The following is a 57,671-nucleotide window of genomic DNA, read 5'->3' as shown; positions in this document are numbered from 1 at the left end:
TGGATATGCATCATGATGTTGCGGATCGCTTCAAGCGGAGCTTTGGGCTGTCTATCATAGGTGAGCAGTCCGTTAATTTCCTGCTCGACATCCGTCAGCTGGGTATAGCAATACCCTTGGATCACCGGGGAAGTGAACATCGGGTCAACCACAGCCTTGAGCTTCATCAGGAAATCCTCTTCGTTCTCTGCCCCAGAATAACCCCAGCCCTCCCACTCACTTTTCTTGAAGGCAATTCCACCAAACTCGGATACGAGAATCGGCTGGCCTTGATACGAAGCTCCACCGACAAATATTTTGCGGTTGGCCGGCATCGCATTTACAGAAGATTCTGCCGTGGCATATCTCTCCTCCAGCACTGCCTGATGGCTCTCATAGTCATGAATAGTCACCAAATCTGTAGTCATATGCTCCCACCCATCGTTATACACAACAGGTCTCATCTCATCCAAGGATTTCGTTAAATGATACATAGCCAATCCGTGCTGCTGCTGGCGTGTATCAATCTGGACATTGGGCACACCCCAGCTTTCATTAAGTGGAACCCAGGTCACAATACAAGGATGGTTATAGTCGCGCTCGATAATCTCCTGCCATTCTTTCGTGAAGCGGCGGACATACTCCTCGGAATATTCGTAAGCATTGGCTGCCTCACTCCATACCAGCAGGCCGAGCTTATCACACCAATACAGGAACCGGGGATCTTCTGTCTTCTGATGTTTTCTCACCCCGTTAAAGCCCATTTCTTTCGTCAGCTGGGCATCACGTTTCAGCTCTTCGTCTGTAGGTGCGGTTAGTATCCCGTCAGGGAAGTATCCCTGATCCAGCACCAGTCTCTGGAAATATGGGCGGTTATTCAAGCATAGCTTGCCATTTTCAATCGACACCTTGCGCATGCCGAAATAACTCACTGCTTCATCAATTACTTCCTCATTCCGAAGCAATTGGAATTGAATATCATACAAATTCGGATGCTCAGGGCTCCATAAACGTCCAAGACCATGATCCGCAAAATCACCCAAGCCGATAGTGCGCAGCTGCTCAGCATTCATGATCATATATTGATCTTCCGCAATCACTTCACCGTCATACGATACCGTTATGCGCAGCTTGAGCAGATCAGCAGACTTAAATCCTTGCAGAAAGGTCCGAAGCCGGATTTCATTGCGGTCAATATCAGGTGTCATCATGGTTTTACTCAGATGCACTGCAGACAGCGGTTCAAGCCAGACACTCTGCCAGATTCCGGTTGTGCGGGTATAAAAGATGGCAGCAGACTGCTCCAGCCAATATTGCTTGCCCCGCGGCAAGGTGACATCGCGGCTGAAATCCTCTGCGCGCAGTATAATCGTATTATTTCCTTTGATCAGCGAAGGAGTGATATCGGTCTGAAATGGCGTATGTCCGCCTTCATGCACGGCCACCAGCTGACCATTCACCCAGACTTTTGCCAAATAATCTACGGCGCCGAAATGGAGGACAATCTGCTTCCCGTTCCAACCCTCAGGAACTTCAAAAGTTCTTCTGTACCACACAACATCATGAAATGAAGGATCTTCAATCCCGCTCAGCTTGCTCTGAAACGCAAAGGGTACTTGAATAACCTGTGAAAATAAATCCTTTGTGTCCGCCCGATACCATTGTTCTTCCTCACCGACATCTTCATCATCAAACGTAAAATCCCATTCTCCATTTAGGCTAAGCCAATCCTTACGGGCAAATTGGGGTCTTGGATATTCTGGACGTGGAACGGATGTGCTGCTTGCTTCTTTCAACATGGTGTACTTCACTCCTATTAAATAATTTCTATATAAGATGAACTTGTTTTTTTTGCCCGCTATCCTTTAATCGAACCTACGTAAACACCTTTAACAAAATATTTTTGCAAGAAAGGATAAACCATTAATATAGGAAGCGTAGAAACGACGATCGCACAATACTTAACCAGCTCGCGGAAAGCCGTCTGGCTCTGGGCACTATCGATGACTACCCCGCCTGCACTGCCGATTGAGGTTGCGGTAGCATCATTAGCTACTAATATTTCCTTCATTAATAGCTGCAGCGGGAACAGCTGTCTGTCCTTCAACAACACCATCGCATTAAACCATGAGTTCCAGTTCCCCACTAAATAATATAAAAAGATTACGGCCAGCGTAGCTTTGGACAGCGGTAGAATCACATTCGTTAAAATATGGGCCTGGCTTGCCCCGTCAATGGTAGCCGCTTCTTCCAATTCCTGCGGAATGGCTTGAAAGCTAGTTCGCAGGATAATAATGTTCCATGTGCTTAAAGCACTTGGCAAAATCATGGCCCACAAATTATTGTACAGACCAATATCCTTCATTAATAAGAACCAAGGAATCAACCCGCCGCCAAAAAACATGGTGATTGTAATCAGGATCATGATGAAGTTTTTGAAATACAATCCTCGTCTGGACAATACATAAGCTCCCAGAATGGTCATGATCATGTTGACTAATGTGCCTAATCCTACATATATAATCGTGTTTTTATAGCCGTTGATCAGACTGTTATCTTTAAACACCAGCTTATAGCCATCCAAAGTGAATCCCAGCGGTTTCAGCAAAATCCCTTTATGAGCAATCAACATGCCGGGGTCGCTGACGGAGGCAAACAGGATGTGCAGGATCGGATAAAAACACACCAAGGTTAATGCGGTCAGCAGAGTATAAAGTGTGCCGTCAAACACTCTGTCGCCGATGGATTTATGTTTTCGTCTTTTTTTCGCTTTACGCTGCAAATTATCTTTCATAGCTGTCCCTCTTTCTTACCATAAGCTGACCTCGGACCTGCGTTTGGCTATTGTATTGGTCATCCAGAGCAGCCCGAAGTTAACGATTGAGCTGACCAAGCCCACAGCCGTGGAATAACTAAGACTGGCTTCTCTTAAACCGCGACGATACACGTAAGAGGCAATAACATCCGCCGTATCATAGATCAGAGGATTGTACAGCAGGATAATCTTCTCGTACCCGGATGACATCAACCCGCCGATGGCAAAAATAAACAGAATGATGATAACTGGGCTGATCTGCGGCAGCGTAATATGCCACATTTTTTTGATCCGTCCCACTCCGTCAATTTCAGCAGCTTCATATAATGAAGTATCGATGGAACTCATCGCCGCAAGGTAGATGATGCTATCCCAGCCGATGCTCTGCCAAATACCGGAGAAGGTATAAATCGGCCGGAAGAAGGAAGAGTAGCCGAGCAGTGAAGAGTACTCTTTTCCGGTAATAAATTGCAGGATTTGCGTGATAATCCCTTCATCTGCGGCAAAGATATGAATGATCCCGCAGACCACCACCAGGGAAATAAAGTGCGGCATATAGGTGATCGTTTGGACCACTTTTTTAAACTTAACCCCACGGATTTCGTTCAGCATCAAGGACAGAATAATCGGGGCTGTAAATCCAAAGGCAATCCCCCAAACATTGAGGAGAAGGGTGTTTTTAACGACCCGCCAGAAATAAGGCCCTTGGAAAAAATCAATAAAGTGCTTAAACCCTACCCACTCACTCTGGCCAAACCCCAGCAGGGGTTTAAAATCCTTGAAGGCGATCATAACCCCCCACATCGGCCCGTAGCAGAAAATCAGGAACCATGCTACAACAGGGACGGCCAACAGATAGACAAACCAGTTCTTTTTCAAATCCTTCTTAATCACTAGCTTGGTATTTTTAGGTTTGGCGTCCTGAGGAATGGGCTTTATCGCTCTGTTTTTTCGTAATATTTCCATAAAACAACCACCTATCGTTTGTTATATCGATCTAAGGCTGCCTGATGGATACTCAAAAACTCTTCCAGTCCCATGCTCTGAGCTTCTTTCAAGAATTTATCATAGGCATCTACCGGCAGGTCTCCCATTATGATTTTTGCAAAATACTCTCCGCGCAGTGTCGACAGCTGGTTTCCAAGCTCGGCTTCCCGCGAAGCTTCATCCTTGGTAAAGGAAATAGGTGGCATAGCCATACTGGTGTCCATATTTTCTGTCCAATTCTTGCGAATGTCTCCCGAATAACTTCCTTTGGCAGCGATCAGCGGGTTGGAATGATGCTCATCCCGGATATCCGGCCAGTTGTGCATCCGGTATTTCCATAAGGTTGTCGATACGGGCTGACCTTCAGGGTCTTTAAAGATATAACTGTTCTCTGGATAATAAGGCATTCCCGTCTCATCAATCAGGTGGACCGTTCCGTATTCACCAAAGTTAATCAATTCCCAGCCCTTTTTACTGTAATTAAAATCAAGCCAAGCCATTGCCGCTTCTACATTTTTGCTTTGCGTGGTGATCGCAGCTTCGATCCCCGCTCTTTTGAAATTTTTGTACGTGGTTGCGGACTTATCTCCTTTGTTCAGAACCGGGTTCAGTGCTCCCACAAAGTCGATACCGCTTTGCTCTTTCCAATAACTCCACATCGTATCCGGAGAGTCCATCATCATCGCGGTATCTCCCGAAATGGCACTCGCCATTCTCTGGTTAAAGTCTGCTGTTGCCCAGTCCGGGTTCAATAATCCTTCTTTGTTCCATTGCTGCATGGTGGTCAAATATTCCTTAGCTTTCGGCTGTGCTGGCCCCCAAGCCACTTTGCCATTCTCATCAAGGAATGTCCAATCCCATACTCCATATGCGCCATTTATGATGCCGGTAAAAATCTGGCCGTAAGTAGAGCCGTAATTAAGTGGTGCTTTGTATCCGACTTCCTTTGCTTTTGTCAGGAAGGTATGCCATTCATCAATCGTATTTGGAACTTCAAGCCCTGTTTTATCCAGCGCCTCTTGCTTAATCAACGTTCCAAACCAAGTCCACTCTGAATATGGGGCGATGCCATAAAAACCGAGCAGCTTGCCGTCATCCGTGACCGTGGTTTTTCTTCTTGATTCATCCGAATTGCGCCACTTCGTATAGTTCGGAGCATTTTTCTCCATCAGATCTGTCAGATCGATATAAGCGCCGTCATTTACCCCCGCTTCAAAACCTCCCGGATAACGTCCCGGCTCAATGATAATGTCAGGCAGTTCACCGGAGGAGATCATCAGCGTGAAGGCATCCGCTTCCTGGCCGATTGGCGGCGTGATGAAGTTTACTTTGATTCCCGTTAATTGCTCCACCTGCTTCTGGACAGCATGATTGTTCATATCCGGAATATTGGAATTCGCAGGCATCCATACATCCAGAACCACATCACCTTTAACAGGATAAGCTGAGTAATCATTTGGAATGACTTCATCGAAGACGTCGCCGAGGTATGTATCATTCAAGGAATGATTAACTTCGTCGATTTGCTCTTGCGTTGGGGCTGTATTGCCACGTATGTCTGCGCTGATATCTGTAAACTCAATTTGGTCTTTGGCTGTGCTCTCGTTCTCTTTGTTGTTGGAGCCACCGTTATCAGCCCCATTGTTTGCACTGTTGCCACTACATGCTGTTACAGTCGAAATGATCAGTATCAACACAAATAAAAGACTAAAAAAACGCTTTGCATTGTTCTTCATACTTAACCTCCCACTATAAAATATTTGCCACAACGCCTTAAGCAAATCCAAAGCTTGGAACCACGCTCCTTTTTGCCCTGTAGATAACTCCCCTTGATTAATACAGTTTTTCTGTATCTCAGATCGAATTATAAGCATCCAAAATCCATATGTCAACGCTTTCATACAATAATTTTGTAATCTTACGATCTTTTCTCAAACAAATATATGACTACACCAACTACAAACCTATTAAAAAAACGTACTACACATCCTGTATTTTGGCGAAAAACCCCTTATAACACAGGCGTTTTTCGTCAATTATTATCGAAAGCGAATAAAAATATCTGCATTACATGAAAAGGCCATTCATTACAGTTTTTCTGTAATGAATGGCCTTTTCAATCTTGTTTTTCTGTTTTATTCTTATTCTCCCGACGGTACGGTCTGAGCAAGCGTATCCCTACAAGGAACCCCAAAATCCGGTGTCCCATCCACCTTCCACCCAAATTTCTGGATACGGGTTGCTCGCAAAGACACATCCGCTCCAGCGGAAGGAAGCGCATGATAGACTATCCAATCTTCCTTGCCATCAGGAGATCGTGTGAAGCTATTGTGCCCCGTGGCAAAAATCCCGTTCTCTACACTTTTGCAAAATACAGGCGACATTGATTTTTCCCATGACAGCGGTTGCAAAGGATCTGCCGCTTCGCTCATGGTGAGCATCCCTAGTGCATAATCCTCAGACCAAGTCGTACTTGCCGAATAAACCATGAAAATACGATTGTTGCGCCGCAAAATTACCGGACCTTCGTTAATCGCCATGCCACCTTGCTTCTCCCATGACAGAGTTGGAGCGGTAAGCAGGTGATGCTCCCCTTCCAAGGTCCAAGGATTACTCATTCGCATAATGTAAATAGCCGACCCATAATCAGGGAAATGACCATATCCCGCATACAGAAAGTACAGCTGATCCCGCAAAGACATTACTGTTCCATCCAACCCTGGGACAGGTGTCTGCAAAGCACCTCTCCATACCCACTGCCCTTCCAGCGGGTTTGCCTCTTCATTCTCCAGCACGCAAATCCGTCGTGAATCGTCGCCTCCTCCGTCATTCGCAGTGTAGTAAATGTACCATTTGTTGTCCAAATGATGAATTTCCGGCGCCCACAGATTGTAACTGTAGCTGCCCCCCGGTTCGGGAGACCAGATCACTTTCTTGTCGCCCTCCGCAAGGCCGGTCAAGGTTCTAGATCTCGTCAGCTCCAGACATTTAGCTTTTGTGGCCATAAAGTAATAATAGCCATCGGTATGTTTGAATACCCATGGGTCTCCTGAGCTTGCTACAATTGGATTTAAAAAAGTTGTACGCTGTGACATTCCCTTTCCCTCCTTAGCTTTTCATCCCCGTAAAAACGATCCACCGCGGCGATAATAATAGGCGAATCCCAATTTTCCAGCACCTCCCATAAAATAGTAACTCCCATCATACTCAGCTCTCCTAAAGTTGTCTAGAGTGGAAAATAGATACATCCGGGCCCTGATCCATTTTCCAAATAAAGCACTTTCCTTTCGAAAATGAGCTTTTCCTCCACTTCCCACGCTTTGCGTCAATCGACAAACTTCACATTGTCCGGTAGAAAAAACGTGCTCTTTGTGATAGACTCACTAATAACAATGACTTCTCCGTTCATTTTAGGCGGTAACTGTTTATACCAAAACAGCGGCTTTTTTTATAGAAACGGCATCGCTTTTCTTTTTGAGGAAGCAGGTCCCCGTTCTTTCTATAAACCGTATATACGCAGGTCTTTGGAGTTCATTGCGTTAATGCGACACTATATTTGATTGAAATTCATTTAGGGGGGAATGTCATTATGGCAGCCAAGAAAATGCGTTCAGACATGATTAAAAAAGGCTTTGACCGTGCTCCACACCGTAGTCTCCTGAGAGCAGCCGGAGTAAAAGAAGAAGATTTCGGAAAGCCGTTTATTGCGGTCTGCAATTCCTATATTGATATTGTTCCAGGGCATGTGCATTTGCAAGAGTTCGGAAAAATCGTTAAGGAAGCGATTCGCGAAGCTGGTGGCGTTCCTTTTGAATTCAATACGATCGGCGTAGATGACGGGATTGCTATGGGACATATCGGCATGCGTTATTCACTGCCAAGCCGCGAGATCATCGCTGACGCCTTGGAAACTGTAGTTTCCGCGCATTGGTTCGATGGCATGGTCTGCATCCCTAACTGTGATAAAATTACACCGGGCATGATGATGGGCGCACTGCGTGTTAACATCCCAACCATGTTCGTAAGCGGCGGCCCAATGAAAGCCGGCGTAGATAGTAAAGGTAAAAAGCTCTCTCTGACCTCGGTATTTGAAGGCGTTGGTGCTCACCAAGTCGGCAAAATCAACGATGCAGAGCTGCTTGAATTAGAACAATTTGGTTGTCCAACCTGTGGATCTTGTTCCGGAATGTTCACTGCCAACTCTATGAACTGCCTTGCCGAAGCACTTGGACTGGCACTGCCAGGTAACGGTACGATTCTGGCTGTTGCTGATGAGCGTAGAGAATTTGTTCGCAAATCCGCAACACAACTGATGGAATTGATTAAGCTGGATCTTAAACCAAGAGATATCGTAACTAAAGAATCCCTGGATAACGCTTTTGCGCTGGATATGGCAATGGGTGGTTCTACTAACACAGTGCTGCACACCCTTGCACTAGCTCAAGAAGCAGGTATCGATTATCCGCTTGAACGCATTAACGAAGTTGCAAACCGTGTTCCATATCTGGCTAAGCTGGCTCCAGCTTCCGATATCTTTATCGAAGATGTGGACCGTGCGGGCGGCGTTAGTGCCGTATTGAATGAACTGCTGAAGAAACCAGGTGCTCTGTTCGGGGAATGTATGACCGTTACCGGCAAAACATTAGCCGAGAACGTAATCGGACACGAGATCCAAGATACTTCCGTAATTCATACTATCGACAACCCTTACTCCGAAAGAGGCGGTCTTGCCGTACTTTACGGAAACTTGGCTCCAGAGGGTTCTATCATCAAGGTTGGTGCCGTTGATGCTTCAGTAGGCGGATATCATAAAGGTCCTGCGATCTGCTTTGATTCCCAAGAAGCTGCACTGGAAGGTATTGCGAACGGTAAAGTTAAAGAGGGTCATGTAGTCGTTATCCGTTACGAAGGTCCTAAGGGCGGACCAGGAATGCCGGAAATGCTGGCGCCTACTTCACAAATCGTGGGTATGGGTCTGGGTGCTAAGGTCGGTCTGATTACAGACGGTCGTTTCTCCGGGGCTTCCCGCGGAATCAGTATCGGTCATATCTCTCCAGAAGCAGCTGAAGGCGGTCCGATCGCTTTTGTTGAGGATGGAGATATCATTGAGCTGGATCTCAACAACCGGAAGATTGAATTGCTGGTTGAAGAAGAAGTATTAGCAGTTCGTCGTACAGGATGGAAAGAATTCGAACCTAAAGTTAAAACTGGTTACCTGGCTCGTTACTCCAAAATGGTTACCAACGCAAGTAACGGCGCTGTGCTGAAGATCTAATCTCTTTAGCAGAAAAGAATATTAAAACAAGCAAGAGCAGTCCCACCTAAGTATTTTTACTGGCGGGCTGCTCTTTTTTTAAATTATCCCAACAAAAAAATGTCCCACAACCCATCGCTGGATTGTAGAACATCTCTTTACATGTCCACTGGAAAATATTTATCAATAAGATCATGAATCAATTTGTTACTGTCGCACCTGGCATTTCTACATCCGCAACCGAATCATTAAGTGACAACGATTCTTCCTGTTGCGATTTGCGTTTTTTTGCAGTTTTAGGATGATGAGGCAGCTGTTGATTCATCTTTTTGAGCAGCTCTGAGACAGGCATCAGGATAAGCTTCGGCACAAGGACCTCGCTCCGTTCTTTAAGCCTTGCCCCACCTGCTGGATGAATCACACTTAACAGGATCCTTAAGTAAAATTTGGAGGAACGTGCGAATAAGCCATCCGGTAAATCACGTACGGTAAAGCCGAATTTCTCCGGTCCCCGGTTAATCATGCTGACTCCGTAAAGCGCTTTGGCTTCTGCAAGATCCACATCTTTGGCAATGATCTCAGCAAGAATGGGCAGATCCTTTTCCATTCTGCGGATCATTCGAATCGCTAGTTGAGCGGAAGAACGTGAATGAATTCCTAATTCGAACAACTGTTTATTATCGATGTGCAGCTCAATGACTTTGTCACCTTTACGCAGCAGTGCTCCACCCTCGAGTTCAACCGGTTCGCCCTGATATTTCCGCATCCGATAATGCAGGAAAGGATCTGACGGAGTAATCGTTTGGAGATGAAAAAGAGCTTGAAATACCTGTTCCCAAGCTAACCAAAGTCCTACAAGCACCCGTTTACCAAAAGATAAGCGCCGGATAGGTGACGTCTCAGCCATCTTAATCATTTCGTCAATCCGAATGCTGCGGAGTCCCCGTTTACGGGCTTCCTCCAGTGTCTGCTCAAGAGCCACAAGCATATTCCCTGGAGCATCCGCATCTGCACCCAGCGTTGTGCCGCTATCATGCAACAACATCACTTCCCCGGGATTCAGACGGGCCAGCATCTTCTCAGTAAGTTTTTCGGCACCGAGCTTCTCGCGCCAATCGCCAAACATTGCCGACCAAAGCACAATTTCAACTTGGCGTCGTTTAGAAATATCAAATAAATTGACAATGCCCCAAGGTGGACGGTAATACGTACTGCGTTCGCCAATAATATTATAAATAATATCATTCGTACGTTGAATCTGCCGGCGGACGGTTGCTGGCCGCATGAGCCAGTTCGTCTTGTGAACATAATTATGAATTCCGATGAGATGTCCCTCATCATGGATACGCTGAATAAGATCAGGATAACGTTCAGCATTAGAGCCTACTACAAAAAAGGTTGCTTTTGCATCATACCTCTTCAGTAATTCCAGCAGTAATGGTGTAAATCGAGGATCAGGTCCATCATCGAAGGTCAGTGCGAATTCATTCCGCCCAGTTCCTTTACGAAAGACACGGTAACCAAAAATCCGGCTGATCATACCAGGGATAAAAGCATAAAATGATGAGATGTAAAATAACCAGAGCAGCAAAGTCTGCATATTAATTCCCCGCTTTTCCAGAGTTGACTTTGGCTCGCCTAATGTCTGCAAGCAGAACCTGTGAAACGGCCAAGTGAAGTAGAATAAAAAAAACGTTACCCCCTATTTTAACACATGTATCAAAGAAATAGACGCTTTTAAAGTAAAATCATGTACAATGTAATCAACCTGGCGTATCCACTTATAAAAAAAGGGAGTTGTTTATATCTATGCTGCCGTTATACAAAAAATATTGGCGCACATTTTTTGACATCGGATTAATTGTCCTCACGGTTTATCTAATCATGTTCTCCTTTAGTAAACTGTATCAGTTAGCTGCACCTGTATTCCTGTCTTTTTTTGTATTTTTACTAATCGAACCCCTGGCCCGTTTCTTGAACCGTCGTGGTCTTGGTAAACCTTTTGCCTCCGCCATCTCAGTGCTGCTCTTTCTGATTGTGCTGTTAGGTACTTTATTTGGTGCCGGTCTACTGATTACGATCCAGGCCCTTCACTTCCAAGAGAACCTACCTAAATATACATATGTGGTGCAGCAGCATTTTGTGGAGACCACGACCTACCTGCAGCAAAAAATAGATAACTTACCACCCGATATTACGAACAAGGTCAATGGATACTTTAAAGATGCCACGAATGTCCTAACAGGATGGCTGATTACTTTTCTAAAATATATGGTTGGGATTCTAGGCTCTTTCTCCACCTTCATGGCCAATTTCGGGATAGCCATCATTTTAGCATTTTTCCTCAGCATGGAGATCAAAGATTGGCGTAAAATCGCGCATGACAAAATGCCAAAAACTTTTAAGAATGCCTTCGCCTTTCTACAAGGCAATGTATTCAAAGCCATCGGTTCCTATTTAAAAGCACAACTTATTCTGATCAGCATTACTTTTGCCATAGTTCTAGTCGGCTTATTTATTCTGCGAACTGGCAACGAAATCACAATGGCATTAGTCTGCGCGGTATTTGATGTTTTGCCGCTTCTTGGCGTGACGACAATTTTAGTCCCTTGGATCATCTATTTGTTCATCGTGGGCAATACTTCACTGGCTATCGGATTAATTATCCTCCTTGCCATTGTACTAATTGTTAGGCAATTGCTTGAGCCGAAGATTACCGGGAATTCGATTGGCGTATCCTCAGCCTTCCTTATGCTGTCGTTCGTCATTCTGTCCACATCTGCTTTCGGTATGGCTGGTCTGATCCTGTCGCCGATTCTGCTTATTCTGATAAAAGAACTGATTCAACAAGGGTATCTTCAGAGCTGGATCTATCTTCCGCAAGAGGAATTTATCGTTTCGCCCTTTGCAGCTAACGGTCCAGCTTCCAATCAGACCAGCTCTGCGCCACCACCTGAACCTCAAGCTCCAGAGGGAACCGATGATAATAAATCCAATACCTGACCGAACAGCTTAACGGCTAGATGAGAGCTGTCCGGAGCAACGTTCTCAACCGCTACCGACACAGCATATCTGGGATGATCCACCGGTCCATAGCCGATAAACCATTGATTGTTACGCGGCATACCCTTAACAAGAATTTGTGCCGTACCTGATTTCCCGGCAACCGGCCATTTCGTGCTCTGCAGACTTGTGCCGGTTCCATCCGTAACTACTTTACGCATCCAGGACAGCAGCTGGCGGGCTGTAGATTCTGTGATCCTCCCGGCAGTTGAAGGGGAAAGATGACCCGGCAGATCCTCTAGCTTTTGCCCATTTGCAAAGGTTACACGCTGGAGAATTCTTGGCGCTCTCACTTCCCCGCCATGCAGTAACGTCACCACCAGGTTCGCTGCCTGAAGTGGTGTCACTTGCACATCTCGCTGCCCAATGGCCGTCTGCACTCTGGCGCCTGGATCATCCGGCAGCAAAGAAGTAAAGATCGTCCCCTTCTGCTCACCGGCTAATGGCTTAAGAACTGGAAAACCAAGCGTATTCTCCGCTTGCCAGCTAATATCTCTTCCGAGCCCCAGCGCGAGTGCTGTCGCTTGAAGCTGCGCCCCACTCAAACGCTCTGCCAGCGCAGCAAATACAGTATTACAGGACATGGCGAACCCTTGCGCCAACGTGAGGGGACCATGTCCTTTTCCTTTTAGACAAGACAATCCATATTTCTCATATTGCCCTGAACAATAGAAGAGCTCATCCGCTGAGGTGACCCCGGCTTCTAGTGCTGCTGCTGCTGTGACAATTTTGAAAATTGATCCAGGTACGGCAGCCTGCAACGCCCGGTTATTCCACTCTCCCCCTTCAGGGGATATCTTCTCTGGGTCGTAAAAAGGTAAAGATACCATGGCTTCAATATCTCCCGTTCCGGTGTCTAATACCACCACGGCTCCTTCCTTCATTCCAGCTTTGACAGCTAACTCCTCTATTTGTTCCTGAAGCTTTTTATCAATTGTTGTATATAAAGACAGCGGATAATACGGATTGCCCGGGGCTCGCACTTGAATGTGACTGCCCGGGACACGTTGCCCGCGCGCATCAACCTGAGCATATGCCTCTGTATGCCCTACACCTCGAAGCAACGGCTCCAGGGTCTTTTCTAACCCGTCCGTTCCTGTCATCGGAATTCTCAGCCCCGATGGCGATGCCTTCCCACCAGTGTTTGGGACCGCTTCCGATAAATATCCAAGCCACTGCCGTCCAGTTGCGTTCCCATCATATCTGCGAGCAAAAGGAAGCACGCCTACGCCGTCGATCCCCAATGCACTCACTTCTTCCGCTTGTGCGGAGGTAAGTGCGAGCGGTCCTTTTCCCACTGAGGATGGCCAAAGCAATGGTTCCTTAAGGGAAGAGCGCTTGTTTAGCAATTGCTCATAACTCACTCCAAGGATAGCTGCCAATCGGTGCATGGACTCAGCTTCTTCGTATACGACCTGTGTCACGGTATTCTTAGTCTTCGCCTCTTGAGGAAAAAAAGCAGCCGTCCAAATGGTTTCCCCGGCAAGGGGTTCACTCTTTCGGTCATACAGGCGCCCCCGCCCAGTGTCCAATACAGTTTCCCGTTCGCTTTGAATTTCTGCCATCTTTGCAAGTGTATAATTCGTTCCAGGGACCGTCTGTTCCTTCATAAACAGTTGAATCCACGCCAGCCTAAGGACCAACACGGCTACTACTGAACATAAAATAATCAGTCCGCCGAGTATACGTCTGTGGACATTATTGTGCAATCCCATTCCTCCTGACTGACGTTCATAGCCTTTATTATGTCCCACCGGCTGGATTATTTACACTCATGCTTAGTTAGCTAATTTATAGCCTTTTGAATAGCACAAAGACCAGTCCCAAATAATTAGAGAATGGTCTTTGTGTTAAAATTATTTACTTAGGTTATAAAAAGTTACAAATTAAACTTGGACAGTTTTTCTTGCAACTGCCGTGACGCATGCTCAAGCTGCTCAGACAGCTCCACTAAATGATCACTCACACTTTGTTGCTCCCCGCTAAGCGAAGCCACTTCTTGAGAAGCTGCTGATGATTCTTCTGCAATGGAGCTGATATTGCCCATCGAATTTGACAGCACCTTTTGGGATTGGCTCAAGCTATCCATCGATAAAGCAACAGATTCCAAACGTGTAATAAAATGACGCATCTGATCCTGTACAGATACGAAGATATCGCTAGTGCTCTCCACTGAAGTCACCTGCTGATTAAAAAGAGGGGCTACTTCCGAGAGAACACCTACGGTCTCGTTCATATCCTTCATAATAGTGTCCGTTATATTAGCCACCACAGCAATGGATTCTTTGGACTGATCTGCAAGCTGGCGAATTTCATCGGCCACTACCATAAATCCCCGGCCGGACTCCCCGGCCCTTGCCGCTTCTATCGTTGCATTTAGAGACAAAATATTCGTCTGCTGTGTAATATTCTGCATAACATCAAGCACCTTCATCACTGATGATGTGGTGTCTTGCAGCTCATTCACTTTCAGCACAAGCTTATTCGTCATATCACCCGTCTTATTGGTTTTGCCAAGCAGCTCTTTTAACTCATTAAAACCTTCTTCACTAAGCACGCCGATACTATGTGCGGTATGATCCATCTCATGCGTAGCTGAGTTCACTTTGTTCATTTGCACCGAAATTTGCCCCGTAAGCTCGTTGCCCTGGTCCGCCTCCAACGCTAGGCTGCCTGAACCTCCGGCAATTTCTTCTGTTGCAGCGGCAATCTCTTTAGCTGCCATCGCTGTCTTACGCGATACTCTACTAAGCTCATCGGCAGTTTCCATTACCTTCCGAGCGGTTTCATTAGTATGGATTACCAGTTCTGTAATCCGTTCCATCATCCTATTAAAGGATCCCGACAACTGACCAATTTCATCTCGTGAGGTAATATCCGTGCGTACTCCAAGATTTCCATCTGCCCCCTTAGACATTAGATCTTTAAGTCGGGTCAAGGGTTTAGATACCATTCTGTACATCCAGTAACCAATTAGAATGGCGACAATAGCAGCCACCGCAACAATAATATATGTAGTTTTTAGAATACGAAGGGCGTCTTTCGTAAGATTCTCAGCCGGAACAACACCAAGCAATCTCCAGCCGGAGCTTTCCATCGTCCCGTACACAGCCAGAATGGATTTTCCTTTCTCATCCTTCGTTGGCAATGACCCAGCCTCATGCTCCAAACCATGAAGAAGGGTCCCTCCCAGACTGAGATAAGTATCTGTTCCCACTTGCTGGGACGATGCGATCAATTCATCCTTATCCGTCAGCAATTGCATGTAAGAGCTGGGTCCGAGATCAACTTTACGAAGCTGATTTTCTAATTCACTAATTCTAATATCACAGATAATTATGTATCCCGGGCTTTGTGTATCCCCAGCTATCGATTGTGCCAAATGAAACATACCCGAAGTATTTCCGGCTTGCCCCTGTTCTGTTCGGGGAATCCACAATGTTTGCGGTTGCTCCTCAAGCTGCTTGAACCATGAGGACTCCCTGAATCCCTTGATAAAAGCGCTGTTTTTTGATCCCGCTGACGAAGTGGGGACTTTCTGGTTCATCGGGATGAGGTATACAGCTTCTACCCCCTTTGATGCGGTCAACCAGGCATTTAGTTCGGCGCTAATCTGGTTGGACTGCAAATTACGTTCCTCATTACTTGTAGTGGGATTATTCCCTTGTTTGAGTGCATCCTGAATCTCATTGTTGTAAAGAATTCTTCCTAGGCCATCCTCATAACGCAATAATTCAACATCAAACTTCTCTGCAGCTTGGACGACTGTCTGTTGATTGGCTGACAGCGCATTATTCTCGATCGTTTGCTCAGCTACGGAATAGGAAATGTAGCCAAGTGAGAGAACGAGCACCATTGTTGAGATGAAGAAGATGAGAAAAAGCCGCACCCCAATCGATTTGGCAGGGTGCAGCTGGAAATGCGCCTTTTCTTTTTTTACTTGCGACTTCATCAATTGTTCACCACCGTTGTCTTCAGTTATGCCTGCTGGCTTATCTCTTACAAGGTCATGAACAATTCCAACGCCCGATCGGCAAGATATGGTAAATACTCATGACCGTACTCATAATAAACCATAAGCTCTTTGGACGCTAGTATTTTATTGTATGCGGCAAATTGAGTTGAAGGTGGACAAATCGTATCGGATAACCCGGTAACCCACAGTACTTTAGCCTGAATTCTTTCCGCAAGATTCTGAATATCGATATACCCGAGCCTATTAAAAATCTCATCCTCACGCAAATGATGGGGATCAAAAAACCGGAAATAATAGTTGATCTCCTCATAAGCGGAGGTGGTAATATCCAGTTCCCAAGCACGTTTATAATCTGAAAGGAAGGGATACACAGGCAAGGCTATTTTTAAGCGTGGCTCTAATGCTGCACAAGCGACAGTAAGCGCTCCACCTTGAGATAGTCCAAAGGCACCTACACGCTCAGGATCAACTTCATCCATAGACATCAGAACTCGGGCAGTCTGTGCCGTATCCAAAAACACATTGCGATAATAGAGGTTATCTGGATTAGGATCATCCATCCCTCGAATGATATGTCCACGTATCGTGGTGCCCTTTACGGTAAGATTATCTTCGGAGAGGCCGCCCTGTCCGCGACAATCCATCGCCAGGACGCTAATCCCGTGAGCAGCATAAGCCACCTTCTCCATCCAATCCCCGCTGTCACAGGAGTATCCATGGAACATCACTACACCGGGGCCTTTTTTATGTACATTGTTCTTCGGTCTTACATATTTGCAATGGATTCTTGCACCGCCAACTCCTGTAAAATACAAATGAAAACATTCCGCAAGTTCACTGACAAACTCCGCCGGCTCCAGCTCATAATCCAGCGGCTGTGCATCCAGATCACGTAATGCCCGCTCCCAAAATTGCTCGAAATCATCCGGCTTTGGACTACTTCCGTTATATTCCTTTAACTGTGACAAATTCATGTCGCTTCCCAAAATATTGTTCCTCCTTAAGTTATGTAACGATATTGTTCGGTGGCTGTTCGTAACCGTGAAGCATCGTTATAGTTACTATGCTAGATAGAAACGTAAAACCCAATATGGGTTTTACGTTGATGTATGGATATTTGCGATGAGATAGTGGGATGAAATAGTGAGATGAGATAGTGAGATGGGATAGTGAGATGGGGTAGTTGCGTTTTCTGCGACTGAGTAGTTTAATTGCAGCTCCGAGGCTGGATAGTTGCACTTTGTGCAGCTATTACAGCTGAATATGTGTGTCTTCCCTCTTAGTTGCACTTTGTACAACTAAAAAACAGTAAAAGGAGCTTTTGGAGGTTACTTGGCTTATATAGTTGCACGAAGTGCAATTATATCGCCTAGTAACCAAAGAAATGTTAGTTTAAGTGCACAGAGTGCAACTATTTACGTCGGAGTCTTAGAGTAACTAAGCAACAGAGTAGCAGAATCACCAACAGAGCCACATTCACCACTCACTCGCTGCTTGCCTATTACCTTCACAACTAATCATATTCTACGTGCCTATAACCTTCTTTTTACCTCTACAACCACTCACATTCCACTTATCAGCTATCTTCTTATTACCTCCACAACTAATCACACTCCACGTACCTACTACCTTCTTATTACCTCTACAACCACTCACATTCCACTTACACGCTACCTTCCTATTGCCTTCACAACACCCACATTTCCATTTTTCCTATTAACTTCTTTATAATCGGCACAGTAACAGCTTCTGGCTGGATAGTTGCACTTTGTGCAGCTATTACAGCTGAAATATATTTGTTTCTAATCTTAGTTGCACTTTGTACAACTAAAAAACGGCAAAAGGAGCTTTTGGAGGTTACTTGGCTTATATAGTTGCACGAAGTGCAATTATATCGCTTAGCACCTTAGGTATAGTTAGTTTAAGTGCACATAGTGCAACTATTTACGTCAGAGCCATAGAGTTGCACTTTGTGCAGCTATTACAGCTGAAATATATGTGTTTCTAATCTTAGTTGCACTTTGTACAACTAAAAAACGATAAAAGGAGCTTTTGGAGGTTACTTGGCTTATATAGTTGCACGAAGTGCAATTATATCGCCTAGTAACCAAAGAAATGTTAGTTTAAGTGCACAGAGTGCAACTATTTACGTCTGAGCCATAAAGTAACTAAACAACAAAGTGACAGAATCGCCAACAGAGCCGAATCCCCCCCTCGCCTGCTACTTATCTATTACAGGCGATAATGTGTCGTTCGGTTGTACATTCTGCAACAGAACACGGAGGTCGCACAAGGCAACCTCCGCACTGAGCACACACAACAACATTCAACACACCAAACCCAACACACTTCTTTCGAACTCTACGCTAAGCAATTCTCCGGAACTCTAGCAAGCTCCCTGCAAATATAGGTCATTAAGTCCAATTAGATTTTGCCTAAACCTGCATCATCGCCAACCTCTTCATGGGTTTCGATGACATAGTTGACGATTTCATTAACCGTTGTATAAGCAACGCCTACATAAGTATCAGCAGCGCCATAATAGATGGCGATACGGCCGGTTTCTGCATCATGCAGAGTAGCACATGGGAACAGGACGTTATTCACAAAACCTCTTTCCTCGTACCATTCTTCTGGCGTTAATACAAAGTTCTTCGAGCGATATTTTACTTTCGAGGGCTCATTGATGTCCAAAATAACCGCTCCCATACTATACACAAGACCGTTGCACGTTCCAGTTACGCCATGGTAGAACATCAACCATCCTTCAGTAGTTTCAATCGGGGCTGGTCCGCCACCAATTTTGACACTTTGCCACCAACCTTGACCACCCTTGGTCATTACATGGCGGTGTTTTCCCCAATATACGAAGTCAGGGCTCTCACTAAGGAATACATCACCAAATGGCGTATGGCCACTGTCACTTGGACGGGACAACATCACGAAGTTATTGTTGATTTTTCTAGGGAACAGTACGCCGTTCCGGTTGAATGGCAGGAATGGGTTTTCCAAGCTGATAAATGTTTTGAAATCTTGTGTTTTTGCTACCCCAATAGCAGCTCCGTAGAAATCTGTACACCAGATAATATAAAATGTATCTTCAACCTTTACCAGACGCGGATCGTAAGCATAACGCGGCTGATAAGGATTACCTTCTTCATCTATAAATCGGATCGGCTCGTCATCGATTTTCCAATCCAAACCATCCACACTATGTCCCATACGCAGATGCGGACGAGTAGTGTTATCTTCTACACGAAATACACCAATAAAACTGCCTTCATACGCAGCAACCGCACTATTGAAAATACGGGCTACACCTTTTGCAGGATTTCTTTTGATAACCGGGTTATCATTATGTCTCCAAATCGGATTCTCGTAGCCAGCAGGCTTTTCTTGCCAAGGCATGTTCGGGATGTTAATTGCACTTGCTCCAACCAATTTTACTTCACTCATTAGTTTTCCCTCCAAATGTATGCAACTTTTCAGTATGTTATTTTATCTAGTACTGTTATTAAATTTACTATTGAGCTCACTTTACAGAACCTTGTGAAAAACCATTGTAGATATATTTTTGCAAGGCGGTAAACACAACCAATGTAGGTATAATTGCGATCATAATCGCTGCACATATTACTTCCCACTGCGATCCATATGGGCCTTTAAACTTAAAGAGTGCTGTGGAGATCGTTTGCAGATCTGTTTTCGGCATATAAAGGAAAGGGGTGTAAAAATCGTTATAAATATTAACACCCTTCACAATCACAACAGTTACAATCGCTGGCTTCAACAGTGGCAAAATAATTCTCCAATAAATCGTCCAATACGAAGCTCCGTCCAGCATCGCAGATTCATCCAGTGACTCGGAGATCGAATCCAAAAACTGCATGAAGATATAAACAGCGATAATATCCGTGCCCAAGTACATAACAATTGGTGCCCATCTGGTATTAAATAATCCCAAGTGATTGATGATTTGGAAAGTAGCCACTTGTGTAGTTACGCCTGGAATCAGGGTAGCAATCAGGAACATACTAATTAGGATCTTACTGCCTTTAAATTTGAAGCGCGATAAAATATAAGCCATCATCGAACCCGTCAACGTAGCACCCGCAATAGAAATCACAACGATAATGACAGTATTTTTAAAACCGAGCAGCATTTTCCCGTCTACAAAAGCCTTAGTGTAGTTGGAGAAATTCAACCAATTCTCTGGCAGCGTTAACGGTCCGGTAGAAGCATATTCGGCTCCGGTCTTTAATGAAGCGAAAAACACGACCACGATAGGTATCAAAGCTACAAGTGCTCCCAAAATCAAGGTGAGATATTTGAATATACTAGCAGTGGTATATTTTACAGAATGCATAGTTTATTTCTCCTCCTTGATCAGAACGCGCTGCAAAATAGTAACTATAATAACAATACCCAGCAATACCACGGCCATCGCCGATGCCAAACCAACCTTGCTGTATTTGAAAGCTACATCGACCGTCTGAATTACGAATGTACTACTTCCGTTAGATCCGCCTGTCATGACGTATGGAATTTCGAATACCCCAATAGCGCCACTAACCGCAAGAATCAAGTTCAATTGCAGAATTCGTTTAATGCTTGGCAAAATAATATGCATAAACTGATGCCATCTGTTTGCACCGTCAATTTCAGCGGCCTCATAGATATCCTTACCAATAGAAGAAATAGCTCCGAGGAAAATCAGGAAGTTCATTCCCATGTATCTCCACAGTGACGCACCTGCGAGCGAGAAGTTAATCAAATTAGGATTTAGAAGCCACTTCTGCTGCAGACTGCCAAGCCCAATCAGATTGAGAATTGTATCTAACGTTCCATCTGGTTTGAAAAAGAACAGGAAGATAAAACCGATTGCTACACCGTTTAGCAAGGTTGGGAAGAACAAAATCCCTTTAAACAAGTTTTTCATGCGAACACTAAAGCTCAAGATGGTTGCAAAATACAAGGCAAGTGCCATCTGAATAAAGGTGGTAAAGAAATAATACAAACTGACCTTAAACACAGAAAAATACTCAGGTTTCGTAAAAATGGTCTTGTAGTTTTCTAAACCGACATATTCCATATTTTTGCTCAATCCATTCCAACTGGTGAAGCTGTACCGAAACATACTGATGACTGGATAATAAGCGAATGTGAGCAGCAACAATATCGGCACTAATGAGAATAAAATGATGATAGCGATTCTTTGATTTTTATAGCTCAAATTTGAAAACTTAAACACCCGATACACCTCCAGAAAAAGCATCCTTAATTATTTAAGACTCGTTTAAATGTGAAGGGGGAAATGCTTGTTAGCATATCCCCTCCCACATTCACTACCGCCTAACCGCCTATAGCATCTAAGAAGCTTATAGTTGTTACTGTGCTGTGACTTTAGCGCGAGCGGCTTTCCACTTGTCGTTCAGGTCTTTCATGATGTCATCATAGGATTCTTTTCTGTTACCAATCGCTGCTTCAATAATCCGTTTCTTGAAGTCTGGCTGCCAAGCACCGATCTCAGCTTGTTTGTCGATTTCATCAGACCAGCCTTCTTCACCAGCTTTAGCAGGAGCAAGAGTATCAAAGGTTACATCTGTACCTTCATATTGTTTCAGGATTTCTGGAAGCTCTGCACCGATAGCCGGGCTCATACCGCCGCCTTCAGTTGTAGGGTAGTTAGATTCGTTGATGAACCAATCCACCCAAGCTCTAGCAGCTTCTTTGTTTTTACTGTGCACGCTGACACCCAGATTGTAGTCACCAGCAAGCGGCACAAGGATTTTATCCGCATTGGTTGGGAAAGGCATAAATCCAACATCGTCTGGATTTGTAGCCAGGCCTTTGATTTGGCCAATTGCCCAAGATCCAAGCACCATAGTCCCAATTTTACCGTTGGCCAGGTCAGCTTTGGAAGATTCCCAGTCTGTTGTAGTTGGATCTTCTTCAATCAAACCTTTTTGTGCTGCATCGTACAGAATTTTGTACAGTTCATAGTGTGGTTGACCCGCTACATAGTTGTCGTCGCTAGCCACTTGAGCAATGTTCACATAATCACGGTCACCAGCTACTGTAGCCAGATCCGCTTCCCATTGTGTCAATGTCCAGCCTGCTGCATAATTTGTGTAAAGAGGAACAGCTTGTGTTTTGTCTTTAATAGTCTGCAGGGCAGTCAAGAATTGTTCAGGGGTTTTGGGAACCTCTGTAATTCCGGCATCTTTGAAGACTTGTTTGTTATAGATAATCCCGTTAAAGTTGATAGTCATCGGAATACCATAGGCAACTCCGTCTACTGCACGTTCTTCCAACCCTGTGTATTGTTTGCTCATTTCTTCGAGCTTGCCAAGTGGTTCGAAGAAATCAGGAATATCTTTTACAGCTATGCTAGTAGGTAACAAAAGAACGTCGCCATAATCACTAGTGCTCATACGAATTTTAATTTGGTCTTCGTAAGTAGCTAGCGCTTCAAAGTTCACCTTTACATCAGGATATTTCTCATTGAATTTAGCCGCATACTCTTTGAATACGGTATCAACAATATCTGTTCTTTGGGTTATGACTGTGATATCCCCTTTGATATCCTTAGCTGCTGTACCATCAGCTGGAGCAGTTGCCTCTGCTGAAGAACCATTGTTTCCTGTGTTTTTAGCAGCTTCATTGTTAGTGTTGTTGTTTGAGGAACAACCGCTAAACAATCCCGCCACAAGCGTTAGTGCCATCAAGCCCATCATTGTTTTGCCTTTTTTCATGCTGTTACGACCCCTCTCTTCAATTCAACTCTAGTTTTAGGTAAATAACAAAAATAATAACTTTTATCATCACTCATAACTTGAAAGAGTAGCCATTAATACCGGATTATCTGAATTACTCTTGAAAACAAGTGATGATATCGCTTACAAACCCATTATAAATCTATTTTTGACGCAAAACGATGGTTTCAATTGCTTTTTCTGGTCTTGTATTTGTTATTTTTGTTTTACTTATAATAATTTTGTTATCTAATTTATAAAAAATACCCACAAAAAAAGAGAGCAATTCGCTCTCCTAATGAATAGCTTCCTATATATGCCTAAAACTCACGTTAGATTTTCGGGAATTTACAGCCACTTTTATAATCCTTAGGTGTCATACCACACATTTTCTTGAACAATTTATTAAAATATACCGGATCGCTATAACCCACCTTCTCGGCAATTTCATAATTTTTCAGGTCAGGATGCTCCATTAGCAGTTCCTTTGCTTTAGAAATTCTAATCCGAATCAGATAGTCTGTGATCGTCTGCCCCGTCTTTAACTTGAACAAACGGCTGAGATAACTCGCATTCATGCCCACCATCTCCGCTAGGCGTTCAAGCTCGAAGTTCTGATCATACTCTCTCTCCAGAATGCTTTTTGTCTGCTCAACTACATAATGTTCTCCACCATCCGCAGCTTGTGAGAAAATCTCCTCATGCTCCGTCACGGTCTTTTTCTTTACATCCTCTACTCTCTTAAGCAGCTCATATAGCTGAGTCTTATCAATCGGTTTAAGCAAATAATCCATCACCCCATGACGGATCGCTCGACGGGCATATTCAAATTCACTAAAACCGCTAAGGACAGCAATAGGTATATCCTCCATATGGTCTCTAGCCTGTTCAATCAGTTTAAAACCATCCATTCTAGGCATTTTAATATCTGTAATAAGCAGATCTATATCCTCCCGGGATAACTTTTCTAAATGTTCCCAAGCTTCCAACCCGTTGCCGTAAGATCCAATTACATGTACGTCTATTTCCATTCTCGATGTGATTTTTTCGAGCCCTCTGCGAATGACTTCCTCGTCGTCCGCAATCATAACATTTATCATTTGAGTAATTCCCTCCAGTTGTATCCGCCAGTTATTATGATTGCGCTATCATCACGAATAGTATCTCCCCATATATTACGTCAATGTACGATTGCGCCCTTTTATAGTCTTATATTTACTATAACTAAAGTTATTCAAATTTCCCAGCTTCAACTACAAATTGTCCTTGAAATCATCTGCGAAAAAGTATATAACTAAATTAAGTTGTTATTATAAACTAACAAAACAATAATAACTATCTAACAAAATGATGTCTGCTAATTTTTCTATTTTCGTGTGTAAAGTGAGGATTCTCGATGATGTTAAACAACGAATACATTGCAGGTGTAACCTGGGGTTTCTCGGGTAGACGGGGTTCATGGACAACAGAAGAAGCTAAGTGTTCGCTGGAATTAATGTCCTCTGTCACCGGAGCGAACTGGACGGCCATTGCGCTCAGCGCGCTTCAAGCTACCGCTCATTCTACGGAAATTCCCTACTGGGAAGCTCCAACCGTTAGCGACGAAGAAGTGAAATGGGCCATCAGCAAAGCGAAGTCACTGCAGTTAAAAGTATGCCTGAAGCCGATTGTTAATTGTGCTGACGGAACTTGGCGTGCTCATATTAACTTTTTTGATAAGGATGTCCCTTGCGAGCCTAAATGGTCTGAGTGGTTCAGCTCTTATACTAAATTTATTCTGCACTATGCCGCTATCGCTGAGGAAACAGGCTGTGAAATGTTCTGTATTGGCTGTGAGCTTGTACAGACGGATAGACGCGAAACCGAATGGCGTTCGCTTATTGCCGAGGTGCGGAAGGTCTACTCAGGTATTTTTACTTATAATTGCGATAAGTATCAGGAAGATAACGTAACCTGGTGGGATGCGCTCGATGTGATTTCTTCAAGTGGGTATTATCCAGCTAGTGATTGGGAGGCTCAGCTCGACCGGATTGAGCAAGTGGTGCACTCACAGAATAAGCCGTTCTTTTTCATGGAAGCGGGTTGCCCAAGCCGGAGCGGGAGTGCCGCGATTCCTAATGATTGGACCTTAAAGGGCGAACCAAGCCAAGAAGAACAAAGCAAATTCTATCAGGCAATGTTTCAGGGTTGTGAGCGCAGAGATTGGGTTCGGGGCTTTATGCTCTGGGATTGGCCTACTCATCTTTATCCAATTGAAGAAGCAGCACAGAATGATGATTACTGTATGTACGGTAAGCAAGCCGCTGGGATCATCAACGAATATTTCACCTCAAAAATCACCAAATAATGTGAGGAGTGACTGATTACAATGATTAATTCACCAGAATTATGGTTGACCCAACTTGAGGATGAGCTGCAGGATAATATTCTTAGTTTTTGGATGAAACAGACGAAGGACGAAGTGAACGGTGGTTTTGTAGGTGAAATCGGCAATCAGCTGAACATTACTCCTAACGCAGAGAAAAGCCTTGTGCTTAATGCCCGGATCCTTTGGTCCTTTGCGAGCGCTTACCGGCTCTACGGTAAACCGGAATATTTGGCAATGGCAGAACGCGCTTATACCTATCTGATGGAACACTTCATTGATAAAGAGTATGGCGGATTATACTGGATGGTGGATGCTGAAGGCAGACCTTCTCAAGAGAAAAAGCAGATCTATGGCCAATCCTTTGCTATCTACGCACTGGCTGAATTCTACCATGCGACCGGACGTCCAGAGGTCTTAGAGGATGCGATTCAATTATTCCAGCTCGTTGAGAAATACGGCTATGATTCTATTTATAAAGGTTATGTCGAAGCTTTATCTCGGGAATGGCAAATCACTGATAACCTCAGTCTCAGCAGCAAGGATATGAATGAAAAAAAATCTATGAATACCCATCTGCATGTTCTGGAAGCGTATACCGGTCTCTATCGAGTATGGAAGTCGGAGGAACTAAAGAGCACACTAACTGAGCTAATCGAAACGATGCTGGATCATATCATTGATCAGGAAGGCCAGCATTTTCATCTTTTCTTAGATGAGGCATGGAATGTGAAATCAGATATTATCTCCTATGGGCATGACATCGAAGGAAGCTGGCTGCTGGTGGAAGCCGCTGAAACCCTTGGAGAAGAGAAGCTGCTGCAGCGTGTGCGAACAGTCGCTGTCTCTATGGCAGAAGCTGTTCTTGCGGAAGGTATAGATAGCGATGGCGGGATATGGAATGAAGCTGACCCAAGCGGGCTGCTGAGTAAAGATAAAGATTGGTGGCCGCAAGCTGAGGCGGTTGTTGGATTCTATAATGCTTATCAGCTGACTGGTGACAGCAAATTTAATGAGGCTGCCCAAGCCTCCTGGACTTTTATCGATAAATACATGGTGGATCACAAGCTGGGTGAATGGTACTGGGGCGTGGACGAGAACCTTCAGCCCCTGGCTCACGGATCAAAGGTTAGCGCCTGGAAATGTCCTTATCATAACAGCAGAGCCTGTTTCGAAATGATCGCAAGACTGAAATCAACTATAAAGGAGACTGTCTAATGTCATCATTATTCCAAGAACGCAAACAACAATTAACCGAACGTTATGAAGCCCTGATCGCTCGCAAGAACGAAAAGCTTCCTTATGGAAACGGTATTTATGACCGTTATGCTCATCCACTGCTGACTGCTGAGCATGCGCCTTTAATCTGGCGTTATGATTTTAACCCAGACACCAACCCTTATTTTGCCGAAAGAATTGGCGTCAACGGCGTCTTCAACCCGGGTGCTATTGCACTGAACGGCAAATTCTATCTTGTTGCTCGGGTTGAAGGCAGTGACCGCAAATCTTTTTTCGCTGTAGCAGAAAGCGACAATGGCGTAGACGGCTTCCGCTTCTGGGATCATCCAGTTGTGCTGCCGGAGACAGAAGTTCCTGATATCAACGTCTACGACATGCGCCTCGTAAGCCATGAAGATGGCTGGATCTACGGCCTCTTCTGTACAGAACGCAAAGATCCAGAAGCCCCACATGGTGATCTTTCTAGCGCAGTAGCACAGTGTGGTATTGTTCGCACCAAAGATCTGAAAACCTGGGAACGTCTGGCGGATCTCAAAACAGGCTCTGCTCAGCAGCGTAATGTCGTGCTCCACCCTGAATTTGTAGATGGAAAATACGCTTTCTACACTCGCCCACAAGATGGCTTTATCGATGCAGGTTCCGGTGGCGGTATTGGCTGGGGACTCTCGGATACAATTGAAGATGCCGTAATTACCAGCGAGACTATCATGGATGAACGCTACTACCATACCATCAAAGAAGTTAAAAATGGCCAAGGTCCAGCTCCAATCAAAACTGCAAAAGGCTGGCTGCATATTGCTCATGGTGTGCGCAACACTGCTGCTGGACTCCGATACGTGCTATATGCTTTCTTGTCTGATCTGGATGAGCCAAACAAAGTCACTCATTCACCAGGCGGTCATTTCATCGCACCAGATGGTGAAGAACGTGTAGGCGATGTCTCCAATGTCGTGTTCTGTAATGGCGTGATTGCACGTGATAACGGTGAAATCTATATTTACTACGCTTCCTCCGACACTCGTATCCATGTGGCTACAACTACCGTTGACCAAATGTTAGATTATGTGCTGAACACTCCAGAGGATCCCCTTCGCTCTTATGCTTGTGTACAGCAACGTATTGCTCTTATTGATCGTAATTTAGCATTGTAAATAAGACTTCATAAACCCTAAAAATCAACAGAGCAGCGATTCTCCAATAATAGGAGGCTGCTCTGCGTTTTGATCATTCACTGTTTACTTCAAGCGAATATCAATCATCCAAAGTATCTTAAGGACTCAGATGACGCTTTTCACATGTATTTAGCCTTTAATTTAAGTTTTCGGACTTCAATGACGCTATTCCCTGAAAAGAGGCCCATTTGGGGCGTTTTCTAGGCCGATAGCTGCTCTGGAGTCCGTTAGCATTGCAAATATCGGATAATACTGAAATAGAGACAGCTGTGTCCTTTAGCGGGTTATCTATCCGTATTTGATTGTGCGTATTTGATTGCGTATTTGATAGTATTTGCAGTTTGCCTTTTCGACACAAAAAGCCATTTACATGACGCACATCCATACTTTTCAGCCCATTCATGAGTAATTCCTATAGATTAAGCTCAAAATAGCTCAGTAACCCCTAACCTCAAGGAGGCTGAGATATTAATGTTCAAACGTATGGATGAAATCATGATCGAGATTCCTGAAGTTGAGAAGCCCGATCCCAATGCTGCTGCCGCTGTTCAGGAACTGCTTGGCGGAAAGTTCGGAGAAATGTCGACCCTTAACAATTACCTCTTTCAATCCTTTAATTTCCGTTCAAAAGACAAGCTGAAGCCCTTTTATGATTTGGTGATGAGCATAACAGCGGAAGAGCTTGGCCATGTCGAGCTGGTTTCGCATGCCATCAACAAATGTCTTAGAGGGTCAACAAGTTATAAAGAGCCCGATTCCACCCCTCTAGGGTCTGCAAAAGATGCGCGTCTATCCTATCACTTTCTGGCTGGTGCACAAGGGGCTATGCCTTTTGATTCAACGGGGAACCCGTGGACCGGAGCAAACGTCTTTAATAGCGGCAATCTAGTGGAAGATCTGCTACATAACTTCTTCCTCGAATGCGGAGCCAGAACACATAAAATGAAGGTCTACGAAATGACAGACCATCCAGCTGCACGCGCTGTAGTCGGATTCCTTTTAGTCCGTGGTGGTGTCCACGTGGTCGCTTATGCCAAAGCAATCGAAGTGGCAACAGGTGTTAATGTAACTAAGCTCGTGCCGATTCCTTCGTTAAATAATAAATCATTCAGTGAAGCAAAAAAATATGAAGAAAAAGGCGTGCATACCAAGCTATACACCTGGAGTGAAGGTGACTTCGGTGCCATCGATCAGATTTGGAAGGGAACCCACCCAGAGGATAATCTTCCGCTTGAAGTCATTCAAGGAGCCCCTAAAGGCTTTCCGATCCCCGTTGCTCCGGCAGTCGAAGAGGAATTCGCTCCCGGAATCTCCCCCGAAGACTTTAAAGAAATTGCCAAACGCCTCAAAATGGCTGGAAATATTACAGACTAATATTCATAGTGAATCTGGTGAGGAAGTTGCTTACAATCTTCCTTACTATAGATTCACTTTTTTTTAATTGTACAAACTGCGGAACTCCTCCTCAAGCATGGACATCAGAATCATGTTATGAAACTCTCCGTCTACATAAAGAGCATCCCGCTCCACACCGTCGCGTTGAAAACCAAGCTTCTCATAGACATGAACGGCTCTGGGGTTAAATGTATATACGCCGAGATGGATGCGATGCAGCTTCATGGTTTCAAAGCCATATCGTAGCATTTGAGTCATAGCTTCAGTACCGTAACCTTTACCCCGATGTTCATGTCCACAAATGCCGATCCGGATATTTGCACTACGATTGTCCGGATCTATTTCATTTAGCACCACTTCTCCAATGAGCTCACCCGTGTCCTTTACTATCATCATAAGATCCACACGATCCTCGGCTGGAACACTAATCTTACGAATCCAAGCTGCCGTTTGCCCACGAGAGAAATCTCCTTGCGATCCTGTTAATTGCCCCATCTCAACATCAAGCAAAAAATTATAATAAGCCTCCAGATCGGATGCTTGCACGCCGCGTAGTTGAATCTGTTCGCCATCAATTTTTGGGATGGCAACTGGTTCTGTCATAACTAAATTCCCCCTTACTCACGTAAATCTAGATTCCACAGCTTTTATACTTTTTAGATCAACAAAGTTCTAGTCTCGCGGCTTATCCACGGAATCACGATGAACAATGTCCGCTGCGATAAGGATTTTCTCAAGCGGTGCAGAAGGATTATGAATACGGCTCAGAAGTTTCTCCACTGCGGCTCGGCCCATCGCTTCTTTAGGAACATGAACAGTTGTAAGGGGTGGAACGCCTCTTAAGGCATCCTCAATATTATCAAAGCCTGTAACCGAAATATCCTCCGGAATACTAAACCCTTCTTCCTTAAGAATGTCACTGACCGAGAGGGCTGTGGAGTCGTTAGCGCAGACCAAGGCTGTCGGGAGTGTTTTGGCTTTTTTACGCTTATTCACCCAGTTTTTAAAATCCTCCTGAAATAAGTCTTCCTCCACCCCTTCCAGAAAAAGATTCGCATCATCTTCCAAAGGCAGTCTTATTCCGCTCTCTTCCAGCGCACTCCGGAAACCAATCCAGCGATCGCGGAAACTGCGTGAAAATCCAATATTGCCGATAAAATGCATTTGGGTATGGCCTGTGCCCATCAAATGATTCGTAAGTCGAGCCATAGAATCCACATTATTCGCAAACACGGTGTCACTTGGAATTAGCGGATCTTCGTGGTCAATCAACACCATCGGCAGACCAATACGGTGTACCTCAAGCAGCAAGGAAGTAGAGATTTGGCCCACACCTATCAAACCAAGGATTCCATTAGGATTCAATATATTAACGAAATTATCCGCACGGTTCTCGGAGATAATGACCATCCCAAGCCCTTCCTGATCCAGCGCAATAGCAATACCATCCACAATTTTTCCCCAATACAAGGAATCCTGCGTCTGAGAACGAATATTCGGCATTAACACCAGTACGGATTGCTTATTCCGATCCCCGCCACCTACCGGAGGGGTGCGTTTTATACCTTGGACAAAAGCATTTTTCTGCGTAAAATAACCCAGCTGCGATGCCGCTTGAATCACTCGTTCTCTTGTCGTCTCATTAACGCCGCCTTTACCCGAAAGTGACTTGGAGACAACGAATTTGGATACGCCGAGATGATCAGCGATTTTTTGCATGGTAACCTTTTTAGCCATATATAACCCTCCAGAGAATGTCATCAAATTTATGTAGTACTAACTTTAAGGCTGAGAAGTTTGTGGCGATCCTGCCCGCGCTTCCTTCCATTTTGCATTTAATTCGTCAAAAGCCTTTTGTAAATCAGGCGCAGCCAATAACTCCTGAATATAATCCCCGGACCAAAAGGACATTTTGGCTCTATTCGCCAGCTCGATGAACGCATCACTTTGTACAGTAGCATCGAGGAGCTTAGGCTTATAAGATAAAAACTCACGGTACTGCGACATAGAGGGATTCAAGCTTCCATCTGCCGGAAGAAATCCCCAATCATCTCGATAGGAAGTCTCCTTCACAAAAAAATTCAACCACGCCATAGCAAGCTCTTTGTTCTTCGTATATTTACTAACCCCCATGAACCAATCTGGATTAATCGGCGCATAATGATCACTGCCGTTATCATACGGAAACGGGAAGAATCCAATATCATCCGGGGCAGCCCCCACATCAAGGACTTGTCCAATCGTCCAATTTCCCAGTAAATACATTCCTGCTTGACCTTTAGCTAGCTTAGTCTTCGATATCTCCCAATTGTTCGAGAATAGTTCATCTTCAACATAGCCTTTACCAATTAAGGTTCGAGCAATGGAAATTGATTTCCCCCACTCATTATCAAGCTGCCAGGGGCTATCCTCAGTGACCATATTATTTAGATACTCCGGATTGCCTGTCATATAATTAACCAGACTGTTTCCCCATTCACGCAAAGGCCAGACGGCTCCATAATTCATATATAGGGGGATAATACCCGCTTGTTTTAATTTCGCACAAGCTTCGTAGAATTCATCCAGCGTCTTAGGAACAGTAGTTATTCCTGCTTTTTCGAATGCCTTTTTATTATAGACAATCCCAACCGTAGTAGTGCCAGTGGACAGCCCATATCGTTTCCCGTTATACGTAGCAAAAGAGGTGAACCTCTCACTAGCAGCGGTTTCTTCATCCAGCGGCTCGAAAAAATAATCCAGCTCCTTTGACGGAAGATTCACCGGAAGCAACAGTACATCACCGGCATCTTTCGTGGACAGCCGTACCAGAATATCCGTTGCGTAATTGGATAAGCCTTCAAATTCCACATTGGCTTCGGGGTATCTCTGTTTAAATTGGTCCGCGTATCCTTGAAAAGTTCCGTTCTCAATCAGATCTATTCGATTGGTCATCATGACTATGGTGCCGGACAAGTCAGACTTCACCTCGTCTCCAACTGGAGGCGGAGTGGATTCCGTCTGCTTATTGTTATTGGCACAGCTACTACTCAATAACACTAAGAGAAGTAACAGTATGGTACGCATAGTCCATTCTAATTTCAACCCCTTCAACGGACAGCCCCCTCTTATTTCGTTACTCAGGTAAGCCAATTAATTCCTGCTCCAGTAATGGCAGCGACAAAATAACATCGGTCCCTCGTCCAAGCTCACTATATACCTGGATCCCAAATGCGGCTCCATAATGAAGACGCACTCGCTGCTGTACATTTTTCATGCCTATACCCCCGTTAATGCTTTTCTTGGGAGGACTTTCGTTCTGCAGCCCATCATTCAATTTCTCCAAAGTCTTCTCATCCATTCCGATCCCGTCGTCTTTGATATGAAACAACAGCATTTGCTCTGTAATCTCACAGCGGATGCTTAAATGCATTTGCGGCTTATTATCATCTAAACCATGGTAAGCTGCATTCTCAATGATGGGCTGAAAGACCAGCTTGATAATAGAGTAACTATCTAACGACTTTGGCACATCGATATCCAGTAAAAAACGGTTAGGATAACGATAGTTCAGCAGCTCGACGTAATTACGCACATATCCAAGCTCTTGCTTCAATGTCGTATTACCACTCAGATCACTTGTACTATACCTTAGCAGTTTGCCCAGAATAGAGATCATATCCGCAGCTTCGACATCATCATTCAGCTCGGCGGTCATTCGGATGGACTCCAGTGTGTTATAGATAAAATGGGGATTGATTTGACTCTGCAGCGCATGAAGCTCTGCTTCCTTTTTCTGTTCTTCTATGCGGTAGATATCCTGAATTAGCTGCCTGATTCGGGCTAACATACGATTGAATTGATGCCCCAGCAGACCAATTTCGTCACGCCGTTTAACTCTGAACATCACATCCAGATCGCCACCCTGAACTTTTTTCATCAATTGAATCATTTGACTCAGCGATTTAGTAAGGGCAACGGAAAGAATAATCGAAATAATTAACGCCAGTACTATGATACTTAATGTAGCAGCAAGTGTTGTATTACGGGTCAGCTTCACATCACGCATCAGTACATCAACAGGAATAGAGATAATTACCTTCCAATTGGTTTTGGTAGAGCCAGAGTAAATATTCAACCGCTCTTTTCCGTTGACTGTATCATAGAAGCTTCCAGAAATGCCTCCAACTCTTTTGAACAAGTCTGAATCAGAAATATCTGTGGCCAGCAGCTTCTTGTCGCTGTCGTAGATGACCATTCCTTTCTCATCCACAATCAACGACTTCCCATGGGTGACTTTATCCAGCTCCGTAACTTGATTCTCCAAATTACTAATATTCGCTTCAACCGCAATCAGCCCGATTGGATTTAACAAGCCATCCACGATTTTGCGAACAACGGTAAAAGCATATCGGGTGCTCTGCAGATTACTTGTATACGCTTGAGTACCGAACAATAATGCTTCTCCGCTGGAATCCATAGTCTGCTGGCTCCAGTATTTATAGCTTTGCTCGAGATCGAGCCGTACGCCACCATCCTTCGCAGAATAATAACCATTTCCGTAAGCGTCAAAAATATAAACCGAGTTCGCGCCTCGCTTAATATTGTTAATAAATGAAATATTGCCCTCTATCCCCCGTTGAATGGACAACAGTAGATCAAAATCACCGGGCGACAAAGTAGCACTCCCGGTTGCGCCTCCCATAATCTTTTTCTGCTCATGGTAGCGGTTCGAACGTATTAAATTAAGTTTGATATCATTCACATAGGCGGGCATAGATGAAATACGCTTCATATCTTCGATATAATCGTCTACTCCATCCATCATTTGATCGATTAATTTCTCAGAATAAGCAATGGTGTTCCCCTGAATAGATTCTGAGTAGCTCTTGAAGGTAAATACACTGATGAAGGATAGCGGGAGGGTAATGATAATTAAAAAGACGAGGAGCAGCTTGCGTTCCATGCTCATGTCCCCGATAACGGACCACCAGCCAGAGATGCGTCTACCTTTCATTTGGTCCTTCTCCTTAATACTTTTTACCTAACTTGTTATTAAATTATAACAAATACCTAACAAAGTTATTATACGGTGTAGTTCTTCATTACACAACAACAAACCGCCTCTTCGTGTTGAAGAAGCGGTTTTGTTAGGTAAACAATTTAGAGATTAGTGATGAATCTACTCATTTTATAGTGAATAATGACAGCTTGTCCTTCAATTGACCTGAAGCACTTTCCAGCTTGCCAGATAATGAAACGAGTTGATCACTTACATTTTGCTGTTCATTACTGAGTGAAGCTACTTCTTGGGAAGTTGCTGAAGATTGTTCAGCTACGGCGCTAACGTTCCCCATAGCCTCTGACAACACACCTTGCGAATGATTCAGACTGCTAATCGCTGTCGTCACCGATTCCAGGCTTGTTATGAATTCATCCATCTGTCCTTTTACAGACAGGAAGATATCACTTGTACTCTTTACGGAGCTTACTTGTTCTTTAAACAGTGGTGCTACTTCGGATAATACAGCTTCCGTTTCGTTCATTTCCGCCATGATCTTATCCGTAATTCCAGCAACAAGGGCAATAGATTGCTTCGATTGGTCAGCAAGCTGCCGCACTTCACCCGCAACTACCATGAAGCCCTTACCAGCTTCTCCTGCACGAGCGGCTTCTATCGTCGCATTTAATGATAAAATATTCGTCTGTTGCGTGATACTCTTCATCACATCCAACACCTTAATTACGGAGAATACTGTCTCCTTCAGGTGGTTGACACGTTCGACAAGTGCACTTGTTTTTTCTCCAGTGCGGCTGGTCTGATCCAGCAGGTCAGTTAATTGCTTAGCACCTTGAGCACTAGCTTCACCAACCCCACGTGCTGCTTCATCCATCTCAGTGTTGGCGTATATTACAGTCTGCATTTGCGTAGCTATCACATCTGTAAGCTCATTACCTCGTTCAGCTTCAAGCGCCAGACTGCCTGCCCCACCGGCAATTTCTTCCGTAGCGGCTGCGATTTCCTTCGCAGAAATAGCTGTCTTCCGTGAGGCTTCACCAAGCTCACCAGCGGTCTCCAGCACATCCCGAGCGGTTTCTGTCGTTTGCGAGACAAGCTCAGTAATACGCTCCATCATCACGTTAAAGGAAGCTGAGAGCTGGCCAATTTCATCTTTAGAGACATATTCTGTACGTACACTTAGATCACCACCTGCACCTTGTACCATAAGGTCCTTCAAGCGTGCTAGAGGGCGAGCAATCATACGCACCATCCAGATCCCGATTACTATGGCTAGCAGAGCTGCACCAGCAGCCGCAATAAAAGTAGTCAACAGAATCGGACGTGCTTCTTTTACTAGCTCATCTGTTGGGACTACTCCTGCCAACTTCCAATCCGCCCGGATCATTGGATTAAAGACCGCGAGGATTTCTTTCCCGTTTGTATCCTTCTCATCCAAACTTTTGTTTTCTTTTTTACTTGCCTGAATAAAAGCGAACTCTGAAGGTTTACCATCGTCTTTTGAATCCGAAGAAGCTACTACGGTTCCATCAGGAGTGACCAGTTGAATTCGAGAGCCATCTCCCAGCTGTACACTTGCGAATGATTCCTCCAGCAATGTATTCTTCAACACAAGGATGACTATGTATCCTGTACCTGAGCCCAGGGTTTTGAGAGATCTTGCCATAGCAATATTTTTGTCTCCATCACCTTGAACAGCTGTCGAGAACCATATGTTCTTGGCTGCATCACCATCACCTTTAGAATAATAGGATTCATAAGATGCAGTGTTGTCGACAATCTTCTTATACCATTCTTGTTCTCTTATGTTATCTAACTTAATGCCGCCACTGCCACTTGTAACAATGTCTTGATCAGGCGACTCCGGGATCAAAGAAACACTAAGAATATTAGAATCCGTTGTAATCTGACTGGACAACTTTTTACTTACTGCGCTTGTAGCTTCAAATTTCTCATAGGAAGATTGTGCAGTCACTAAAGACTTCAAATCTTCTTGCATCTGCGCATCAAAATAAAGCTGTAAAGCCAAGTTCTCGTACTGCTTCAAAGTAATATCTAGCTTTTCTGAGGTCTGAATAATAGTCTGACGGTAGGCTTCCGATACGTTGTTCTTAATTGTCTTCTTGGCTTTTGAATAAGATAGCAGTCCAAGTGCCATTACCACAATTACAATTGCACACAAAAATATCAGGAATATCTTCACGCCAACAGATTCCATAGGATTAACTCTTTTGATCTGTCCCCGCAAATCTATCCCGTTCTTCAAATTAAACTTAGGTGTCTTAACTGCCCCTTCAATCTTGCTTGTTTCCTTGTTTCCTGTGATCGCCGATTTCTTATTCTTTTTATTCATGCTAAACCTTCTCTCATTATGCTTTTCACTAATACTATCTTGATCAGGATCCCCCATCTTGATCACCTACCCGCTAATATTAGAATACGCATGAAAGCGTTAACCAATATATATATCGGCGTATTAGGTCTTTTTCCTTAGCTTTACGAGACTTTTTTTACAACTTTTAACCTATGTATGTTTAAACATAATAAATAGCTTGCTGCAACTCCTCTCTTGGAGATATTTGTTAATCCCTAATATATATAACTTATTGTTTGCTTTGTCAAAAAGAAAAACAGGGAGGCTCTTGGATGACCAAAGGCTTCCCTGTTTTTTATTAAAACTTCTTCTTACGCATCATATCAAAGTATGCAACCGGTTGATCTACCTTCATACGAATAGGCTGCAGTGGGTGACGGGCGGCATCAAGCGAATTGCCTTTCTCATCCCATATTTCGCCAACCGTTTGCTTGAAGAACGTATCGTTAGGTCCAAAGAATTCTACTTCCTGACCTGGCTTAAAGTGATTGCGCTGTTGAACTAGTGCCGTACCACTTTCAGCATCGTATTCAATTACAAGTCCGGCAAAATCATACGGAGCTGCTTTTTCTTCAGGCTCATAGATATGATCTTCATGATCCGGAGTATCATAAAAGAATCCTGTGTTTAGCGGACGGTTAGCCGCTTTGTTAAGCTCATCCAGCCATTCCTGCTTCAATTCATACCCTTCCGGATCTGCCATATAAGCATCAATGGCTTTACGATATGCATTAACGACAGTAGCCACATAGTGGATTGACTTCATTCGTCCTTCGATCTTGAAGCTGTCGATGCCCACTTCAATCAGTTCAGGTATACTTTCCAGCATACACAAATCCTTAGAGCCCATGGAGAAGGGATTATCTCCTTGCTGATGCAGTGGAATCTGAGTTACACCTGGAAGCAAAGGAGCTGGAGATTTCGCTTCAGCCTGCTCTTCCTCAGACACCCAAGTCCCTTCCGGACGTGCATCCTCAAACAAATCATATTTCCAGCGGCATGACTGGCAACAGCCCCCTCGATTGGAATCACGGTCGGTGAAATGGTTGGACAAAACACAACGACCCGAATATGAGGAACACATTGCACCGTGGATGAAGCTTTCGATTTCAATGTCGACATGTTTTTTAATCTCAGCAATCTCTTCCAAGCTTGTCTCACGGCCCAAAACAACACGCGGAAGCCCCTCTTCTTTCCAGAAGGACACTGCTTGCCAGTTCAACGTAGACTGCTGTGTACTCAAATGCACTTCAAGTCCAGGCACTAACCGGCGTGCTGTATCTACAATGATTGGATCAGCTACGATAATGGCAGCAATGCCAGCTTCATATAAGTTACGCAGGTATTCTTCAATTCCCGCGACATCTTCATTGTGAGCATAAATGTTTGTTGCAACAAATACCTTAGCGCCATATTTCTTGGCGAATTCAACACCTTCGCGCATTTCCTCGAAGCTGAAATTATCTGCGCCGGAACGCAAGCCGTATTGTTGTCCTCCGATATAAACAGCATCCGCACCATAGTGTACTGCGAACTTCAATTTTTCCAAATTACCAGCCGGAGCGAGGAGCTCCGGTTTGTCCAGACGGTAACGTTTGCCCTTATATTGCGGCTTTGTCATGGTTCCCATCCTGTTCTCCCCTCCATCGCCCCACAAAGCTAAGTCACATGCTATAAATGCTGTACCTAATCTTCGTGGGCACCTATAACCTCTTTATTTTTGTCAAACTTAATATACTTGCTCTTTATAGAAAAATCCGAAGCTTAACTCCCGTTCAGGGTCCTGCACCGTTCTGATTACATCCATCCATTCCTCATCAAAGGCATAACCTTCCGGATCCGCCGCATAAAGATCTATAGCTTTACGATAAGCCTTAACAACCGTCACATTATACGCTATCGATTTCAAGAGTCCCTCAATCTTAAGGCTGTGTATACCTGCAGCCATCAGAATATGCAGATCCTCCAAAATACAAATATCATCCGAGCTCATAATATGAGTGCCGTTCTCGTCTTCATAAATCGGAAATTTCTGGTCATCTCGTTCTTCCTCAATCAGAAATAGTCCGCGTTCCTTCCCGAGACTTCCTCCATCACTAGGACGGCCTTGATGTGACATATAGCTTTCAACAAGCTTCCGCTTGGAATGGTATATATTGGTCATTCCATGAACCTGCACCTGTGCCTCAATCTCCAAAAGCGGAACCATTTCCGTCATTTCATCCATATTCAGCTCACGGGCCAGCACAACGCGAGAAGCCCCCTTGCGTCCCCAATAATTCGCGGTCGCATAGTTGGTGGAAGTCATTTCCGCATTCCAGTGCAGCTTCATTGCTGGCGCTTCTTTCTTCACTGTGGTTAACACTGCTGGATCCCCGAATTCAACACCATCAATGCCAAGCTCACCTAAAGCCTTCACATAGGCAGGAAGCTCATCCAGCAGACGGTTGGACATCAGCCCACCCAAGCTTGCATACACTTTGCAGCCTCGCGAATGTGCCATTTCTAAGACAGTCGCTGTATCCTCCAGAGAGAAATGTCCAGCAAGCCGCATTCCGAAACGGTCATCCCCAATGAGCAGCGCATCTGCTCCGGCATCCAGCAGAGCAGCAGCTTCCTCCAAGGACGCTGCCGTCACCAGCAATTCCGGTTTGTTAGTCATGTTGTACCTCCTACTTGTACAGTTATTTCAACCGCACCACTCTTCATTTTAATAGTTTATTTCGATTCTTGCTTACTTTTTTCGATATTGGCTAAATGTTCCTTGTAGGTCTTAGCAAATAAATGGCCCTGTGTACCATCTTTCTTAGTCACATAGAAGTAATATTCAGAAGCTTCTGGTTCGAGTGCCGCCTGAATGGACTCCAGCCCCGGATTACTAATAGGTCCCGGAGGAAGTCCAATATTCTTATACGTATTATATGGACTATCAACTTCCAAATCTTTATACAAAAGTCTTTCCTTCTGCTTATTGAGTAAATATTGAACGGTAGCGTCGATCTCCAGCTTCTGCTCTTTCTTTAGGCGGTTATAAATAACACCGGCAACAAGCGGACGTTCACTATCCACCACAACTTCCCGCTCTACCAGCGAAGCTACGGTCAACAGTTCATGCAGAGACAATCCACGCGTTTCTAGCTTTTGCTGCCAGTTAGGGATCGTATCCAGCTTCTTCTGGAACTGATCCAAAAGCGCTTCTACAACTTCCTGGGGCGTGCTATCTTTGGCCAGTTCATAGGTTTCGGGGAACAGATATCCTTCAAGACGGTGGCGTAGATTCTTATCCTGCGGGATACCAAGAATATCAATCCCCTTCAAACCTGCACCAGTATCCATAATTTCAAGAAAAGTAGCCGCATCCTGATTCCAGGCTTCAGCGAGCTTCTTAGCGATCTGCTCAGCAGTATATCCTTCGGGGATAGTAAAGACCACAGTTTCTTCCTTAACTACATCACCTGCATTTAATCTCGCAATGAGCTCATCATAGCTGTCACCCGGCTTAGCGATATAAGTACCTGCTTTGAAGCTAGAGCCTTCTTTAGTCCATTTCAAATATCCCTTAAAAAAAAGACTTTTACGGATAATGCCATTCTGCTCAAGCAGATCAGCAATCTCCGCACTTCCCATGCCCTTCTCTATCGTAAATGTTACAGCAGGACCTGCAGGCTCTACCGGCTGCATCCCGTTCCAAATGTACCATGCGCCCCCACCTCCTGCTGCTACCAGCAAAAGAATAATGATTAACACAGTACGGATTGCGGATTTCAAGTCTGGTTCCTCACTTTCCGACTATAAAGTATAAAAGTGTATTGCCTAAAATTCAATATATATTTCCTAGATTGATGTATATAGGATATTGCTCGCATTTCAAGCAAAAAGAGCGCGGAATTCTCCGCCCTCTTCCGTGCCCATCATAAATGTAACGTACATGTTTAAGTTTTATTCAGCGCCATCTGCTGGAAAAGTCATCTCATCGTATAGCTCAGAGATGTCTTCCCACTCTTCATCGTCCATAATGCTCTCCAATTCCGGAAGTCCGTCAGAAGAGACAACGATACGCAGGATTTCATATTCCACGTCTTTGCCAGAGCCTTTCAGCACCGCATATCCGCGATCACCGACTTCAAATTCGGCGATAATATCGTAAATGGAAGATTTGCCTTGCTCATCTTCCAGTTCTACAGTTTCTCCGTATGCTTCTTTAAGCCGTGAAGTCCATACCGCTTGATCAGCGGATATCTCAGTCATTCTCCGATCCTCCGTCCAACTCGTCGACCAGTGTGTTGAAAGTCTCTTCGACAATCGCCCACTCCTCGTCATTATCGATCATGAACAATTGAAGATCGTCGCCTTCTTCCACATAACGGAACGCGTACACCTCATCGGTTTCCTCGTCCTCGGAGTCTAGCGGAACCACCATCATATACTTAGCGTCCGAGCCATCAACCTCAAACTTCATAATGACCTCGAATTCCTCTTCATTACCTTCCTCATCGGGAATATAGATAATTTCCGGTTCTTCCTCTTGGCCAATCTGTTCGTTTGTCATATCCTCGCACCCCTCACCTTTTACTGTTAGCATCCAAAAAATTTTGCAAAATCAGGGCTGCAGCCATTTTATCCACAATCCCCTTGCGTTTCTTCCGGCTGACGTCCCCTTCAATCAGCACCCGCTCTGCGGATACCGTCGTCAGACGCTCATCCCAAAGGTGTACGGGCATTTCTAACTCTTCCCGTAGCTTATCAGCGAACTCTATACAGATTTCGCCCCGGGGTCCTACTGAGCCGTTCATATTCTTCGGTAGACCAACTACAATCTCTCCAATTTCGTGCTCTGCAACAAGTTCACGAATGCGTTCGAACTCATTACCCGTACCTCGGCGCTCAATCGTTTCAAGAGCTTGTGCCGTCCAGCCAAAAACATCACTTGTGGCTACACCGATTCTACGGTCGCCATAATCTAAACCTAACTTCTTCTTCATTTCGGATTGTCCACCCTGTGATTGACGAGATAGAATCTAACCAGCTCTTCAATCAGCTCATCACGTTCTTTTCTCCGGACCAAACTTCTCGCATTGTTATGGCGCGGAATGTAAGCCGGATCTCCGGAAAGAAGATACCCTACGATCTGATTGATCGGATGATACTCTTTCTCCACCAGTGCATCGTATACTGCTAGCAATATTTCCTGGGGAGAAGCTTCCTTTTCGTCGCCCTTCACATTGAATTTGACCGTTTTGTCCATGGAGTCCATTTGTGACACCTTCCTTCTGCAAAATCGCCTTTTGGGACGGCTTCGCAAAGTTGCTACTGTGCAGCTCGCTTGCTTCCTTTATCATAACATATTCATGCCCCAACGAGGAAATCCTGCCCGCTATTAACGCTTTTTTTGGCATTTTCTCTACAAAAATTATGATATTTTTGGCTTTTAAGCTATTGTCAAGCACAATTATTCATGAATATCTAACATCCTGCTAATAAAGAGTAGCGGTACTGATATCAAACTCTCAGTACCGCTATGTTTTCTCGTAATACGTTTAGTTAGAGAAATGGTTTCGTAATTTTAACTTAGGCTAAGGAAGCTACCAATTCTTCAGCCTTTGCCAATGCTTCGCTTAGCTTAGAAGCATCTTTACCGCCGGCTTGCGCCATATCTGGACGCCCACCGCCACCACCGCCGCAAACCGCTGCAATTTCTTTAACGAGTTTACCAGCGTGGAAACCTTTCTTCACAAGGTCTTGTGGTACAGATACTACAAAGTTCACCTTATCATCCATCGCCGCACCTAATACAAGCACTGCATCCGGAAGCTTGGATTTCAATTCATCCGCTGTGGAACGCAAAGCATCCATATTGCCTGCTTGAACAGCAACAGCCAGGAGCTGCGTACCTGCGCCAACTGTCTTCACACTGCTTGTAAGTTCAGCAGCAAAAGTAGCACTCAGCTTGGATTGCAAGGACTCATTCTCACGCGAAAGCTCACGCACCTGGTTATGCAGCGCTTCGATCCGTTTCGGAACGTCATTTAGAGAAGACTTAAGAAGGCCCGCTGATTGTTTGAGCAAATCTAGCTGACTTTCAGTGAACTGGTAAGCGTAACGTCCGGTAACCGCCTCGATGCGGCGCACTCCGGAGCCAATACCACTTTCGCTAAGCAGCTTGAAAATTCCGATTTGCGACGTGTTGGATACATGACAACCTCCGCAAAGCTCCAGGCTGTAATCGCCCACTTGAACGACACGGACGATATTACCGTATTTTTCACCAAAGAGTGCCATTGCTCCCATTGCTTTAGCTTCATCAATCGGCTTGTTCTCAATCACTACATCTAAACCGCGCCAGATTTGTGCATTCACGCGATATTCGATATCGCTCAATTCTTCTGGAGTAATCGCTCCAAAATGGGAGAAGTCAAACCGCAAACGAGCACCTTCTACTAAAGATCCAGCTTGATTAACATGCCCGCCAAGAACTTCTTTAAGCGCTTTGTGCAATAAATGGGTAGCTGTGTGGTTCTTCACGATATCTTCACGCTCCGCACGATCCACTTCCGCGCGAACGGATTCGCCCACTTTCAATTCTCCCGCTTCCACAGTTACCAAATGTACGTGTTGGCCGTGTGGAGCTTTAAAGAGTCCCTTTACCTTAGCTGTAACTGAACCCCCAGTAAGCACACCCGTGTCACTTACTTGTCCGCCGCTCTCAGCATAGAACGGTGTTGCTTCAAGAATAACTTGGCATTCTGTGCCTTCACCGGCGACATCTACCAATTCATCACCCACAACAATAGCCAGGATTTTCGACTCTGTTACCGAGTCATTATATCCAACAAATTCACTTTTAACCGTCAGGTCTGCTAGTGCGCCTCCCTGGATCTTCATGCTGCCGCCATCATGACGTGCAGCTCTCGCGCGGTCACGTTGTTCCTGCATAGCCGCATCAAAACCTTCTCGGTCTACAGTTAAACCTTGCTCCGCTGCGAAATCTTCGGTCAGGTCAAATGGGAATCCATAAGTATCATATAACTTAAAGGCATCGGCTCCAGCAATGTTGCTGAGACCCTCTGCTTTTGCTTTAGCACTGATCTCACCCAAAATAGCCAATCCGTCAGACAATGTTTCGTGGAAACGTTCTTCTTCAGTACGAATAATCTTTGCGATATATTCGCGGTTGTCCACAACGGATGGATAGTAGACACCCATAATTTCGCCAACGGTTTCAGTCAGCTCATACAAGAATGGACGATCCAGACCCAAGGTCTTTCCGTACCGAACAGCACGGCGAAGCAAACGGCGGATAATATAACCGCGTCCTTCATTAGAAGGAAGTACTCCATCCCCTACTGCAAAAGTAACGGTACGCACATGGTCAGCGATTACTTTAAGCGCGATATCCTGCTCAACGTTATCTTTATAAGTTACACCCGCGAGCTGTGCTGTCTTTTGAATAATAGGTTGGAACAAATCAGTGTCGAAGTTGGAATCTACATCCTGTAGAATGGATGCAAAACGCTCCAAACCAGCACCTGTATCAATGTTTTTATTCGGAAGCGGCGTATAGCTGCCATCCTTGTTATGGTTGAATTGTGAGAACACCAGGTTCCATACTTCTAACCAGCGTTCATTTTCTCCACCTGGATACATTTCCGGATCGCTCATATCACTGCCGTAAGCTTCACCGCGGTCATAAAAGATTTCCGAGCAAGGACCGCATGGGCCTTCGCCAATATCCCAGAAATTATCGTCGCCCAGCTTAATGATGCGTTCAGCAGGCAGGCCAACCTTTTCATTCCACAGCTTAAATGCCTCTTCATCCTCTGCGTACACCGTTACGGAAATACGTTCCGGGTCAAAGCCGATCCACTCTTTGCCGGTTAGGAACTCCCAAGCCCATGTGATAGCTTCTTCTTTGAAATAATCGCCGATGGAGAAGTTACCCAGCATCTCGAAAAATGTATGGTGACGGCGTGTCTTACCCACATTCTCGATATCATTGGTACGAATACATTTTTGTGAGTTAGTCAGGCGCGGATTTTCTGGAACCTCCCGGCCATCGAAGTATACTTTCAAAGGGGCCATACCCGCATTGATCCATAGAAGCGAAGGATCGTTGTGAGGAACGAGGGACGCACTTGGTTCAATCTTGTGACCTTTACTTTCAAAAAACTTAAGCCATTTGGAACGAATTTCACTTGCTTTCATAATTTACAGCTCCCGTCTCATCTTTTTACTTCGGCATTTACACCGGAAATTACAAAATACCTAAAAAATAAAAACAAAAAAACGCCCCTGAATAATTCAGGGACGATTAATATCGCGGTACCACCCTGGTTATCGCCTTGACCCCACTAATGGGACAATTGCAGACGATCGCCTTGTCGCGGCTGATAACGGGCGCCCCCGGTGAGCATTGATCTCACACTCCGAAATTAGCTTTCCACCGGCCTGTCTTCAAGGTTCTCACAGCCATTACGAAACGTTTCGTAAAGGAACCTTTTCTCTGATCAAGCCATCCTCCGGTGTACTTCATTTTCATCAACGATTTGTCCGATTTGCATTTTAACATTTCAAGTATAGCCAGTGCCCTTGCTTCTGTCAATCTGAGGATAGGCGAATGTGAAGAATAACACATGATTTTTGTAACAGTAAACTTGGCCTCAAAAAGGATATAGTGAAATCTAAGGTTAATTTGGAATATTTTGTATTCAGGAGGACTGCCGTTGATGCTTCACTCCAAGGAGTTCAACCCATTATCGATTTTTGAAGCAAAGCCTACACACTACCTTTTTATAGCGAGCCTCATTTTTATGCATATTATCTTTACTCTTGCGGTTAATCTCATCCTTTTTGAGCATGGATATTTAAGTTTTATTGCCAAAAACACAAACCACTGGATCAATGAAACGTTAGCTGCCAATCTAGTTGGGCTTCTCTTAGAAGTAATTATTTTTTTGATTCTGATAGCTAAAGTTTCGCCCCGGGATTTTGGGTTAAAAATAGAAAAATTACGAGCCGGACTGCTGGGTACCTTTCTGTTTTGGCTCGCTATAAATATAGTAGATTTGTGTATGGTACACCTGAATCACTCAAAGCTAACACTTAACAATGCTATCTTCAGCCATTCAAATTTAGTTTCCGGTGAAATTCTAGGTCAAATCTTCGGAAATGCTTTATTGGAAGAAATCTTATTTCGCGGCTTCCTGCTCGTTCAAATCTATCTATACTTAAAAAAAATCAACAATAAAACTACACGGATGATCTCTGCAATGCTGATTTCACAATCGATCTTTGCCGCCATACATATCCCAAACCGGATTTACTCAGGATTAGTTGGAATGGAGTTTGTTTATGATTTTATCATGCTTCTAATTCTAGGCATTATATTCGCTCTACTCTATATCTTAACCCGAAATTTATTTTTCGTGATCGGCGTTCACTCATTAATGAATATTCAGATAGTGTTTTGGAACAGCAATTTCACGTATACGGCAACTTTATTATGTGTCTTATTACTGACCTGTCTTTTGCTTTGTATAAAAAGGAAAACATTTCGTGCGCAGCAGCGGGCGGATATGGGGCACTGATAATTAGAACTTTAATTATTCACAAAAAGAAGTTCCACCCTTTAAGCAGGAGGAACCTCTAGCACTATTACTATAATGTCTCTATTAATTCGCACCCTCTGCAATAGCTTTATAAGCAGCTAAATCAGTATAAACTTCCTCTTTAAGCGGATTGCGTTTATGCTTGATGATTTTATAGAAATGATAACCAAACACTGCAATATTAGCAGCTAAAGATAATGCACTTACTATCCACAGAGCGGTTTCACTATGAGAGGATTGTACAGAGAACTTTGACTCGCCAACAAACGCCGGGAACGACATCGTAAACATCATCCAAATCGCCAAAGTCTGTGCACGATGCTGCAGCCATGCCCCTTTTTTAAAGAAGAACGCCGGGATGGTACAAGAGATCAACAATGCTGCACCTGCATAGAAGGAATGATCAGAAACTGCATTATATACATAGGCAAAGTTCCAAATGTCATAAGCAATGATCCAGAACCAAAGCTGGTCAGGCCACAACATATCTTTACTCTTATCTTTACTGATCACAATACCCATCCAACCAGAAATCGTAATAATGTTCAGAATACCTGCGATCCCGTTCATAATGTTCCAAGGACCACCTACCATCATTACGCCATCCACCATACCTTGCAAGCTGTACACTTGGAAATCACGAATAACTGCTTCAAGAATGTTAACTGCAAGGATAATAGCCGGGAACATTAATATATATTTATTTTTGTCCCATCCTTTAACATAACGGATAGCCATAAACCCTATACATCCTGCCAAAGCAGAATATACTTTTACCCAGTGAAACCATGTTCCAGTACTGGAGCCTTCGCCTGCCGTATTCGGCCAGACCGCTATGGTAAGAACAATAGGGACAACTATAAACAGAATGATTGAGAACCACTTGCTCTTCCGTGCGATTTCATTTACAAACATTAATCCTGCTAGTACTACTAACCACATTAGCGCAGAGTACCAGGGAATCGATTCAAATAAAAACATGTTTTACTCCTCCTTGTAGTTTGGTGTATATAATCTGTGTCTCAGGTCCAATATAGTACATCCCTCTTTGAACGATCAAATCGCTTAAAACGTTGATTTATCAGTGTTTTTTTAGTTTCATTTCAAGTTGAGTTTACACAACTAGAGCACTAGAATCCGCCAAACTTTCTACCTTTCTTCTGAGTAATCTATTAGAATACATGCCTACAGAACTATATACTGCAAACCTAACTTGAATGTAAAAAAACCTTGTCGACAAATTTCTTTGTGGACAAGGTTCCTCTTTAATGTTATTCAAAAGAATCGTTCAACCAAGTGTTTCGCGTATATAATACAATTCTCAAGTGTAGGGAAGTTCATGATTTCTCCAGCTAAATAGATATTGTTTTTCCCCTGCATCTGATCAACCCGTTCATAAAACCCCTCATGTAGCGCACTAGAATCCACATGTGGGAAATGCCTCCAACGCTTCATCATATACAGTCGAATGCTCTCTCCGCCCAGCTCGCGAAGTTTATTTTCTACCGTCTCTCGCATTTCCAGATCAGTCATAGCTTCATTCTCTGCTACATAAACCGTAACTAGATCCGTAGTTCCCATATCTGCCCACCGATAGTACCATGCCATCATATGCCCTTTACGTTCAGGGTACATATTCCGGGGGATATAGCCAGAAAGCTCCGGCAACCCCTTCACTCTATACGCATATACCCTAAACCATTCATACGTTATATTCGCTAATAAGGTTTTGTCCTCACTTGACAGGCTAACTGTATCGCCCATTTGCTCTAAAGCTGCTGTATAAATGACCTTGTCAAAATAAAAGATGTCCTGACTCGTCTCTACTCGAACCTGCCCATCTTGCTCTTGCTCCATAAAAAGCACTTCACATGTCAGGCGTAGATCGTTTACTTGGTCGGCCATTCGTCCAATCAGCTCAGTAACACCCTTAGGCCAGGTTATCATATGAGTAATTTCAATAAACGACAACAGATTATCATAGCTTAGAAATTTCAACACATATGCAGCGGGCACATTATGGATACTACCAAATCCAAAAGTATTAAAATAATGCATGTAGACCTGCTCAAGGACAGACAGCTTATTCTCTACACACCACTGTGAAAATGGCTGACATAAATCTGGTGGTAAATGGAGAAAACCCGGTTCTTGGAGAGACTCATAGCGTTTTAGAATATCCGGCAGTCGTTTGAATTCCTGTGTAAACGCCTCTATCTGCTCCATGGGAATCTGTGAAGTTTTTCTCCCATTATTATCAAAAAATCCACGTTCTAACAAGGGTCCCCTATCCATCAGATCAAAATCTCTCATTAAATCCATCGTATGTTTATAGGTAGGCAGGCCGATTAGCGTCCCCATTTCATAACTTTTTCCTTTGTACTCAATAGAATGACACTTTCCTCCTACTCTATCCGACTTCTCCATGAGGGTAATGTTGGTATATCCTTTTTTCGCTAATTCGTAAGCAGCCGTAACCCCAGAAATCCCTGCACCGATGATTCCAATTCGGTCTTTATTCTTCGTGTTTGTCATCATCCGTTATCTCCTTGTAAATAACCATAATGGCAAAGTTTCTCGTTGTCCCGTATAGGCAAGTGCGACATCCGATGGTATTTTACCTTGATTAGGTCCGTCTGTAATTTGCCTGTTGAAGTTGTAGGTTCTCAAGTATTCATGTAAGCGCTTTTCTAAAATTTCAAAAGACTCTATCGTATCATCTGCCCAAGCCTGCTGGTAGAATTCTTTGCTCAACACCGCCGCAAATTGCTGCAAGGGCTGAAATATCTCTGTTTGGTCTACCGTTATAGCTACTTGATTAATATTGTTCTTATGTAAAAATTCACTATATTTATGTTTTCCTCTGTCCCAGTTCGTAATGAATTCACGGCTTTTGTTCGTAACCAGATTATCGATATGAAAATCTAGTGTCTTCATCAATGGGAGAACTTTCAGATGCATAAAATCTATAAAATGAATGGTAGATTTCCGATTGTATAGCTTAACTAGACCTAGTCTGGAGTAGGCATCATAAATTACATATTGATATACCTTTCCGACCCTCGGGAAAACTCCCAAATAGCTAATACTCTGCTGACACATATACCCGGGATGAGCATTTATCGGATTCTTCATCTTATAATCTAATATTTTCCGTTTCTCTTTAAATCCTTTAGTGTGAGTGGATTGTGCGCCATTCCTCTTCTTTGCTTTGATTTGATTGGCGTAAGCTTCACGTTCTATTCGTTTATTTAGTCCGTTTCGACGTAGTACATTATAAATACCGGATTCCCCTATTTGCATCCCTTCATCTTGCAATTCATAAAAGATGCGTTTAGGCCCATCCTCAGGAAATCTGGCGACGTACTCCAAGATCAATCTTTCCGTTCTCTTATCTACTTTATTAGGCATTACCGGCTTTCTTTTCTTCTCCCCAAGTCCATCCATCCCATGTTGTTGATAAGCTTTAGACCACTTATAATAGATCGTCCGGGAAATGCCAAACTCCTTACAGGTTTCGCTCACATTCTTGCTGATGGCCCCTTGCATGAGGATATGATATTTGCTGTTAGCATTCACCTATTTGCACCCCTCCTATCTTTATTTTATACATAGTTAACGTTTAATTCATTACTATTCTTAAAAAAATGGGAGAACGCTCAAAGCGTCTCGCCATTCCGAACAAAGTGCGTTATGTATTTCCCTGCGGAAATCTCCAAGCAATTTAGTCGTTGGCCATATGCACAGCCGCCATCTATGCCAATTTTATCTCCCAGTGGACTAAACCAGATTTCTTCCGAATCATGCAAATCCATCGTCGAAGTATGACCGAAAACAACCGTTTTGTTAGTGCTAACTACCGGATTCTTATAAAAGGGTTCTCTAATCCAGATAAAATCATAAGGGTCCTGCTGTTTCCAATTCTCTATTAATGGATTAATGCCTGCATGAACAAAAATATGTTCTTCCGTCTCATGATAAAGCGGCAATGTGCTTAGAAAGTCAATATGATGTCTATAGTCCCGCCTAATTTTTTCTTTTAGCTGCATATAATCCTTCCAGCCAAAATCCTTCTGTAAACCTTCGTAGCCCGCCTCCCAATAACTCATCAGTGTATGAAATCCGCCGTTAGTTAGCCAATGGGTATCCAATTTATCATCTTCACTGGTGAGCGCATCGCAAGCCATTTTATCGTGATTTCCTTTGAGAACTATAGCTCCACATTCTTGCTGCAGAGTCATCACTTGCTCCACAATTCCTTTACTGTCCAGACCTCTATCCACATAATCTCCCATTAAAATAAGCTTATCCTCCGCTGGGCGATAATTCACTTTTGATAACAGGGCATTGAATTCTACATAACTTCCGTGAAGGTCACTAATTGCTAATATTCTGATGATAATCACTCCTTGCTCTAAGATGCAAAAAAAGATGTTCCCGCTGGTCTGCAGGAATATCTTTTGATGTTGGCTTTCTATACTGAATCTATAACTAATGGCTCCTCATCCGACTGTGGAAAAAAATGACGGCTTCTGACCTCATGCACCGCTTCTTGAAAACGATCGCACAAAAAGATCAGCTGGTCGATCTCTTCCTTACCGACCTTTTGCGTGATTTCACTCAAAATGCCGGAATAGGATGCCATCTGCCTGCTATAAATCTGCTCTCCAAGCTCACTCAGACAGATATATACGACCCGACGATCTGTATCGGATGTTGTACGCACTACATAACCTTTCTCCTCCAAAGTATTTGCCATTTGCGTGGCAGTAGGTCTACTTATCTGGAGCAGGTCACTTAATTTAGAAATCATAACTCCCCGGTGCTGCTTGTCACCTTCAGCCGCTTTCTTTTGCTTCATTACAGTGTGAATGACGTACATCATAACAAACTCTCTATACGATACTACATCAATCGAGTAGGGGCGAGCAGTCAGACGCTTTATATTTTCAAGGGCTATGATAAGCTTCTGCTCTTGATTGTCATGGGTATCCATAGGGCACCTCCAATATACCTCAATCTAATTAGATTACTTACCTATTCCCAAAAAATCAAGTCAAATTCAAATTCTCTTTAAATTAAAATTTAATAATTAACCTGTTGTGCTAATTGATGAATTTGTGTATTATACATAAATGATAGTTTGGCTACCTAATTATCACGACATGAATTCCCAAACTACAATATATAGAAGTTAAAGGAGAGGAACTGCTCTGGAGCATCTCACTCAGAAAAAGAAAGTTACAATTATGATTGCTTTAATGGCGGCTATGTTTTTCGCAGCAATCAACCAGACGATTGTGGGCACAGCAATGCCCCGAATTATTGCGATGCTTGGAGGCATTGAACATTATACCTGGGTAATTACCATCTACATGCTCACCTCAACCATCGCCACCGTACTTGTCGGTAAATTATCCGATATTTACGGAAGAAAGCCCTTCCTGTTATCAGGGATTGTCATTTTTATTATAGGTGCTTTCCTATCCGGATTGTCGACCAACATTTTTCAAATGATCACTTATCGCGGGATACAAGGTCTAGGCGGCGGGATTCTAATGTCGGCTACCGTAACCGCTGTAGGTGATTTGTTCGCTCCAAGAGAGAGAGCCAAGTGGACTGGAATTATGATGGCGATATTTGGTTTCTCCAGCGTAATTGGTCCTACCCTTGGCGGATTCATGGTAGATCACATGGCTTGGAAATGGATCTTCTGGATCTTCTTACCTTTCGGTATCGTGGCCTTCTTTATGATTTTGAAAATGTTCCCTAAAACAACGCGTTCTACATCTGAGTCCATCGACTACTTAGGCTCCATTTTCCTTTCCCTGACCATCGTTGCGCTCCTGCTGGGCTTTTCTTGGGCGGGAACAAAATATGACTGGGGTTCTCCGGAGATTCTCGGCTTGTTTGGGGCTTCCATTCTGGGTCTGATTATCCTGATTCTGATTGAACGTAAAGCTAAAAGCCCAGTATTGCCATTATCCTTATTTAAAAATTCCATCGTATCCATCTCTATGATTGTCGGCTTCCTGATGAATGCCGGTATGATGGGCGCAATGATCTACCTGCCTTTCTTCGTGCAAGGGGTAGAGGGCGTCTCCCCAACTAAATCTGGTTTCATCAATATGCCAATGTCACTTACTATGATTGTACTAAGTACTTTAGTGGGAAGATGGATCTCCAAAACAGGAAAATATAAACGTTATGCTCTAATGGGGATGCCATTCATGGTTGTAGCTATGATACTAATGGCCTTTATGAGTAACATTGCTACTGCTGTAGTCAGCATGATTATCTTCGGGGTTGGGTTAGGACTATCGATGCCTGTATTTACACTAACCGTACAAAATGCTGTAGCACCTTCAATGCTAGGTGTTGCTACTGCTACAAATACTTTATTCCGTAATTTAGGTGGAACCATAGGTATTGCCATCATGGGTACCATTATGAACTCCTCATTAACGAAAAAATTAGAGGCAGCGGTGTCCTCTGGCAAAGGTCCGGATTTATCCAAACTTGATCCTGAATCCGCTAAACAGCTTTCTGCCTTTATGAATCCTCAAATGCTGCTAGATCAGCCTAAGCTTAAAGAATTGCATGCAACACTGCCAGAGCAAATCCAGCCGCTCTTCAATCAATTGATTGAGATGCTGCGGAACGCACTGAGCGATTCCCTGACAGTTGTGTTCTTAAGTGGTACGGCACTGTTAGTTATCGCAGCACTTCTCGTTCTGTTCCTTAAAGAGATTCCATTACGTAGTGGAGAGAAAAAAATGGAGGCACACGCAGAGGATAAAAACGGGAGTAAAAAACTCGAAAAATCTGTGCCTGCTGCACATTAATTACAAATAAACTTACATTAGAGATGTCCGTAAACAGCTTAGGCTGTGCGGCATCTCTTTTTTATAAGAAGGGCTAGGATTCGTTGGGTTGATCGTTCAATTCTTCGAAGTAAACATAGACTCCGTTTAACAGCTCCATTAACGTATCCGTCTGTTCTTTGCCCATGTAATCGATCATACCTTTAAAGGTATTCCGGGATTTCGTTACAGCCATCTCAGCTAGATGCTCCCCTTTTTCCGTAAGCGTAATTTCACTAACTCGGCGATCCTGTGCATCAGAAGTACGCACCACATATCCTTGTGCAATCAGACTATTGAGCATTTGGGTAACCGTAGGAGAGGTGACTTTCAGAAACTTGCTAATCTCCGAAACCGTCTGTCCCTTCTTCCCTTCCCGTTCTTTACCAAGCTTTAAAGAAACCAACATCCGGACCTCACTTGGCTTCAAGCCCCAAATCGTGGTTTTACGCCAATTCATTCTAGCGAATTGTTGGAAAGCCTCCATTAATCCATCCACATTCTGATATTTCTCTTCGTTCATCAGTACACCCCATAAAATCATTTAACACTAAGTATAGCCTAATATGACGTAAAAAAGAATTGATAGATGTCAGATTACCCATTTTCAAAAAATAACTAATGGGATGTATAATATAATAATCATCCTAAATTGAAAGTGGGTATCTATTTTGTCCTTTTCTTACTCTACCTATGACGCTCTAGGACTTGCTTCACTTGTCAAAGCACGTGAAATTTCACCTCGTGAGCTGGTCGAAGCCGCCTTCGCTCGGTTAGATGAGGTCAATCCAGTCATAAATGCGGTGGTGCGCACCCGTCGTGAAGCTGCTCTTAGAGAAGCCGACGAGATGCCTGTTCAGGATAACACTCGGCCGTTTGCTGGCGTTCCATTTTTATTAAAAGATATTTCCCAATCTATCGCTGGCGAGCCCATCACTTGTGGGGCTATGCTGATGAAGAACAATGTCGCACGGTGGGATTCAAATTATGTTGCACGGATTAGGAAAGCCGGCTTTATTCCACTTGGACATACGAATACACCCGAGTTCGGCTTAAAGAACATTACAGAGAATGTCCTCCATGGCCCTGCTCGTAATCCTTGGAATCTCGAATATTCTCCTGGAGGTTCAAGTGGCGGAGCCGCGGCGGCTGTAGCTTCTGGTATCGTTCCAGTAGCGGGAGCCAGTGATGGTGGTGGCTCCATCCGTATTCCCGCCTCATTCACAGGCCTATTCGGACTTAAACCCACGCGCGGGCGCACACCAGTAGGACCCGGAGCCGGCCGTCAATGGCAAGGGGCTTCTATTGATTTTGCCTTAACCCGGTCCGTCCGCGATAGCGCTGCTATGTTAGATCTGCTGCAGGTTGTGCAGCCGGAAGCCGCCTTCCAGACCCCGTTATATCCGGGCGTATATCTGGATGATCTGTTAAAGCCTACGCAACGTAAACTACGAATTGGATTTACGACTGCTTCCCCAGTAGGTACGTCTGTCTCTGAAGAGGCCGTAAATGCTGTACTCAAAACCGTGAAATGGCTCGAAACTGAAGGACATGCGGTTGAAGAGATAGAGAGTCCTGTGAATGGCACAAGACTGATGGAGAACTACTATACGATGAATGCCGGAGAGGTAGCAGCCATGTTCGTCTCCCTGGAGAGAAATATGGGACGTTCCATAACTGCTGACGATGTCGATATCATTACGTGGGTCCTTGGTGAGACCGGAAAAAATGTTTCAGCGGCCGAATTCGTACATAGTCTGGATGAATGGGACGTTGCAGCCGCCCAAATGGCGGAACTGTTTAATCATTACGACTTATATATAACCCCTACGAATGCAAACTCTGCTCCCAAAATTGGTGAATTAACGCATAAACCTGCAGAGATAGCAAAGCTGCTGCACGTAAACGAATTGCCAAAAGAAGAACAGAGCCGCTTAATTTACGAGATGTTTGAGCCAAGCCTAACCTATACACCGTTCACCCAGCTCGCAAATCTGACAGGCCAGCCAGCAATGAGTGTGCCCGTCCATAAGTCAGCAACTGGCCTGCCGTTAGGCGTTCAAGTCATGGCGAACAAAGGCCGTGAAGATTTGCTGCTTCAGCTTGCTGCCCAGCTTGAACAATCCGCTCTTTGGGTCGGCATGATTGGAAATCCGCTGTTCACCTGATCAATTAAGGGAGATGCTCTCGCAGCTCAAGCTCCCCTTACTCTTTCCCGCAAATGCCATAGAAGAAAATATGGATGGCTTCCTCGATGAAGGCATCCATATCTTCCTGTCTGCTAGCTTCGTCTAGAAGTTCACCCGCATTACGCATATACATTCCCATTAGTGAAAGTATCCCTTTGGTGGATACTTTATTTGAGATTTCTCCCCGCGCTTTCCCATCCTCGACCATCTTCACCAGCACCGGTAAAATGTCATTTGCATATCGTTCCTCAATATAATGGAACATTTCTTGATCCTCAACCATAAGCTCTTTCACAGTTGCGGGAGATAAACCGCTGTAAGTTTCCCTTTCCATGGTTAGAATGTAACCAATAATCTCCTTTAGAGAATGCTCTTGATAAATATAATCTTCAAATTCCTGAATTTCCTTCTGAACAAAGTCCTTAAAAGACTCACTAAGCAGCGCTTCCTTACTGCCAAAATAATTATAAATCGTCACCTGAGAGACCCCTGCTTCTTTCGCAATATCAGCGATCCGTAGACGTTTCGGTTCCCAGTTCTTAAGCATCTCCATGGTAGTTTTCATAATTTTGAGTTTAATCTGTGCTGCTCTCTTCTCAAATCCATTCATAGCTTCCACCCTAACTTCGTTATTAAGTATGTATATTCAAATTTAATGAAATATTTCATTTCAATTATTTCATAATTATATTGACTTCATTAACCACTAGGAATAATATAACATATGAAATATTCATTTCATATTAGTTCATTATTTCGCGGCGGGGGTGGCGGCATGCTGGTTGTAGAAGGCTTAACTAAACGATTTTCGAATGGCAAAGGAATCGAAGATGTAACATTTACCGTAAATAAAGGCGAGGTTTTTGGATTTCTAGGTCCTAACGGTGCGGGTAAATCGACGACCATACGGCATATCATGGGTTTTATGAAACCAGATCAAGGGCATGCGAGTATCCATGGGCTTGATGTATGGAAGGCACAAGGGACAGTCCAGAAGCATATCGGCTACTTACCCGGTGAAATCAACTTTTTTGATGGGATGACGGGCCTTTCTTTCCTTAAATTCATATCAGCCATGCAGGGCATCAAAAATACTACCAAACGCGAGCAACTGATTGAACGTTTTCAATTTGATGCCACCACTCCGATCCGAAAAATGTCAAAGGGAATGAAGCAAAAGGTCGGAATCGTCGCTGCTTTTATGCACAATCCTGAAGTTATTATTCTGGATGAACCCACCTCGGGACTCGACCCGCTTATGCAAAAAGTATTTATTGATCTGGTACTGGAGGAAAAATCAGCCGGAACCACCTTTCTCATGTCCTCACACAGCTTTCAGGAAATTGAACGCACCTGTGACCGCGCCGCAATTATTAAAGACGGACGGATTATCACCGTAAAAAATATTCATGAACTGCAATCGATGCAACGGAAGCTGTTTGAGGTCATTTTTGCGAATAGTGAAGATGCAGTGAATTTTGCCGCCTCCGGCCTACAAGTGGAAGCTCATGAGGGAAATAGGGTCCGCATAGCTGTGCAGGGCAATTATGACCGATTCATCCGCGAAACTGGAAAATACAATGTCCGCAGCATCGACGTATTCACGCAGAATCTGGAGGACATCTTCATGGACTATTATGACCGCGAGGGGGCAGTGCAATGAATCTTCCGCTCTATAAGGAAATGATGCGAGTGAACCTGAAAGGCATATTGAACTACGCCTTTGGTTCTGCCTTCTATATTCTGTTTATGATCTGGCTTTATCCTGGGATTGCGGGGAGTACACAAGCAATTGATGACCTTATTAAGGCGATGCCAGAGGGTGTGGGTAAAGCCTTTGGATTAAATAGCGGATTTACCAGTGCTGAAGCTTTTATCTCCGGAGAATATTATGGACTTATACTAGTTCTGATTCTTTCCATAGTTTGTGTGCAAATGTCAACGCAGCTTATGGCTCGACTCGTGGATCGCGGTTCCATGGCTTATCTGCTCATAGCCCCAACTACACGGAGAAAAGTCGCTACCACGCAGGCACTTGTTCTCACTACAGCATTACTCTTAATTATGGGTGTAACTACCCTCGCCGGATTATTAGGTAAAGCATGGTTCCTTGGCAGTGAATATGACTTTAACAGTGGTCGCTTCGCTCAGCTGAATACCGTGGCGTTTTTATTGTTTTTTGCGGTAGGCGGCCTTACCTTTCTCGTGTCCTCTGTATGTAATGACGAGAAAAAAGCACTCGGAATTTCCGGCGCCATCGCCTTCGGATTTTTCACTCTGGATCTACTCGGTAAAATAAGCGACAAACTTGAAGGACTGCGTTTCCTAACCTTATTCTCCTTCTATCAACCCGGGGAAATCGTTCAGGGCAACGTGGAAATTATTCAGGTCTCCAGTTGGCTGCTGTTGATCGGAGTGTTCACCTTTTCCTTGGGAGTAGAGCTGTTCAGAAGACGGGATCTTCCATTATAAGAGTACCTCATTTGATCAACTTGCTTTTACGCATTCCCAAAGAAACTATCGGACACCGTTGACCTTAAATGCAACTTTAGCACAAATTTGCGTACCTAACGGACCCTAAAGTCGTTATTGGCTTGAAGAACAGCAAAAATGAACCTTTTCTAAAGGAATAGCTGCACTG

At 44.1% G+C, this 57,671-nt stretch carries 46 protein-coding genes (1 of these 46 running past the window's edge); 11 read left to right on the top strand and 35 right to left on the bottom strand.

Going from position 1 to position 57,671, the window contains the following annotated elements; all coding sequences use genetic code 11:
• The 5 genes from MHH60_RS26140 to MHH60_RS26120 form a co-directional block, all read right to left on the bottom strand.
• Nucleotides 1–1,778, bottom strand: the 5' portion of a protein-coding gene (locus MHH60_RS26140; RefSeq protein WP_111503127.1) for a glycoside hydrolase family 2 protein. 4 nt of this gene lie to the left of the window's left edge; the window shows 1,778 of its 1,782 coding nt (coding positions 1–1,778); the start codon lies at nucleotides 1,776–1,778; its stop codon lies beyond the left edge, outside the window.
• Between the two features lie 59 nt (nucleotides 1,779–1,837).
• The gene (locus tag MHH60_RS26135) at nucleotides 1,838–2,773 is read right to left on the bottom strand and encodes a carbohydrate ABC transporter permease (protein ID WP_076126337.1); all 936 of its coding nucleotides are present in this window, start codon (nucleotides 2,771–2,773) and stop codon (nucleotides 1,838–1,840) included.
• A gap of 15 nt (nucleotides 2,774–2,788) precedes the next feature.
• Nucleotides 2,789–3,760 (bottom strand): ABC transporter permease, encoded by a 972-nt coding sequence (locus MHH60_RS26130; RefSeq protein WP_036680973.1) that lies wholly within the window; start codon nucleotides 3,758–3,760, stop codon nucleotides 2,789–2,791.
• An 11-nt stretch (nucleotides 3,761–3,771) separates the two neighbouring features.
• Entirely contained in the window at nucleotides 3,772–5,517 is a 1,746-nt protein-coding gene (locus MHH60_RS26125) for an extracellular solute-binding protein (protein ID WP_076134062.1), read from the bottom strand.
• Nucleotides 5,518–5,922: 405 nt separating this feature from the next.
• The gene (locus MHH60_RS26120) at nucleotides 5,923–6,876 is read right to left on the bottom strand and encodes a glycoside hydrolase family 43 protein (protein WP_076134061.1); all 954 of its coding nucleotides are present in this window, start codon (nucleotides 6,874–6,876) and stop codon (nucleotides 5,923–5,925) included.
• A 494-nt stretch (nucleotides 6,877–7,370) separates the two neighbouring features.
• Here MHH60_RS26120 and ilvD point away from each other — a divergent pair, with 494 nt between their 5' ends.
• Nucleotides 7,371–9,056: a dihydroxy-acid dehydratase gene (ilvD, locus tag MHH60_RS26115; protein ID WP_076134060.1), complete on the top strand. Its 1,686-nt coding sequence runs from the start codon at nucleotides 7,371–7,373 to the stop codon at nucleotides 9,054–9,056.
• Nucleotides 9,057–9,234: 178 nt separating this feature from the next.
• Here ilvD and MHH60_RS26110 read toward each other — a convergent pair whose 3' ends face one another.
• Nucleotides 9,235–10,635, bottom strand: coding sequence for a polysaccharide deacetylase family protein (locus tag MHH60_RS26110; protein WP_076134059.1), 1,401 nt, complete (start codon nucleotides 10,633–10,635; stop codon nucleotides 9,235–9,237).
• 209 nt (nucleotides 10,636–10,844) lie between these two features.
• Between MHH60_RS26110 and MHH60_RS26105 the strand changes: the two genes are divergently transcribed.
• The gene (locus MHH60_RS26105; protein ID WP_076134058.1) at nucleotides 10,845–12,038 is read left to right on the top strand and encodes an AI-2E family transporter; all 1,194 of its coding nucleotides are present in this window, start codon (nucleotides 10,845–10,847) and stop codon (nucleotides 12,036–12,038) included.
• Here MHH60_RS26105 and MHH60_RS26100 read toward each other — a convergent pair.
• From MHH60_RS26100 to MHH60_RS26065, 8 genes are all read right to left on the bottom strand, one after another.
• Nucleotides 11,996–13,807: a peptidoglycan D,D-transpeptidase FtsI family protein gene (locus MHH60_RS26100; protein WP_370511175.1), complete on the bottom strand. Its 1,812-nt coding sequence runs from the start codon at nucleotides 13,805–13,807 to the stop codon at nucleotides 11,996–11,998. The two genes, MHH60_RS26105 and MHH60_RS26100, sit on opposite strands and share 43 nt — an antisense overlap.
• Before the next feature lie 170 nt (nucleotides 13,808–13,977).
• Nucleotides 13,978–16,050 carry a methyl-accepting chemotaxis protein gene (locus MHH60_RS26095; protein ID WP_081388895.1) on the bottom strand — a complete coding sequence of 691 codons (2,073 nt, stop codon included), beginning with the start codon at nucleotides 16,048–16,050 and terminating at the stop codon, nucleotides 13,978–13,980.
• A 47-nt stretch (nucleotides 16,051–16,097) separates the two neighbouring features.
• Nucleotides 16,098–17,060 carry an acetylxylan esterase gene (locus MHH60_RS26090; RefSeq protein ID WP_111503121.1) on the bottom strand — a complete coding sequence of 321 codons (963 nt, stop codon included), beginning with the start codon at nucleotides 17,058–17,060 and terminating at the stop codon, nucleotides 16,098–16,100.
• 1,438 nt (nucleotides 17,061–18,498) lie between these two features.
• Nucleotides 18,499–19,530 carry a glycoside hydrolase family 130 protein gene (locus MHH60_RS26085; RefSeq protein WP_036675546.1) on the bottom strand — a complete coding sequence of 344 codons (1,032 nt, stop codon included), beginning with the start codon at nucleotides 19,528–19,530 and terminating at the stop codon, nucleotides 18,499–18,501.
• A gap of 76 nt (nucleotides 19,531–19,606) precedes the next feature.
• Nucleotides 19,607–20,440: a carbohydrate ABC transporter permease gene (locus MHH60_RS26080; RefSeq protein WP_076126321.1), complete on the bottom strand. Its 834-nt coding sequence runs from the start codon at nucleotides 20,438–20,440 to the stop codon at nucleotides 19,607–19,609.
• Between the two features lie 3 nt (nucleotides 20,441–20,443).
• Nucleotides 20,444–21,325: a carbohydrate ABC transporter permease gene (locus MHH60_RS26075; protein ID WP_036675555.1), complete on the bottom strand. Its 882-nt coding sequence runs from the start codon at nucleotides 21,323–21,325 to the stop codon at nucleotides 20,444–20,446.
• Nucleotides 21,326–21,461: 136 nt separating this feature from the next.
• Nucleotides 21,462–22,829 (bottom strand): ABC transporter substrate-binding protein, encoded by a 1,368-nt coding sequence (locus MHH60_RS26070; protein ID WP_076134055.1) that lies wholly within the window; start codon nucleotides 22,827–22,829, stop codon nucleotides 21,462–21,464.
• 332 nt (nucleotides 22,830–23,161) lie between these two features.
• Nucleotides 23,162–23,929, bottom strand: coding sequence for a response regulator transcription factor (locus tag MHH60_RS26065; RefSeq protein WP_076134054.1), 768 nt, complete (start codon nucleotides 23,927–23,929; stop codon nucleotides 23,162–23,164).
• Between the two features lie 296 nt (nucleotides 23,930–24,225).
• Here MHH60_RS26065 and MHH60_RS26060 point away from each other — a divergent pair, with 296 nt between their 5' ends.
• The 4 genes from MHH60_RS26060 (at nucleotide 24,226) to MHH60_RS26045 (ending at nucleotide 28,979) form a co-directional block, all read left to right on the top strand.
• Nucleotides 24,226–25,176, top strand: coding sequence for a glycoside hydrolase family 113 (locus MHH60_RS26060; RefSeq protein WP_076134053.1), 951 nt, complete (start codon nucleotides 24,226–24,228; stop codon nucleotides 25,174–25,176).
• Between the two features lie 21 nt (nucleotides 25,177–25,197).
• Nucleotides 25,198–26,412 (top strand): AGE family epimerase/isomerase, encoded by a 1,215-nt coding sequence (locus tag MHH60_RS26055; RefSeq protein WP_076134052.1) that lies wholly within the window; start codon nucleotides 25,198–25,200, stop codon nucleotides 26,410–26,412.
• On the top strand, nucleotides 26,412–27,584 hold the full coding sequence (locus tag MHH60_RS26050; protein WP_076134051.1) for a glycoside hydrolase family 130 protein: 1,173 nt from the start codon (nucleotides 26,412–26,414) through the stop codon (nucleotides 27,582–27,584). Before MHH60_RS26055 ends, MHH60_RS26050 begins: the two co-directional genes overlap by 1 nt.
• A gap of 492 nt (nucleotides 27,585–28,076) precedes the next feature.
• Complete coding sequence (locus MHH60_RS26045) at nucleotides 28,077–28,979, top strand: manganese catalase family protein (RefSeq protein ID WP_076134050.1); 903 nt, start codon at nucleotides 28,077–28,079, stop codon at nucleotides 28,977–28,979.
• A gap of 63 nt (nucleotides 28,980–29,042) precedes the next feature.
• Here the strand turns inward: MHH60_RS26045 and MHH60_RS26040 are convergent, their stop codons facing one another.
• The 14 genes from MHH60_RS26040 to MHH60_RS25975 all read right to left on the bottom strand — a co-directional run bounded on the left by MHH60_RS26040 (nucleotide 29,043) and on the right by MHH60_RS25975 (nucleotide 44,939).
• Nucleotides 29,043–29,603, bottom strand: coding sequence for a GNAT family N-acetyltransferase (locus tag MHH60_RS26040; protein ID WP_076134049.1), 561 nt, complete (start codon nucleotides 29,601–29,603; stop codon nucleotides 29,043–29,045).
• 69 nt (nucleotides 29,604–29,672) lie between these two features.
• Complete coding sequence (locus MHH60_RS26035; RefSeq protein WP_076134048.1) at nucleotides 29,673–30,737, bottom strand: LacI family DNA-binding transcriptional regulator; 1,065 nt, start codon at nucleotides 30,735–30,737, stop codon at nucleotides 29,673–29,675.
• A 45-nt stretch (nucleotides 30,738–30,782) separates the two neighbouring features.
• Nucleotides 30,783–32,093, bottom strand: coding sequence for an ABC transporter substrate-binding protein (locus MHH60_RS26030; RefSeq protein WP_081388894.1), 1,311 nt, complete (start codon nucleotides 32,091–32,093; stop codon nucleotides 30,783–30,785).
• A 22-nt stretch (nucleotides 32,094–32,115) separates the two neighbouring features.
• The gene (locus tag MHH60_RS26025; protein ID WP_076134047.1) at nucleotides 32,116–33,996 is read right to left on the bottom strand and encodes a sensor histidine kinase; all 1,881 of its coding nucleotides are present in this window, start codon (nucleotides 33,994–33,996) and stop codon (nucleotides 32,116–32,118) included.
• Nucleotides 33,997–34,165: 169 nt separating this feature from the next.
• A complete protein-coding gene (locus tag MHH60_RS26020) occupies nucleotides 34,166–36,352 on the bottom strand; it encodes a methyl-accepting chemotaxis protein (protein WP_232061210.1) in 2,187 nt (728 codons plus the stop codon).
• A 319-nt stretch (nucleotides 36,353–36,671) separates the two neighbouring features.
• Nucleotides 36,672–38,003, bottom strand: coding sequence for a peptidase U32 family protein (locus MHH60_RS26015; RefSeq protein ID WP_036675585.1), 1,332 nt, complete (start codon nucleotides 38,001–38,003; stop codon nucleotides 36,672–36,674).
• Between the two features lie 99 nt (nucleotides 38,004–38,102).
• Nucleotides 38,103–39,035, bottom strand: a complete 933-nt coding sequence (locus tag MHH60_RS26010) for a peptidase U32 family protein (protein ID WP_076134045.1) — start codon at nucleotides 39,033–39,035, stop codon at nucleotides 38,103–38,105.
• A gap of 56 nt (nucleotides 39,036–39,091) precedes the next feature.
• On the bottom strand, nucleotides 39,092–40,141 hold the full coding sequence (gene mltG, locus MHH60_RS26005) for an endolytic transglycosylase MltG (protein WP_248547697.1): 1,050 nt from the start codon (nucleotides 40,139–40,141) through the stop codon (nucleotides 39,092–39,094).
• Between the two features lie 171 nt (nucleotides 40,142–40,312).
• The gene (locus MHH60_RS26000) at nucleotides 40,313–40,621 is read right to left on the bottom strand and encodes a DUF1292 domain-containing protein (protein WP_076104918.1); all 309 of its coding nucleotides are present in this window, start codon (nucleotides 40,619–40,621) and stop codon (nucleotides 40,313–40,315) included.
• Nucleotides 40,614–40,922, bottom strand: coding sequence for a DUF1292 domain-containing protein (locus MHH60_RS25995; RefSeq protein WP_038569507.1), 309 nt, complete (start codon nucleotides 40,920–40,922; stop codon nucleotides 40,614–40,616). Before MHH60_RS25995 ends, MHH60_RS26000 begins: the two co-directional genes overlap by 8 nt.
• 13 nt (nucleotides 40,923–40,935) lie before the next feature.
• Entirely contained in the window at nucleotides 40,936–41,355 is a 420-nt protein-coding gene (gene ruvX, locus MHH60_RS25990; protein ID WP_036675598.1) for a Holliday junction resolvase RuvX, read from the bottom strand.
• Nucleotides 41,352–41,627: an IreB family regulatory phosphoprotein gene (locus MHH60_RS25985; protein WP_036675601.1), complete on the bottom strand. Its 276-nt coding sequence runs from the start codon at nucleotides 41,625–41,627 to the stop codon at nucleotides 41,352–41,354. The genes ruvX and MHH60_RS25985 overlap by 4 nt, the downstream gene beginning before the upstream one ends.
• 314 nt (nucleotides 41,628–41,941) lie before the next feature.
• Nucleotides 41,942–44,575, bottom strand: a complete 2,634-nt coding sequence (alaS, locus tag MHH60_RS25980) for an alanine--tRNA ligase (protein ID WP_076134044.1) — start codon at nucleotides 44,573–44,575, stop codon at nucleotides 41,942–41,944.
• A gap of 214 nt (nucleotides 44,576–44,789) precedes the next feature.
• Nucleotides 44,790–44,939, bottom strand: coding sequence for a hypothetical protein (locus MHH60_RS25975; RefSeq protein ID WP_179088335.1), 150 nt, complete (start codon nucleotides 44,937–44,939; stop codon nucleotides 44,790–44,792).
• Between the two features lie 157 nt (nucleotides 44,940–45,096).
• Between MHH60_RS25975 and MHH60_RS25970 the strand changes: the two genes are divergently transcribed.
• Entirely contained in the window at nucleotides 45,097–45,957 is an 861-nt protein-coding gene (locus MHH60_RS25970) for a CPBP family intramembrane glutamic endopeptidase (protein WP_076134043.1), read from the top strand.
• Between the two features lie 84 nt (nucleotides 45,958–46,041).
• Here MHH60_RS25970 and MHH60_RS25965 read toward each other — a convergent pair whose 3' ends face one another.
• The 5 genes from MHH60_RS25965 to MHH60_RS25945 all read right to left on the bottom strand — a co-directional run bounded on the left by MHH60_RS25965 (nucleotide 46,042) and on the right by MHH60_RS25945 (nucleotide 50,974).
• Complete coding sequence (locus tag MHH60_RS25965) at nucleotides 46,042–46,959, bottom strand: DUF5692 family protein (protein WP_076134042.1); 918 nt, start codon at nucleotides 46,957–46,959, stop codon at nucleotides 46,042–46,044.
• Between the two features lie 294 nt (nucleotides 46,960–47,253).
• Nucleotides 47,254–48,516 (bottom strand): FAD-dependent oxidoreductase, encoded by a 1,263-nt coding sequence (locus tag MHH60_RS25960; RefSeq protein WP_081388893.1) that lies wholly within the window; start codon nucleotides 48,514–48,516, stop codon nucleotides 47,254–47,256.
• 3 nt (nucleotides 48,517–48,519) lie between these two features.
• Complete coding sequence (locus tag MHH60_RS25955) at nucleotides 48,520–49,557, bottom strand: helix-turn-helix domain-containing protein (RefSeq protein WP_076134040.1); 1,038 nt, start codon at nucleotides 49,555–49,557, stop codon at nucleotides 48,520–48,522.
• An 80-nt stretch (nucleotides 49,558–49,637) separates the two neighbouring features.
• Nucleotides 49,638–50,384: a metallophosphoesterase family protein gene (locus MHH60_RS25950; RefSeq protein WP_306081843.1), complete on the bottom strand. Its 747-nt coding sequence runs from the start codon at nucleotides 50,382–50,384 to the stop codon at nucleotides 49,638–49,640.
• A gap of 68 nt (nucleotides 50,385–50,452) precedes the next feature.
• Complete coding sequence (locus MHH60_RS25945; RefSeq protein WP_076134039.1) at nucleotides 50,453–50,974, bottom strand: MarR family winged helix-turn-helix transcriptional regulator; 522 nt, start codon at nucleotides 50,972–50,974, stop codon at nucleotides 50,453–50,455.
• A 217-nt stretch (nucleotides 50,975–51,191) separates the two neighbouring features.
• Here MHH60_RS25945 and MHH60_RS25940 point away from each other — a divergent pair, with 217 nt between their 5' ends.
• Nucleotides 51,192–52,823: an MDR family MFS transporter gene (locus MHH60_RS25940; RefSeq protein ID WP_081388892.1), complete on the top strand. Its 1,632-nt coding sequence runs from the start codon at nucleotides 51,192–51,194 to the stop codon at nucleotides 52,821–52,823.
• Nucleotides 52,824–52,896: 73 nt separating this feature from the next.
• Here the strand turns inward: MHH60_RS25940 and MHH60_RS25935 are convergent, their stop codons facing one another.
• On the bottom strand, nucleotides 52,897–53,364 hold the full coding sequence (locus tag MHH60_RS25935) for a MarR family winged helix-turn-helix transcriptional regulator (protein WP_076126284.1): 468 nt from the start codon (nucleotides 53,362–53,364) through the stop codon (nucleotides 52,897–52,899).
• 145 nt (nucleotides 53,365–53,509) lie between these two features.
• Between MHH60_RS25935 and MHH60_RS25930 the strand changes: the two genes are divergently transcribed.
• A complete protein-coding gene (locus tag MHH60_RS25930; RefSeq protein ID WP_370511472.1) occupies nucleotides 53,510–55,009 on the top strand; it encodes an amidase in 1,500 nt (499 codons plus the stop codon).
• Between the two features lie 37 nt (nucleotides 55,010–55,046).
• On the opposite strand, the gene MHH60_RS25925 is transcribed toward MHH60_RS25930, so the two are convergent.
• Nucleotides 55,047–55,640, bottom strand: a complete 594-nt coding sequence (locus MHH60_RS25925) for a TetR/AcrR family transcriptional regulator (RefSeq protein ID WP_076134036.1) — start codon at nucleotides 55,638–55,640, stop codon at nucleotides 55,047–55,049.
• A 165-nt stretch (nucleotides 55,641–55,805) separates the two neighbouring features.
• Between MHH60_RS25925 and MHH60_RS25920 the strand changes: the two genes are divergently transcribed.
• Entirely contained in the window at nucleotides 55,806–56,693 is an 888-nt protein-coding gene (locus MHH60_RS25920) for an ABC transporter ATP-binding protein (RefSeq protein ID WP_076134035.1), read from the top strand.
• On the top strand, nucleotides 56,690–57,502 hold the full coding sequence (locus MHH60_RS25915; protein ID WP_076134034.1) for an ABC transporter permease subunit: 813 nt from the start codon (nucleotides 56,690–56,692) through the stop codon (nucleotides 57,500–57,502). The genes MHH60_RS25920 and MHH60_RS25915 overlap by 4 nt, the downstream gene beginning before the upstream one ends.
• Nucleotides 57,503–57,671 lie beyond the last annotated feature (169 nt).

It is taken from the genome of Paenibacillus sp. FSL H7-0716 (genome assembly GCF_038002705.1).
GTDB lineage: Bacteria > Bacillota > Bacilli > Paenibacillales > Paenibacillaceae > Paenibacillus_AQ > Paenibacillus_AQ odorifer.
Note: the sequence above shows the minus strand (reverse complement) of the source record. Positions and strands in the feature narration are given on the sequence as shown.

Bases quoted from the DNA above. Each gene is read 5' to 3' on its own strand.
- MHH60_RS25975 (WP_179088335.1), bottom strand. From the start codon at position 44,939: ATGTTAAAATGCAAATCGGACAAATCGTTGATGAAAATGAAGTACACC.
- MHH60_RS26120 (WP_076134061.1), bottom strand. From the start codon at position 6,876: ATGTCACAGCGTACAACTTTTTTAAATCCAATTGTAGCAAGCTCAGGA.
- MHH60_RS26015 (WP_036675585.1), bottom strand. From the start codon at position 38,003: ATGGGAACCATGACAAAGCCGCAATATAAGGGCAAACGTTACCGTCTG.
- MHH60_RS26085 (WP_036675546.1), bottom strand. From the start codon at position 19,530: ATGAGTGAAGTAAAATTGGTTGGAGCAAGTGCAATTAACATCCCGAAC.
- alaS (WP_076134044.1), bottom strand. From the start codon at position 44,575: ATGAAAGCAAGTGAAATTCGTTCCAAATGGCTTAAGTTTTTTGAAAGT.
- MHH60_RS25995 (WP_038569507.1), bottom strand. From the start codon at position 40,922: ATGACAAACGAACAGATTGGCCAAGAGGAAGAACCGGAAATTATCTAT.
- MHH60_RS26135 (WP_076126337.1), bottom strand. From the start codon at position 2,773: ATGAAAGATAATTTGCAGCGTAAAGCGAAAAAAAGACGAAAACATAAA.
- MHH60_RS26025 (WP_076134047.1), bottom strand. From the start codon at position 33,996: ATGAAAGGTAGACGCATCTCTGGCTGGTGGTCCGTTATCGGGGACATG.
- MHH60_RS26035 (WP_076134048.1), bottom strand. From the start codon at position 30,737: ATGGCTAAAAAGGTTACCATGCAAAAAATCGCTGATCATCTCGGCGTA.
- ilvD (WP_076134060.1), top strand. From the start codon at position 7,371: ATGGCAGCCAAGAAAATGCGTTCAGACATGATTAAAAAAGGCTTTGAC.
- MHH60_RS26045 (WP_076134050.1), top strand. From the start codon at position 28,077: ATGTTCAAACGTATGGATGAAATCATGATCGAGATTCCTGAAGTTGAG.
- MHH60_RS26060 (WP_076134053.1), top strand. From the start codon at position 24,226: ATGATGTTAAACAACGAATACATTGCAGGTGTAACCTGGGGTTTCTCG.
- MHH60_RS25945 (WP_076134039.1), bottom strand. From the start codon at position 50,974: ATGGATACCCATGACAATCAAGAGCAGAAGCTTATCATAGCCCTTGAA.
- MHH60_RS26040 (WP_076134049.1), bottom strand. From the start codon at position 29,603: ATGACAGAACCAGTTGCCATCCCAAAAATTGATGGCGAACAGATTCAA.
- MHH60_RS25920 (WP_076134035.1), top strand. From the start codon at position 55,806: ATGCTGGTTGTAGAAGGCTTAACTAAACGATTTTCGAATGGCAAAGGA.
- MHH60_RS26130 (WP_036680973.1), bottom strand. From the start codon at position 3,760: ATGGAAATATTACGAAAAAACAGAGCGATAAAGCCCATTCCTCAGGAC.
- MHH60_RS26020 (WP_232061210.1), bottom strand. From the start codon at position 36,352: ATGAATAAAAAGAATAAGAAATCGGCGATCACAGGAAACAAGGAAACA.
- MHH60_RS26000 (WP_076104918.1), bottom strand. From the start codon at position 40,621: ATGACTGAGATATCCGCTGATCAAGCGGTATGGACTTCACGGCTTAAA.
- MHH60_RS25985 (WP_036675601.1), bottom strand. From the start codon at position 41,627: ATGGACTCCATGGACAAAACGGTCAAATTCAATGTGAAGGGCGACGAA.
- MHH60_RS26105 (WP_076134058.1), top strand. From the start codon at position 10,845: ATGCTGCCGTTATACAAAAAATATTGGCGCACATTTTTTGACATCGGA.
- MHH60_RS25965 (WP_076134042.1), bottom strand. From the start codon at position 46,959: ATGTTTTTATTTGAATCGATTCCCTGGTACTCTGCGCTAATGTGGTTA.
- MHH60_RS26110 (WP_076134059.1), bottom strand. From the start codon at position 10,635: ATGCAGACTTTGCTGCTCTGGTTATTTTACATCTCATCATTTTATGCT.
- MHH60_RS25925 (WP_076134036.1), bottom strand. From the start codon at position 55,640: ATGAATGGATTTGAGAAGAGAGCAGCACAGATTAAACTCAAAATTATG.
- ruvX (WP_036675598.1), bottom strand. From the start codon at position 41,355: ATGAAGAAGAAGTTAGGTTTAGATTATGGCGACCGTAGAATCGGTGTA.
- MHH60_RS25935 (WP_076126284.1), bottom strand. From the start codon at position 53,364: ATGAACGAAGAGAAATATCAGAATGTGGATGGATTAATGGAGGCTTTC.
- MHH60_RS26065 (WP_076134054.1), bottom strand. From the start codon at position 23,929: ATGATAAATGTTATGATTGCGGACGACGAGGAAGTCATTCGCAGAGGG.
- MHH60_RS25960 (WP_081388893.1), bottom strand. From the start codon at position 48,516: ATGATGACAAACACGAAGAATAAAGACCGAATTGGAATCATCGGTGCA.
- MHH60_RS25915 (WP_076134034.1), top strand. From the start codon at position 56,690: ATGAATCTTCCGCTCTATAAGGAAATGATGCGAGTGAACCTGAAAGGC.
- MHH60_RS25970 (WP_076134043.1), top strand. From the start codon at position 45,097: ATGCTTCACTCCAAGGAGTTCAACCCATTATCGATTTTTGAAGCAAAG.
- MHH60_RS26055 (WP_076134052.1), top strand. From the start codon at position 25,198: ATGATTAATTCACCAGAATTATGGTTGACCCAACTTGAGGATGAGCTG.
- MHH60_RS26010 (WP_076134045.1), bottom strand. From the start codon at position 39,035: ATGACTAACAAACCGGAATTGCTGGTGACGGCAGCGTCCTTGGAGGAA.
- MHH60_RS26095 (WP_081388895.1), bottom strand. From the start codon at position 16,050: ATGAAGTCGCAAGTAAAAAAAGAAAAGGCGCATTTCCAGCTGCACCCT.
- MHH60_RS26080 (WP_076126321.1), bottom strand. From the start codon at position 20,440: ATGCATTCTGTAAAATATACCACTGCTAGTATATTCAAATATCTCACC.
- MHH60_RS26125 (WP_076134062.1), bottom strand. From the start codon at position 5,517: ATGAAGAACAATGCAAAGCGTTTTTTTAGTCTTTTATTTGTGTTGATA.
- MHH60_RS26050 (WP_076134051.1), top strand. From the start codon at position 26,412: ATGTCATCATTATTCCAAGAACGCAAACAACAATTAACCGAACGTTAT.
- MHH60_RS26070 (WP_076134055.1), bottom strand. From the start codon at position 22,829: ATGAAAAAAGGCAAAACAATGATGGGCTTGATGGCACTAACGCTTGTG.